Genomic DNA, 57671 nt, shown 5'->3' with positions numbered 1-57671 from the left:
CCCAGGCCACGCCGGGGGACGCCACGTGAACGACGATGCTGGAGTGTCCTTCTCTGAGGAGGGCTGGCGGGGGCTGGCGGGGCGGAGCCTCTGGGCCTCGGCGGTCAAGTCGCTGGCGATCGTCGTCGGCGTGGTGGCCGGTCTCCTGCGCTTCCTGGTGGGCCGCGACTGGCCGATCGGCGGGATCGTGGCGGTCTGCGCGGCGGCCGCGGTGCTGATCGTCGCCGCCGTGGTGGCGTACGACGTGGTCAGGCTCCGTACGACGCGCTGGCGGCTGACCCCGGAACGCCTCGAACTGCGCTCGGGCATCACCGTCCGCCAGCACCGCTCGATCCCGCTCGACCGGGTCCGCAGCGTGAACCTGCGGGCCGATCCGGTCTCGCGGGTGTTCGGCCTGACCGTGGTCAAGGTGGGCACGGGCGAGCACGCGGCCGAGGGGACCGAGCTCGTGCTCGACCCGCTGACCGGGCACGAGGCGGAGTCGCTGCGCCGTACCCTGCTGCGCCAGGAGGAGCGGCCCGCGTCCGGCGACGGGCCGCTGGCGGAGCTGCGCTGGTCGTGGATCCGGTACGCGCCGCTGTCGCTGTGGTCGTTCACGGGGGCCGCGCTGGTGCTCGGGGCGCTCTACAAGGCGCTGGACTCGTTCGGGGCCAAGAGGCTGGCCACAGAGGCGGCGGACGGGGTGTGGGGCTGGGTGACGGCGCGGCCGCTGGTGGCGGTCCCGCTGATCCTCGCGGTGAACGTGGCCGTCGGGGTCCTGGGCGCCGTCCTGCTGTTCGCCGAGTCGTGGGGACGTTACCGGCTGGAACGCGAGCCCGGCCGCCTCCGCCTCCACCGCGGCCTGCTGACCACCCGGTCCCTGACCCTGGAGGAGCGCAGGCTGCGCGGCGTGGAGATCAGCGAGCCGCTGCTGCTGAGGCTCGGTGGCGGGGCCCGCGTCAAGACCATCGCCACGGGGCTCGGCAAGGCGGACGAGCACGAGACCGAGGATGTTGCCGCCCTCACCCCACCCCTCCCCCGCGCCCTGGCCTGGAGCCTCGCCACCAAGATCGCCAACAGCCCCGCCCTCCCCGCCACCGCGACCCCCCAAACGGATGGGCTCGCCGCCACCCCGGCCGCACCGCCGGCGGCTGTGCCCCAAGGCGACGCCCTCGGCCGCGTCGGAGTTCCGAGCACGACCGGCCCGACGGGGCGCACCCCCGGGCACGCCGCGCCTTCGGACGCGCCCTGGCCGACCGCGGGCGCCTCCCACCACGGCACGGTCCCGGGCCGGCACCGGGCGACCGGAGGTGACGAGCGCGCGGTCGCAGCCGCCGGAAGGCACGGCGCCGACGGGCCGGGTGTCGACAGGCAGGGCGCCGACAGGCAGGGCGCCGACAGGCAGGGCGCCGACGGGCAGGGCGCCGACGCGGGCGGGCTGGTGCCGGGTGCGCTGGTGCCGCATCCGGTGGCGGCCAGGCGGAGGCGGGTCGTGCGGGCGCTGGTGACGGTGGCCGTGCTGGCCGCGGGCGCAGGCCTGGCGTCCTGGCTGCTGCCATGGCAGTGGTCGCGGGTCGCCGTCTGGGCGATCCCCGCGCTGGCGCTGCCGTTCGGGATGTGGATGGCCGTGGAGAGCGCCAGAAGCCTCGGCCACGCGCTCGGCCGCCGCCACCTCGTCACGCGGCAGGGCGCGGTGGTGCGCAGTACGATCGCGCTCGACCGCAGAGGCGTCTCCGGCTGGACGATCACCGAGTCGTACTTCCAGCGCCGCGACGGCCTGCTGACCGTCTCCGCCGCCACCGCCGCGGGCAAGGGCCACTACGACGTGGTGGACGTGGACCGCGGCGACGGCCTGGAGCTGGCGGCGCGGGCGGTTCCGGGCCTGCTCGAACCGTTCCTGGTCCGGGAGAAGGTCCGGGAAAAGAAGTGAGCCGCGTGATCCCCCTCGGTTTGCCCATGCCCCTGTACTGGACAAACATGATCGCGCGGCTCAGGTCTTGCAAGACATAAAGGTATTTGTCGCGCTTGCAAGTGGGTTGCAGCTCCATTAACCCTTGACGGGATGATCCGTCAGGAGGATGTCTCCCGCGCGCGGCAGGCACGGAGGAGGGGCGCCACGCCCGCGTGACGCCCCTTCCCCGACCGGGTCCGCCTAGATGATTGATTCCAAGGGGGATGTGGGATCAGTGATCGTAGGCGGTGAGCGATCGGGCGACGGGCTGGCCGGTCTTGTCGTTGTGCCAGATCACGGTGGTCAGAGCCAGGATTCGGGTGATCACGCGGATGGTGACGCCCGCGGACGTGCGCCCGCCGTGGCGTTCGAGGTCGAGCTGGCCCTTGAGGGTCTGGTTGATGGACTCGATGGTTTGACGTAGCGGCTTGAACAGGTGCGCGCCGGAGCGTGGGGCCTTGCCTTTGCGGGCTTTGCGCAGCAGGCGCACATCTTCGGTGGCCAGGGCGTGTTCGAAGTCGCGGCCGTAGTACTGCATGTCCGCGATCAGATCCTGGCCGCGGTGACGCTGAAGCAGGTCGGGGTCGGCGGCGAGCATGCCCAGCAGGGTGAGCCGTTCGTCGGCCTTGGCACCGGTCAGGGCGAAGGCGACGGGCAGCCCGCCCAGGGTGCACAGCAGGTGCAGGCGCAGGCCCCAGAAGAAGCGGGAGTGGGAGGGGCAGTAGCCGTATTCGGCCCAGCCGGCCAGGTCCGAGCGCTGAGCGGTCTGCCGGGAGCGGCCGCATTCGACGGGTGTGGAGTCGGCCACCCAGACGTCGTCGTGCCACAGGCTGGTGTCCCGGCCGAGGATGCGGATCAGGTGCAGTACCAGGCCGGTGGCGGCGCGCAGACGCTTGTTGTAGCCGGACTGGCCAGGCAGGTAGGGGAACAGGCCGGCCAGGTGGACGCGGGCGTAGCGCAGCCAGCGCCGCTCGGAGGTGAAGCCGAGCAGCGCCGACAACACCGCGAGTGTCACCAACTCGGCGTCACTCAGCCGGGGCTGCAACCCGATCCGGGGTCGCTCAGGCGCCAGATCCGGGGAAGCGATCAGCTGATCGTCGATCTTCACGTACAGTGCAGTCGCGAGGGTGTTCAGTTCTGTCGTCACAAACGGATCTTGAACGCCCTCGCTTCATGTCCGCAGCCGAACAACCGATCTCCGTCCCTTGGAATCAATCATCTAGCTGCCCGCGGGCTGCTTGGCCAGCTGGGCCATGAACGCCTCGGCCAGGGTGACCGCGCCGTCCATCGCCTCCTTCTGCGGCATGAACTCGACCTTGGGCGAGTTGGCCGGCTCCTTCTCGGGCCGCTGGTGCCCGGAGAAGTCGATCCTGACGACCACCGAGCCCTTGCGCGTCAGCACCGTGCCGGTGGACGCGGAGACCTCGCTGTGCCGGTTCCGGATGAACTGCTGGTAAGCCTGATCGCCCATTTCCTTGAGATCGATGATCTTGCTCCAGGAGATGCCGCCCATGGACGACCCCTCGAAATTCTTGTCGCCGCCCCGCTGACTGGCGTAGTAGGTCCTGGCCGCGGACTCGTCGGCGGCGCCCGCCCGGTTGGTGAACCGGTGCACGGTGATCAGGGCGCTGCGGATCTTCTTGGTTCCCTCGCCCGCGCCGGGCACGTCCAGGTTGAGCCAGCGGCACTCGGTCTGGGCGTCGGAGCCGACCTCGATGCCGCGCGCCCTGGTGGTGGGCCCGGGCACGAGCCGCGTGGCCACCTCGGTCACGGCCCCGCACTCTGCGGGGAAGGCCGCCAGGACGGTCGGCTCGGGCGTCGCCTTCGCGCTCGGCGAAGCAGGGGGCTGCGACGGCTCCGGCTCGGCCAGCACGTTGGGGTGCTGCGCCTGCCAGGCCGCCATCCCCTTGGTGAAGAACCCGGCCAGGCGGCTCACCTCGCGGATCGCGTTGTCCTCGGTGATCGACTGCGCGGTCTCGTTGGTCAGGATCGCCGCGTCCTTGCGCTGCTGGCCCGCCTGGTACTTGATCTCGATCGTCATGTCGCCGACCCGGGCGTTGGCCTGGCCGTAGGAGTACCACAGCAGCTTGCCGCTGCGGCGCCAGGTGTACTGGGCGTGCGCGGCGTCACCGACGCCCTGGATCTCCTTGATCGGGGAGATGTACTCCTTCTCGTCGGGCTTGAGCGAGGGCTTGGCGGTCGCGGCATACTTGTCGCCGCCGTAGTCGACCTCGTACGAGTTCTGCGCCATGGCCCTGCCGGTCTTGGCGCCGTCGGCCTTGTGCTGATCGATCCTGACGTCGATCTCCCTGGTACGCCAGAAGTCGCCGAACGAGATGCGCCGGTTCTCCCACTTGCAGTTGAAGGCGACCGTGTAGTCGCCTTCACTCGAATACCTGGTGACGGTCGCGTCCGGCACGAGCCGGTCGGTCTCCTCCGCGGGCAGCATGGCGCACACGTCCAGGCGGACGGGCCCCGAGGAAGCGGCCCGCGACGGCCGCTCGGTCTGCGCCGCGGGCGGCTGGGAGGTGCGCGAGACCTTGCCGACCACGAAGTACGCGCCCACCCCGCCCATCGCGACCAGCACCACGATGGCGGCGGCCAGCGTGGGCAGCAGCCAGGCGGGCCGCCTGGGCGGCGGTGGCGGTGGTGGCGGCATCGGAGGCAGCGTCGGCGGCTGAGCGGGCGGCTGGGTGGGCGGCTGGGTGGGCGGCTCGAAGCGCCTGCCCGGCACCTGGTAAGGGGTGGTGGACGGCTCCCACTCGCTACCGGGGTTCACTGGGACTCCTGGGGTTGCCCTGACTTGCGGGGAAACATGCTAGTCATCCCCCTTGCAAGGTGCTTGCAGCACTCCCGCCCATTCTGGCAGCGGCCCTCCCCGACGGCGCCCACTTCCACGGTGCTCACCCCGGACGGCGCCCACTTCCACGGTGCTCACCCCAGACGGCGCCCACTCCAAACGGCACTCACCCCAGAGGGTGCTCACCTCCACGGCTCTCACCTCGACGGGCCCGCCTCGTACGGTGCTTACTTCGACAGGGCGGCCGCGACCAGGCGCGCGACGGCGAGGGCGGGCTCCTTGTCCGCCGGGTCGCTGACCGGCACGTTCTCGCGATGCCAGACCACCTCGCCGAGCACGTTGCTCATGCGGAAGAGCACGGTGCTGTCGGACCGGCCCGTCGAGTCGCTGTTGACGTAGGCCTTGAAGCTGTTCTGGATGATCGCCGACTCGCCGATCCGCGGGACGTCGGAGACCGACCCGCGGGCTTCGCGCATCACCGTGCCCTCCGCGGCGGCGCGGCCGGTCTTCTCGCTGGCGAAGCGGCGCTGCGCCACCTGGGGGCCGCCGAGATCGCCGTCGGGCCGCTCCGCCCAGGCGCGGACGACGATGCGGCGGCGGCCGTCCTCGCCGTCACGCAGGATCCACTGGCACTCGCCCGGCCGGGTGGCCTCGCGCGCCGGCTTGGCCTTCATGATCTGGGCGGCCTGCGCGTCGGTCAGCAGCTTGCAGGGATCGGGCGCCGTGACGAACTTCCCGGTCTCGGGCCCGCCGCCCAGCGCGCCCGCGGCGTACCAGCCGCCCGCGCCCAGCGCCACGGCGGCGGCGAGCACGACGGGCAGCAGCCACCGGCGGCGCCGGGGCACCGGGGCGGGCCCGGCCAGGACGCTCAGCGCCTGGCGGACCTGGGCCGCCGTGGGGCGGGCCGCCGGATCCTTGGCGAGCATGGCCATGAGCAGGCCGCCGAAGTCGCGGCCCGCCCTGACCGGGAACGGCGGCTCGTGCAGCAGCACCGCCGCCGTCACCGCCGCCGGCAGCGCCCGCTCGAACGGCGCGCGCCCCTCCACCGCGGTGTAGAGACTGGCGCCGAGCGACCACAGGTCGGACGCCGGGCTCGAGGGCTGCTCGTTGAGCCGCTCGGGCGCCATGTAGCCGGGCGAGCCCGCCCCGCCGAACCTGCCGCCCTGACCGCCCATCGGCGTCGCGATGCCGAAGTCGGTGAGCATGGCGGAGCCGTCGAGGTCGAGCAGGATGTTCGCGGGCTTGACGTCCTGGTGGAGCATCCCGTGGGCGTGGGCGACCTCCAGCGCCGACAGCACGCGCAGCCCGACCGCCGCCACGAACCCGGGCGGCAGCGGCCCCTGCTCCTTGATCACCTTGTCCAGTGAGCGGCCGGTGACCAGGTCCATGATGATCCACGGCTGGCCGCCCTCCAGGACGACGTCGTGCACCAGCACGATCGCCGGGTCGCGCAGCCGTCCGGCCGACCTGGCCTCGTGGATCGCGATGTCAGCGAACTCGGCCCGCTCCCGCGGGCTGAGCCCTTCCGGCACGCGTACCTGCTTGGCCGCGACCTGACGGTCGAGGATCTCGTCGATGGCCCGCCACACCGTGCCGGCGCCGCCCTGTCCGAGCCGCTCGATGAGGCGGTAGCGGCCGGCCAGCAGATAGAGGTCATCCGGCATTGCGCAACGCCTGCTCGCTCGTCTGCGCCGCTTTCAGCGCCCGCTGCTTGATCTCCTCGTCGGTGGGCTTGTCCGCGAGGGTGGTGAACTGCACGGTGACCACCAGGTTGGCCAGGCGGTAGTAGATCTGGGCGGTGTGCACGCGGCCCGTGGAGCCCTTCAGCTCGAAGCCGAACGCCTCCTCGCCGAGGCCGGGGATCTCGCGGACCGGGGTGCGGGTGGCCCGCTGCGAGGCCTTCGCGCCGATCTCGTCCCAGGTCCAGTCGACCTGGCCGGTCCTCGACCACCAGCGCTTCTGGCCCTCGAAGAGCGCGCCGGCCGAGGCCGGGGTCATCGACCACGGGTCGACGGTGTCGGAGTCCTTCTGCACCTGCAGGCCCACACCCGTGTTGGCGACCGTCCAGCCGCACTTGGGGCCCTCGCCGTCGGAGCTCGGCTGCGCCTTGGGCGGGCTCTGCGTGCGCAGCAGCACCCCCACCTCCTCCTGGCTGACCAGCGTGCACACGTCCATGGGCACGGTGAACGCGGCCGGCGCCGCGCCCGCGTCCCTGAGGACGAGGAAGGCGGTCGCGCCGCCCGCGCCGAGCACGAGCGCCGCCGCCGCGGCGATCCAGATCGCGGCCCGGCCGCGCCGCTTGACCCGGGTCGGCGCGGTCGCGTCCTGGTTGACGGGCAGGTGCGGGGCCCGCCCGCCGGCGGCCACCTGCCGCAGCGCGGACACGATCACCCGCGCGTCGGGGCGGGCGGCCGGCTGGTGCGCCATCATGGCCGACAGCAGCGGCCCCAGCGGCCCGGGAGCGACCGGTACGGGCTCCGTCAGCGTGGCCCGCACCCGCTGGGCCGCCGACCCCTCGTAGGCCGGCGCGCCCGTCAGCGCGACGTAGAGCGTGGCGCCGAGCGACCACACGTCGCTGGCGGGCCCGCCCGGCTCGCCGGCCAGCCGTTCGGGCGCGATGAACCCGGGCGAGCCGATCATCAGCCCCTGCTCGGTGAGCGTGGCCTGGCCCTCCTGCCGGGCGATGCCGAAGTCGGTGAGGACGACCCGCCCGCTCTCGGTCAGGAACACGTTGCCCGGCTTGACGTCGCGGTGCTGCATCCCCAGCGAGTGCGCCGCGATCAACGCCTCCAGCACGTCGGCGCCGACCCGCGCGGCATAATCAGCCGGCATGGGTCCGAACTCCCGGACCGTCTCACCCAGCGTGCGGCCCCGCAGCAGCTCCATGACCAGCCAGGGCCGCTCCTGCTCGACCACCACGTCGTGCAGCGCCACGATGCCGGGATGGCGCAGCCGCGCCGTGGCCTGCGCCTCGCGCACGGACCGCATCACCGAGTCGGAGCGCTCCTTGGGCGACATGCCCTCGGCCAGCGTGAGCTCCTTGACCGCGACCTCGCGGTCAAGCATCTCATCCCTGGCCAGCCAGACCTTCCCCATGCCGCCCGCGCCGAGAGGGCGCAACAGGGCATAGCGGCCGGCGAGTCTTCCCGAGGACATACAGGGAAGGGTAACTAAGGATCAAGAGCGATGGTTATTCGTTCCTGTCGGTCCCCCTCTCTATGGTCTTGGAACGTGGACGCGGTTCAAGGCACTCTCGACGAGCTCGGCACTCCGCTGAGCGACGTCACGTTCGTCGTGTTCGACCTCGAGACGACCGGCGGCGCTCCGTCCGACGACGCCATCACCGAGATCGGCGCGGTCAAAGTGCGGGCGGGCGAGGTGCTGGGCGAGTTCTCGACGCTGGTCGACCCCGGGGGGCCGATCCCGCCGTTCATCTCCGTGCTGACCGGCATCACCGACGCGATGGTCGTGGCCGCGCCGCGGATCGAGGCGGTGCTGCCGAGCTTCCTGGAGTTCATCCGCGGGGCCACGCTGGTGGCCCACAACGCCGGCTTCGACACCCGCTTCGTCAAGGCCGCCTGCGCCGCCCACGGCTATCCCCCGCCGGCCAATCCGGTCGTCGACACCGTCGACCTGGCCCGCCGCGTGCTGACCCGCGACGAGGTGCCCAACGCCAAGCTGTCCACGCTGGCCAGGTTCTTCCGCAGCCCCACCGAGCCGTGCCACCGCGCCCTGCAGGACGCCAGGGCCACCGTCGACGTGCTCCACGGGCTGATCGAGCGGGCCGGCTCGTTCCAGGTGCACACGCTCGAGGAGCTCAAGTCGTTCGTCCGGGCCCCCACGCCGGAGCAGCAGCGCAAGCGTCACCTGGCCGAGTCCGTGCCGCACGCCCCCGGGGTCTACTTCTTCGAGGACGAGCGCGGCGAGGTCCTCTACATCGGCAAGAGCACCAACCTGCGCAACCGCGTGCGCTCCTACTTCACCGCGGGCGAGACCCGCCCGCGCATCCGCGAGATGATCGGCATCGCCGAGCGGGTGCGCCACGTCGTCTGCTCGACCGCCCTTGAGGCGGAGGTCAGGGAGCTGCGCCTGATCGGCGGCGCCAAACCGCGCTACAACCGCCGTTCCCGCTTCCCCGAGAAGGTGGTCTGGCTCAAGCTCACCACCGAGGCGTTCCCGCGGCTGTCGATCGTGCGCGAGCTCAAGGACGACGGGGCCACCTACCTCGGCCCGTTCGGCAGCGCCCGGCTGGCCGACGAGGCCCGCATAGCCCTGCACGAGGCGGTCCCCCTGCGCCAGTGCACCCAACCCCTCACGGTGCGCACCCGGCGGGCCGCCTGCGTGCTCCACGAGATGGGCCGCTGCGGCGCGCCCTGCGAGGGCAAGGAGAGCCAGGAGGAATACGCGATCCACGCGGAGAGCGCGCGCCGGGCCATGACGCTCGACGCCTCGCCCGTCTTCTCCGCCGTGTCGGCGCGCATGGAGCGGCTGTCGGTGGAGCAGCGCTACGAGGAGGCGTCGGTCGACCGCGACCGGCTGGCCTCCTTCGTCCGTACGGCGGCCCGCATGCAGCGCCTGAGCGCCATCACGCGCATCCCGCAGCTGGTGGCCGCCAGCCCGGCGTTCGGCGGCGGCTGGGACATCCACGTCATCCGCTACGGGCGGCTCGCGGCGGCCGGGGTCATGCCGAAAGGCACCCATCCGACCTCTTTCGTCGACTCCCTGACGGCCACCGCCGAGGCGGTCATCCCGGGCGCCGGCCCGATCCACGCGGCCAGCGCCGAGGAGACCGAGTGCATCCTGCGCTGGCTGGAGTCGCCCGGGGTGCGGCTGGTGGAGGTGGAGGGCGAATGGAGCCTGCCCGCCTGGGGCGCCGCCCGCCACAAGGCCCGCATCGACCTCGCGTATCGCCATCTTGATCAGCCCCGCAATCGGGAGGGGCGACCTTTGAGGTGAAACGATAGAGTTGATGCATGGTCACGGCTATCGTCCACATAAATGCAGAGGTAGACCGGATCCCGGAGGTCGCCCAGACGATCGCCGAGATCCAGGGGGTCAGCGAGGTCTACTCCATCACCGGCGAATACGACCTGCTGGCGATGGTGCGGGTGGCGGCGTACGAGGAGATCGCCGAGGTGGTCCCCGGGCGGATCAACAAGGTGGCCGGCGTGCTGCACACCGAGACGCACATCGCCTTCCGCGCCTACTCCAAGCACGACCTGGACGCCGCTTTCTCCATCGGCTTCCCCGAGGCCGACTGACTCCCACGGGCTGACACCCACCGGCTGATCCCCAGGCTGCCCAGCCGGGCCGACTCCCACGGGACGACCGACTTTCACGGGCCGACCGATCTTTCACGGACCGACTCTCACGGCCGACCCGCACGGGCGCGGCGGCCTGCCTGCCGATGCGCCGTCTCAGGGCCTCCTGGGCTGAGCGTCCGCGACCAGCGCGGCTTCCGGCGTCCGGCCGCGCCGCCTTCCGGCGAGCCCGGCTCTCAGCCGTGCCTTCGACCCGGGATCCGCCGCCTCGTGCGAGTGCCCATGACGGCGCTCCCCGCCCCGGCCGGGCGCGCCCGCGGCTCCCAGGCAAGGAGCACGGAAGGCTCCCAGCTAAGGAGCGCGGAAGGCTCCGAGGCAAGGAGCACGGGATGCGGCCGTGCCCTCCTGTGCCCTCCCCTCCCGTGCCCTCGAGGCGCAGGAGGGCGGAGACGGCGACGGGCCCGGACGAAGGTGTCGTCCGGGCCCGTGCCGTGTGTGGCGAAGAGGTGGTGTCAGTGCGTGAGGCTGCGGTCGTCCTCGCCACCGGAGCCGATGGCGGCGTGCTCTTCCTCGTGCCCGTGTCCGTGCCCCTCGTCCAGCGGGATCTTCTCCCCGCCGTACGCCTTCGACATACGGGCGCGCAGCTTGCCGAGCGGACCGCGCATGCCCTTGGGCGGGATGCCCGCGGTGTCCTCGGCCACCGGCAGCATCGCCACCGGCTCCTTGCCCCGCATGTGGGCCTCGATGTCGTCCGACGGCGGCGTGTGGACCTCGATGAACTCACCGTGCGGCAGCCGCTTGATGACGCCCGACTCCACGCCGTGCGAGACGACCGCGGCGTCGGAACGCTGCAGGCCGAGGCAGATGCGGTAGGTGATGATGTACGCCAGCGCCGGCGCGACGAAGACCAGCACCCGGCCGGCGTAGGTCGTCACGTTGAGGCTGATGTGGAAGTTCGCCGAGATCTCGTCGTTGGCGCCCAGCAGCCACAGCACACCGTAGAACGCGATGGCCGCCATGCCGATCGAGGTGCGGTGCGGGTTGTTGCGCGGCCGGTCCGCGATGTGGTGCTCGCGGTTGTCGCCCGTCACCCAGCGTTCGAGGAACGGGTAGAGCGCCAGGCCCGTCATGATGATGCCCATCGGCACCAGGGCCGGGATGATCACGCTCAGTGGCAGGGTGCCCGCATGGGAGGTGCCGAAGAGGTTGATCTCCCAGGGCACCATGATGCGCAGCGCGCCTTCCAGGAAGCCCATGTAGAAGTCGGGCTGCGAACCCGCCGAGATGTCCGCAGGCGTGTAGGGGCCGAACAGCCAGATCGGGTTGATCTGGGTGAACGTCGCCAGACCCGCCACCGTGGCCAGCGTGAACAGGAAGTACGCCCCGGCCTTCAGCATGAAGGCGGGGTAGAACGGCGCACCCACCACGTTGTGGTTGTCGCGCCCCTTGCCCGGCATCTGCGTGTGCTTCTGCACCCACATGAGCACCATGTGAGCCGAGATGAGTGCCAGCAGGATGCCCGGGATGAGCAGGATGTGCAGCGAGTAGAACCGGGCGATGACATCCTCACCCGGATATTCGCCGCCGAACAGGAAGAACGTGATGTACGTGCCGACCAGCGGCAGCGAGATAGCCACGCCCTCGGTGATCCGCAGACCGGCGCCGGAGAGCAGGTCGTCGGGGAGCGAGTAGCCGGTCAGGCCCTCGGCGAGCGCCAGCGTCAGCAGCAGGACGCCGATGATCCAGTTGAGCTCGCGCGGCTTGCGGTAGGCGCCCGTGAAGAACACCCGCAGCATGTGGACCATCATGCCGGCCACGAACATCAGGGCCGCCCAGTGGTGCATCTGCCGGATGAGCAGTCCACCCCGGACGTCGAAGCTGATCTCCAGCGACGACGCGTAGGCCTCCGACATCATGACGCCCTTGAGCGGCGCGTACGAGCCGTCGTAGGCGACCTCCATCATGCTCGGCTTGAACCAGAACGTCAGGAACGTACCGGTCAGCAGCAGGATGACGAAGGAGTAGAGCGCGATCTCACCCAGCAGGAACGACCAGTGGTCCGGGAAGATCTTGCGCAGGTTGCGCTTGAGGAAATTGGCCCCGCCCAGGCGGTCGTCGAGGAATGTCGACGGCCCGGCGATGGCCTTGGGCACGGCGTTCAGCTCGGTGCTCATGCCTGGCCTCCCTTCTCCCTGACCGCGCGCTCGGCGTCACCGCGTTCCCAGAAGCTGGGACCGACGGGCACCTGGAAGTCGCCCTGGGCGATCAGGTAGCCCTCGGCGTCGACCGTGATCGGCAGCTGCGGCAGCGGCCTGGCGGCCGGGCCGAAGATGACCTTCGCGCCGTCGGCCGCGTCGAACGTCGACTGGTGGCAGGGGCAGAGGATGTGGTGGGTGTTCTGCTCGTACAGGGCCGCGGGGCAGCCCACGTGCGTGCAGATCTTGGAGTAGGCCACGATGCCGTCGTGCGTCCAGTTCTGCCGGACGCCGCTCTTGATCTCCTCCGGGCGGAACTTGATCAGGATCAGCGTGGCCTTGGCGAGGGCGTTGAGGTCGTGCTGGTAGCCCTCGGGGACCACCGACAGGATGCCGCCGGGCGAGTTGAAGTCGGCGGCCCGGATCGGCTGGCCGGTGCCCTCGACGACGAGCCTGAGCGGCTTGCCCTCCTTGGTCTTCTCACCCCAGACCGTGTGGCGCAGCTCCTTGTTGAACTTCGCGCCCGGCATCTTGCTGTTGTCGAGGTCGCGCAGCAGCACCACCGGCACGAGGCCGAGGGGCGCGGCGGCCAGCAGCAGCGTGCGGCGCAGCAGCTTGCGCTTGACGAAGCCGCTCTCGTTGGCGCCCTGGACGAAGGTGTCGGCGACGACCTCGCGGGCGTCCTCCGCGGAGGCCATCGGGTGGCGCTCCTGGATCAGGGAGTACTTCGGCATGATCATGCGTACCCAGATCACGATGCCGATCGCCAGTCCCAGGATCGCCACGGTCAGCGAGGTGCCCAGCGCGAAGTTGGACACTCCGGTCGCCTCGGGGCTGCCGACCTGGAAGACCACGTAGGAGATGATGAACGCGATCGCGGCCAGGAACGTGATCGTGAAGCAGAGCGCCACGATCTTCTCGGCCTTGCGGGCCTTGGCCTCGTCCGGCAGCGTGACGCCGGGGACGTCCTTGTCGACGTCCGTGGCCTCCGCGGTGCCCAGCATCGAGGTGCCCGGTGCGGGGGTGCCGATGACGCGCTTGGGTACGCGCTCATCGGGCTGCTCGATCTCGTGCTCGTTGTCTGTCATGACTTCTGTCGCTTCTTCGCGGTGATCCAGATGGCGGCGAGTGCGAGGGCACTGAGGCCTGCGATCCACGCTACGAGACCTTCGGTCACGGGGCCAATGCGCCCCAGGCCGAAACCTCCCGGGTCCTTCTGCGCGCGGACCTGCGTGATGTAGGCGATCATGCTGCGCTTCTCTTCAGGCGTGATCGTCGTGTCGTTGAAGACCGGCATCGCCTGCGGCCCGGTGACCATCGCCTCGTAGATCTGGGTGGGGGTCGCCGAGTTGAGGTTGGGAGCGTACTTGCCCTGCGTCAGAGCTCCGCCGGCGCCGGCCCAGTTGTGGCACTGGATGCAGTTGGCGCGGAACAGCTCGCCGCCCTTGCCGGCGTCGCCGAGCTTGGGGTCGACCTGCTCCTGGCCCGGGACCTGCGGGCCGCCGCCGAGCGACTGCACGTAGGCGCCGATCTGCCTGATCTTCGTCTCGTCGACCCAGGGCGCCATCGGCTTGCGCGGCGCCTGCGGACCCGGGTTGGCGGCGGGCATGCGGCCGGTGCCCATCTGGAAGTCGACCGCCGCGGCGCCGACGCCGACGAGCGTGGGCGCCGTCTTGGTGCCCTCCGCGTTCATGCCGTGGCAGCTGGAGCAGTGCTTGACGAACAGGCTCCTGCCCTCGGCCACGTCATCGACCTTGCCTGCCGCCAGTGCCGCGTCGGCAGGCTTACCCGCCTGGACAAAGGCGGCGTATACCATCCCGACCAGCGCCAACGCCAAAATCAGGACGGCATATCTCGCGAGGGGATGCCGCCGCCAAGCGGTGATCCTAGTCACAGAGATCCCGTTCCTTAACGAATGATGTAGATGGTCGCGAAAAGACCGATCCAGACGACGTCTACGAAGTGCCAGTAGTAGGACACGACGATCGCGCTGGTGGCCTGCTCATGCGTGAAGCGCTTCGCGGCGTACGTGCGTCCCAGCATGAACAGGAACGCGAATAGGCCACCGGTCACGTGCAGGCCGTGGAAGCCCGTCGTCAGGTAGAACACCGAGGTGTAGGCGTTGGCGGACAAGGTCGCGCCCTCTGAAGCCAGCTCAGCGTACTCGTACAGCTGCCCGGCCACGAAGACCGCGCCCATGAGGAAGCTGACGATGTACCAGAAGCGGAGCTTGCCGACCTGCCCCTTCTCCGCGGCCCACACGCCCAGCTGGCACGTCACACTCGACAGAACCAGGATGATCGTGTTGACCGTCGCGAACGGGATGTTCAGGTGAGCGCCCTCGGCGGCCTCGAGGCCCACCTTGTGGAAGGCGGGGCCCCATTCGAAGCCGTTGCCCTCGCTCACCGACCGGATGGTGAAGTACATCGCGAACAGCGCCGCGAAGAACATGAGCTCAGAGGACAGCCACACGATCGTCCCGACACTGACCAGATTGGGTCTGCGGTACGACTGGGCTGTCGTCGTCGAAGTTATTGCGGATGCTGTCGCCACGGGCAGCATTATTGCGGCTTCGGTGGTCGGTCCCGCGCACGACCCCCCGGTTAGCAGGTACAAACCGGGAGGCAACCTGGGATAATCGCCTCAAAACCCCCTGTCAGGCATGGTGGCCTGGGAATGCACACCGGCGCACCGGTACGATCCGAGGTGACCATACAGCTACAAGGGATAGCGAGCGCGACAGTGACGTCCACTGGGAGCACCGACGACACGATGAGGGTCCTCGTCTACAGCGATGACGCCGCCACCAGGGCCGAGGTGATCCAGGCCATCGGCAGGCGCCCCGCCGCCGACGTACCCCTCGTGGAGATCGTGGAATGCGCCACCGAGCCGAAGGTCCACCAGTGGCTGGGCTCGGGCGAGATCGACGTGGCCGTCCTCGACGGCGAGACGCAGCCCGCGGGTGGCATGGGCGTCTCCCGCCAGGCCAAGGACGAGGTCTACGACTGCCCGCCCATCTGCCTGATCATCGCCAGGCGCGACGACCGCTGGCTGGCCGACTGGTCCAAGGCCGACGCCGTGGTGCCGCAGCCGCTGGAGCCCATGGTCCTGGCCGACACCGTGGCCGACCTCATGCGGCGCCGCTCCTCGACCCGACTCAACGCTAAGTAGGTGCCCATGGACTCCCGGACGACCTGGCCCACCCTGCTGTCCGCTCTCCTGTCCGGAGAGCACCTCACCTCCGACGAGTCGGCCTGGGCGATGCGGGAGATCATGTCCGGCGCCGCGACGCCGTCCCAGATCGCCGGCTTCGTGATCGCGCTGCGCGCGAAGGGCGAGACGGTGGCCGAGGTCGTGGGCCTGGCCCGCACCATGCTGGAGCTGGCCACGCCGCTGAGCGTGGAAGGGCCCGTGGTCGACGTCGTCGGCACGGGAGGCGACCGCGCCCACACCGTCAACGTCTCGACGATGGCCGCCATCGTGGCCGCCGCCGCGGGCGCCCGGGTCGTCAAGCACGGCAACCGCGCCGCCTCGTCCTCGTGCGGCGCCGCCGACGTCCTGGAGCACCTGGGCATCCGGCTCGACCTGACGCCGGAGCAGACGGCGCGGGTGGCCGAGGAGGCGGGCATCGCGTTCTGCTTCGCCCCGGTCTACCACCCCGCGCTGCGCTTCGCCGGGCCGACGCGCAAGGAGATCGGCGTACCCACGATCTTCAACTTCCTGGGCCCGCTCACCAACCCGGCCCGCCCGGCCGCCCAGGCCATCGGCGTCTTCGACGCCAAGATGCTGCCCGTGCTGGCGGGCGTCTTCGCCGAGCGCGGCGTCAGCGCGCTGGTGTTCCGCGGCGACGACGGGCTTGACGAGCTGACCATCGCGGGCACCTCGACGGTCTGGGTGGTCAAGGACGGCACGGCCACGCAGACGACCTTCGACCCGTCCGTCCTGGGCATCCCGCGCGCCGACGTGGGCGCGCTGCGGGGCGGGGACGTGGCCTTCAACGCCCAGGCCGTGCACGACCTGCTGCAGGGGAAGACGGGGTCGGTGCGCGACGCCGTCCTGCTCAACGCCGCCGCGGCCCTGGTGGCCCTCAACGGGCCGGGCGACGACCTCGACGCTGCCATGACCGACGGCTACGCCCGCGCGGTCGAGGCCGTCGACTCCGGCGCCGCCGCGGCCACCCTCGACCGCTGGATCGCGGTCAGCGCCTCCGCCAACGGCGCCTGACAGCCCTTTCCTGAGCGCCCCTCACCTGGGGCGCGCGCACGACGGCATGGAGAACGGACCGCGGCGGCGGCCCATCAGCCCCTTGCACGCCCGGTCCGGCTTCTCACGCCGCTCCTCTGCCCACCACCGGTCCCTCACGGCGCGGCGCTGACGCGCGCCCTGAGGGACGGACGTGGGCTCAGGTCCGTCCCTCAGGGCGCGCTGACGCAACACCGCCCAGGCCCCGAGTGTGGCAGGGCGGGGCGGGGCGGCCGAGGAGTGGCGCTTCGGGGCGTGGCGGACGGTGAGAATCGGTATCAGAATGTGATGGTCGGCCCGTCCTTAAGCACGCTCCACTTGAGCCACTCCTTCCAGTTCTCCTGCCAATGCCCCCACCCGTTCGTGGGCTCCAGCTTCCGCGGCGACCCCGTGATGATGATCGGATCCCCGATCAGCGTGTTCTTGACGAACCAGATCGCGTTCTCCGGGCTGATGTTCACGCACCCGTGGCTGACGTTCGAGTTCCCCTGCGAGCCCACCGACCAGGGCGCGCTGTGCACGTACTCGCCGCTGTTGGAGATGCGGACGGTGTGGTAGACCATCAGCGAGTAGTAGCCCGACTGGCCGGGCCCGATCCCGGGCGAGGTCATGAGCGTGGCGTCCTCGCGCGACATCGCCAGGTGGATGCCGGAGGTGGTGTAGAACTTCCACTGCCCGCCCTGCCCCGCGCTCATCGGCATCTCGCGGATCTTCTTGCCGTCGCGCCGGACGTACAGGACGTGCTCGTCGGTGCTGCCCTTGGTGATCTGCTCGCGGCCGATCTTGAAGTCGAGCCGTACGTCGCGCTTGCCGTACATGCCGGGGCCCCCGCGCACGCCGGCCAGCTTCGCCTCCAGCCGCACCTTCGTGTGCGCGGGCCAGTACTTCAGCGGCCGGAAGTCCACATGGCTGTCGTCGAACCAGTGCCAGGCGCCCTCCACGGGCCTGGAGCTGCGTACCGTGAGGTTGCGCTCGACGGCCACCCGGTCGGCGATCGGCTTGTCGAAGGCGATCATGATGGGCATGCCGACGCCGACCGTCAGGCCGGTGTCGTCCTTGTTCGGGGTGATGGTCTGGATGTCGAACGTCTTGTTGCCTTTGACGGTGGAGAACGTACTGGTGGTCTGGGTCTGCTTGCCCGTGGCGTCCGCGGAGACGGCGGTGATCGTGTAGCTCGCTCCGGGGCGGGCGGTGACGGTGCTGCGCCAGTTGGTGCCGTCGGCGCTCAGGACGCCCTTGAGCGCGCCGGACTTGCCGCCGTCCACCCGTACGCTCTTGAGCGTGCCGCCACGGGCCGAAACGACCACAGGCTGGTCTGTGGGTACGTTCGCGGCCTTGTCGTGCGGAGAGAACGTCACAGCGGGTCCCTGGGCGCCGCCGGCCATGGCGACCCCCACGGGCTTCGGGGCCGAGGCCCCCGAGCACGCCGCCAGCAGCGCCAGCGCCAGCAGGCCGGCCGATCCATTCGCTACGCGCCCCACGTATGACTCCCTCGTCCAACAAACGAACCCCTTGACCGCCTCCGCCTGCTCACCGCCCTCTTGTGCCCGAAAAGGCCCTTAGTGGCGGTCCGCATAGCAGACTTCTCATTACTACCCTCAGTGATCGAATAACCACATCGGATCACCGTTAAAGAACACAAAAAAACGGGCGTCCCCCCTCAAGGGAGACGCCCGCTCAGACAGCCCGGGTCAGTGCGAGAAGTTGCCCCGGTAGTACTGGAAGACGAAGCCGATCATGGCCATGATGACCAGGAAGAGCCCGATCAGGAACATCCAGAAGCCGATCACGAACCCGGCGAAGGCGAAGGCCGCCGCCAGGCACAGGAACAGCGGCCACCAGCTGCTCGGGCTGAAGAACCCGATCTCGCCCGCGCCCTCGCTGATGTCGGCCTGCTTGTTGTCCTCCGGCTGGGCGCCGATGCGCCGCGCGGTGAACATCAGGTAGTAGCCGACCATGAACGCGAACCCGACCGAGATCGCCATGGCGGTGGTGCCGACCGGCTCACCGTGGCCCATCGCCGCCTTGGTCCAGAACCAGTAGGCGACGTCGACGCCGGCGAAGAACAGGCCGCACGCGAGGAACAGCCAACCCTGTACTTTCATCAGGCCTCGACCTCCGGTGCCGACGGCTTGGCGGACACGTGCGGGTAGTGCAGGTCGAACGCGGGGCGCTCGGACCGGATGCGCGGCAGCGAGGTGAAGTTGTGCCGCGGCGGCGGGCAGGAGGTCGCCCATTCGAGCGAGCCGCCGTAGCCCCAGGGGTCGTCGACGGTGACCTTGGGCGCGCTGCGCCAGGTCTTCCAGACGTTGTAGAAGAACGGCAGCGTCGAGGCGCCCAGCACGAACGCGCCCACCGACGAGAGCAGGTTGAGGTCGGTGAAGCCGTCGGCCGCGCTGTAGTCGGCGTAACGGCGCGGGAAGCCGAGCATGCCCAGCCAGTGCTGGATGAGGAACGTCGTGTGGAAGCCGATGAACAGCAGCCAGAAGTGCAGCTTGCCCAGCTTGTCGTCGAGCATCTTGCCGGTGAACTTGGGCCACCAGAAGTAGAAGCCCGCGAACATGGCGAACACGACGGTGCCGAAGACCACGTAGTGGAAGTGGGCGACGACGAAGTAGGTGTCGCTGAGGGGGAAGTCGAGCGGCGGCGAGGCCAGGATGACGCCCGTCAGGCCGCCCAGGAGGAACGTGACGAGGAAGCCGACCGAGAACAGCATCGGCGACTCGAAGGACAGATGCCCTCGCCACATCGTTCCGATCCAGTTGAAGAACTTCACACCTGTCGGCACCGCGATGAGGAACGTCATGAACGAGAAGAACGGCAGCAACACCTGCCCGGTCGGGAACATGTGGTGCGCCCAGACCGTGATGGACAGACCGGCGATCGAGATCGTCGCGACCACGAGGCTGATGTAACCGAAGATCGGCTTGCGGCTGAAGACCGGCAGGATCTCGCTCACGATGCCGAAGAACGGCAGCGCGATGATGTAGACCTCGGGATGGCCGAAGAACCAGAACAGGTGCTGCCAGAGCAGCGCGCCGCCGTTGTCGGAGGCGAAGACGTGCGTGCCGAGCTTGCGGTCCGACTCCAGCACGAGCAGCGCGGCGGCCAGCACCGGGAAGGCCATCAGCACGAGCATGCTGGTCAGCAGGACGTTCCAGACGAAGATCGGCATGCGGAACATGGTCATGCCGGGCGCGCGCATGCAGATGATCGTGGTGATGAAGTTGACCGAGCCGAGGATCGTGCCGAGGCCGGACAGGGCCAGGCCCATGATCCACAGGTCGCTGCCGATGCCGGGCGAGTTGATCGCGTTGGACAGCGGCGTGTAGGCGAACCAGCCGAACGAGGCCGCGCCGCCCGGCGTGAAGAAGCCGGACACGGCGATGAGGCTGCCGAACAGGTAGAGCCAGTAGCTGACCATGTTGAGGCGCGGGAACGCCACGTCGGGGGCGCCGATCTGCAGCGGCATCAGCTCGTTGGCGAAGCCGGCGAACAGCGGCGTCGCGAACATCAGCAACATGATCGTGCCGTGCATGGTGAACAGCTGGTTGAACTGCTCGTTGCTGGTGAACTGCATGCCCGGCTGGGCCAGCTCGGCCCGCATGATCAGCGCCATGACGCCGCCGATCAGGAAGAACGCGAAGGACGTGATCAGATAGAGGTGCCCGATGATCTTGTGATCAGTGGAGGACAGCCACTTGGCGATCACCTGGCCCTTGGTGACGGGCCTGACCGGCGCGCGGAGGGGTTCATGAATGGCGGTCACTGGGCACTCCCAGCCTGGTTTGTAGCGATGTACTGGTTCCACTTGTTCGAGTCGACGAGCGTCACCTTGAACAGCATGCGGCTGTGGTCGACACCGCAGAGCTCAGCGCACCGGCCCGCGAAGGTGCCCGTGCGGTCCAGCGTGGTGATCTGGAACTTGCGGCCCGGGTTGTCTTCCTTGATGCCGGGGATGACGTCCCGCTTGAACAGGAACTCCGGCACCCAGAACGAGTGGATGACGTCGTCGGTCGACAGGTCGAACTCGACCTTCGTCTTGGCCGGCAGGATCAGCTCAGGCCCATCGTTGTAGTCATGCACCGGCGTGCCGGCGACGGGGGCCAGGGTCTTGCCGTTGACGGTCGTGGTGAAGCGCCAGCTCCACTGGAAGGCCTCGACCTTGACCTTCACGGTCGCGTCGCCGTCCACCTTGGTCAGCACCTGGCTGTCACGCGCGGTGAAGAAGAAGAACACCGACACCATGACCAGCGGGATCAAGGTGTAGAGCATCTCGATCGGCAGGTTGTAGCGGACCTGCGGCGGCAGGTCGGCCGAGGACTTGCGCTTGCGGTGGAAGATGGCCGCCCACACGATCAGGAAGATGACGACAGCGCCCGTGGCGAGTGCGGCGATCCAGGCCCCGTTCCACAGACTCTGGACCACGCCCGCCTGCTCGGTGACATGGTCGGGAAGAAGGCCACGAGACCAGTCGGCCCTCGGAACGTCATTAGCACACGCCGTAGCAGTGGCCAGCAGCAACGCCAAAGCGGCGGCGCGCGGCACCCTGCGCCGGGCCAACGAACGCCGCGTCGTACGGCGAGTCGGACTCACGGATCGCCTACCCCACAGATGAAGCCCAAGAGTCTTTCTCTTGGGCGCTCTTATTTCCAGATGCACAGCTGATTGCAGACACATTAGCGTGCAGGTGCCTCGCCCTACCGCGCGACCCCTCGATGGCGCCGCAAGTGGGACGATGAGTCTCGTGGCGTATTTCGACGCGGCTTCGAGCGAGCCGCTCCACCCTCAGGCACGCGAGGCGCTGCTGGCGGCGATCGACGTCGGCTGGGCCGACCCCGCGAGACTGTACGGCCAGGCCCGCCGCGCGCACCTGCTGCTCGAGCAGGCCCGCACGGAGGTGGCCGAGGCGCTCGGCGCGCGTCCGGACGAGGTGTCGTTCACCTCGTCGGGCACGCAGGCCGTGCATCTCGGCGTGCTCGGCACCCTACACGGCAGACGCAGGGCCGGGCGCCACCTGGTCACCGGCGCGGTCGAGCACTCCAGCGTGCTGCACGCCGGCGGCCTGCACGAACGCGACGGCGGCACGACCGAGACGGTGGGCGTGGACCTGACGGGGCGGGTGGATCTCGACCGGTTCACCGAGGCGGTCGCCCGGCCCGGCACCGCGCTGGCCTGCCTGCAGACGGCCAACCACGAGGTCGGCACGGTGCAGCCGGTGGCGGAGGTGGCCGCGGCGTGCCGGTCCCACGGGGTTCCGCTGCTGGTGGACGCGGCGCAGACGGCCGGCAGGATGCCGATCCCGCCCGGCTGGTCGGTGCTGACGGCCAGCGCCCACAAGTGGGGCGGGCCCGCGGGCGTGGGCGTGCTGGTGGTGCGCAAGGGCACGCGGTTCCGCTCGTTCCTGCCCGAGGACGAGCGGGAGCGGCGGCGGGTGCCGGGGTTCGAGAACGTGCCCGGCATCGTCGCGGCGGCGGCCGCGCTGCGCGCGATGGCCGCGGACGCGGCGCAGGAGCAGGCGCGGCTGTCGGAGCTCGTGACCAGGATCAGGGAGACGGTGCCGAAGATCGTCCCGGATGTCGAGGTGATCGGCGACCCGGTCGACCGGGCGCCGCACATCGTGACCTTTTCGTGCCTGTACGTCGACGGCGAAGCTTTGCTGACCGAGCTGGACAAGGCTGGTTTCGCTGTTTCGTCAGGAAGCTCGTGCACCGCTAGTACGCTTCGTCCATCGCACGTTCTTGAAGCGATGGGCGTGCTGACGCATGGCAATGTCCGGGTGTCGCTGCCCAGGGGGGCCTCCGCGGCCGAGGTCGACAGATTCCTCGCCGTGCTGCCCGATCTGGTGCGCCGCATCCGGCAGGACGCAGGAGTCGCATGACCGAGGTTACCCAGCCGGCTTTGACGATCGACGCGCTCGGGAAGAAGTGCCCGATCCCGATCATCATGCTGGCGGAGCAGATCAACTACGTCCCGCTCAATGCGGTGGTGGCCGTGCTGGCCGACGATCCCGCGGCCTACACGGACGTGCCGGCGTGGTGCAGGCTGAAATCGCACCGGCACGTCGGCTCGTACGAGCTGCCCGGGGGCGGCTGGGCCATCCACGTCCGGCGCAACTACTGACATTCCCCCCGAAAGTGGGGTAGGGGCTTCCCGTACGAAGTCACCGACTTTCGGGGGGAAGCCATGACCAGAGGACATCCGCACGAGACCGCCCGTGACGTGATGCATCCGGGGGCCGAGTGCATCGGCGCGCACGAGACGCTCGACCGGGCGGCCCAGGTGATGCGCAACATGAACGTGGGGGCGCTGCCCGTGTGCGGCCCCGACGAGCGGGTGAAGGGGATCATCACCGACCGCGACATCGTGATCAAGTGCATCGCGTCGGGGCACGACCCGTCGAGGACGACGGCGGGCGAGCTGGCCGGGGGCCTGGTCTTCGTCACCCCGGACACGTCCGTGGACGAGACGCTCACGCTGATGGAGCAGCACCAGATCAAGCGGCTCCCCGTGCTGTCGGACGAGCGCATCGTCGGCATGATCTCCGAGGCGGACCTGGCCCAGCACCTGCCGGACGACAAGCTCGCCGAGTTCATGCACCACGTCTACGCGAGGGGCTGAGCCGTACGGGACGGCCCGAGGCCGCCCCGGCCGCTTGCACCGGGCCGGGGCGGCCGAGCGGTGCCTACGGGTGGTAGCAGCGCACGTGCTCGGCGATGTCCGCCGCGGCCTCGCTGCCGTACGCGGCGCCGAACCGCTCGAGGAAGACCTGCTGCCCGAGCTCGTACTCCTGGCCGCCGACGCGCTCGAGCACGTGGGTGGCGGTCAGGTTGCCGATCTGGCCGCAGCGCTCCAGGGGCAGCCCCCAGGCCAGCCCCGACAGGAACCCCGCGCGGAAGGCGTCGCCGACGCCGGTGGGGTCGGCCTTGCCCCGCTCGGGGGCGGGGGCGACGTGGATGGACGGCTCGCCCCGGCGGTCGATGACGGCGCCCTTGGGGCCGAGCGTGGTGATCCGGACGCCGACCCGGTGCAGGATCTCCTCGTCCGACCAGCCGGTCTTCTGCTCGATGAGACCCTTCTCATAGTCGTTGGAGAAGAGGTAGGCGGCGCCGTCGACGAGCTGGCGGATCTGCTCGTCCGCCATGCGCGCGAGCTGCTGGGAGATGTCGGCGGCGAACGGGATGCCGCGCTGGCGGCACTCGTCGGTGTGGCGCAGCATCGCGTCGGGGTCGTTGGGGCTGATCAGCACCAGGTCGAGACCACCCAGGCGGTCGGCGACGGGCTTCAGCTCGATCAGCCGCGCCTCGGCCATGGCCCCGGTGTAGAACGAGGCGATCTGGTTGTGGTGCTCGTCGGTGGTGCACAGGAACCGCGCGGTGTGCTGGGTCTCCGAGATGTGCACGGAGTCGCAGTCGACGCCGTGGCGCTCCAGCCAGGAGCGGTAGTCGGCGAAGTCGTTGCCGACGGCGCCCACGAGGATCGGCTTGAGGCCGAGGCAGGCCATGCCGAACGCGATGTTCGCGGCGCAGCCGCCACGACGGATCTGAAGGTCATCCACCAGGAACGAGAGTGACACCCGATCGAGCTGCTCGGCGATGAGCTGATCGCCGAAGCTTCCTGGGAAGGTCATCAGGTGGTCTGTCGCGATTGAGCCGGTAACGGCGATGCGCACGGGATTCTTCTTCCTCGTTGTCAGCAGGCCTATGAGCCCCACGAGAATACGCGAAGGTCCCGCACGCACAAAGGCGAGCGGGACCCGGCGGCCACCGACTAGTTGAAGGAGTCACCACAGGCACAGGAGCCCGTGGCGTTGGGGTTGTCGATGGTGAACCCCGACTTCTCGATGGTGTCGACGAAGTCGATCGAGGCCCCCATGAGGTACGGAGCGCTCATGCGGTCGGTGACCACGCTGACGCCCCCGAAGTCCGACACCACGTCGCCGTCCATCGACCGGTCGTCGAAGAAGAGCTGGTAGCGCAGGCCGGAGCAACCACCAGGCTGCACGGCGACCCGCAGCTGCAGACCTTCCTCACCCTGCTGCTCGAGCAGGCTCTTGACCTTGGCGGCGGCCGCGTCGGTCAGGATCAGGCCCTGCGCCGTGGTCTCGCTGCTCTCAACCGTCATCTGCTGACTCCCTAACCCGGCTGTCTGTTTCCGACGTCCTACTAATGACGCTACCAACACCTGGCCCATGCCACACATTCCCAGGGCCGCCGCCCCCGGAATAAAGAGGTATCACCCATATGTCATGATGGGTATCGTCACTTCGACGATAAGGGGGTTTGGCCATGGCCACCCAGACTGGGCTGCCGCTCTACGTCCTCGGCCAGGGCGCCGATCCGCACAGCGAGAAGGGGGTCGAGTGCCCGGGCGAGCTGCCGCCCGCCTCGGATCCCGGCCTGGTCGAACGGGCCCGCAAGGCGAAGGAGACGCTCGGCGACCGGCTGTTCGTGCTCGGGCACCACTACCAGCGCGACGAGGTCATCCAGTTCGCCGACGTCACGGGCGACTCGTTCAAGCTCGCCCGGCTCGCGGCGGCCAGGCCGGAGGCGGAGTTCATCGTCTTCTGCGGCGTGCACTTCATGGCCGAGTCGGCCGACATCTTGACCGGCGACCACCAGCGGGTGGTGCTGCCGGACCTGGCGGCCGGCTGCTCGATGGCGGACATGGCCACGTTCGACCAGGTCGAGGAGTGCTGGGAGGCCCTGGAGGACGCCGGCCTCGCCGATCAGGTGATCCCGGTCACGTACATGAACTCCAGCGCCGACATCAAGGCCTTCTGCGGCCGCAACGGCGGCGCGGTCTGCACCTCCTCCAACGCCCGCCGCGCCCTGGACTGGGCATTCTCGCGCGGCGAGAAGGTCCTGTTCCTGCCCGACCAGCACCTGGGCCGCAACACGGCGGTGCTGGAGATGGGCATGTCGCTGGAGGACTGCGTCGTCTGGAACCCGCACCGCCCCAACGGCGGCCTCACCCGGGAGCAGCTGGAGCGGGCCAGGATGATCCTCTGGCGCGGCCACTGCTCGGTGCACGGCCGCTTCACGGCGGAGTCGGTCGACGACGTGCGCTCGCGCATCCCCGGCGTGAACGTCCTGGTGCACCCGGAGTGCCGCCACGAGGTCGTGCTCAAGGCGGACCACGTGGGCTCGACCGAGCACATCATCCAGACCCTGGAGTCGGCCCCCGCGGGCTCCAGCTGGGCGATCGGCACCGAGCTGAACCTCGTCAAGCGGCTGGCACAGGAGTTCCCCGACAAGAGCATCTCGTTCCTGGACAAGACGGTGTGCTACTGCTCGACCATGAACCGGATCGACCTGCCGCACCTGGTGTGGGCCCTGGAGTCCCTGGTGCTCGGGGAGGTCGTCAACCAGATCACGGTGGACGAGGACACCGCCCACTGGGCCCGGGTGGCCCTGGACCGCATGCTCGCGCTCCCCTAACCCACGCGGGCCACGAACGCGCTCACCGCGGCCCGGAAACCCTCCGGGTCCTCGACCCAGGGCAGGTGACCGGCGCCCGGCAGGGTCACCCGCGACGCGTGCGGCAGCGCCCGCTCCAGCGAGTCCACCGCCCGGCGGGGCCGGATGTCCTCGGCCCCGTCGACGATCAGCGCCGGCACCCCCAGCCCGGCGCAGGCGGCCTGCAACGCCGGCGTGCCCCAGTCGCGCCTGTTCTCGGCGTTGATGGCGGCGTTGCACTCGAAATTGACGCCGAGCCAGGGGGTCGCCATGCGGTCGGCGTGCTCCATGGCCCGGTCGCGGTCGGCGAAGTCCGCCGACCACTGCAGCACCGCGAACTCACGGTCCTCCTCGGCCGTGCGTTCGCGGCTCTCCAGCGCCGCCCAGCGCTCCACGTGCTCGCCCACTGCCTCGCGCAGGCGGAGGTGGTACTCCTCGCGCCAGATGTGGCCCGGGTCGATGCCCGTGCCGGAGACGTAGACCAGCCCGCGTACGCGGTCCGGGTGCTCCAGGGCGTAGCGCAGGGCCAGCTGGGCGCCCCACGAGTGGCCGAGCAGCACCATCGTCTCCAGGCCGAAGTGGCGGCGGACGGCGTCGAGGTCCGCCACCGTCCGGGCCACCGAGTACGGGCCGAGCCGCTGCGAGCGGCCGCAGCCGCGCTGGTCCCACCGGTGGACGGCCGCGACGCCGGACAGCAGGCCGGCCACCTCCTCCAAGGTGTCCCACAGGCCCGGCCCGCCGTGGCAGAGGACGACGGGGCGGCCTTCGCCGCTCCGCACCGCCCAGAGCCGCACGCCGTCGTCGGTCAGCACCGTCTCATCCATGTGATCATGATCCCGCGCGGCGGGGCTCAGCGGAAGGCGGCGGCGTTGCGCCGGGCCCAGGCGGCGAACGGCTGAGGGGCCCGGCCGAGCACGCGTTCGACGTCCGGGCTGATCCGCCGCTCGGCCTCGGTGGGCTCGCCCAGGATGTCCAGCGTGGTGTCCGCGACCAGCGCGGGCATGAACGCCAGCATCTGCGCGCGGGCCTCCTCCCGGGTCTGCTCGACGAACGTGACCGGCTCGCCGATCGCCTGGCCGATGGCCTCGGCGTTCTGCCGCGGGGTCACCGGCTCCGGTCCGGTGAGCTCGTAGGTGCGGCCGTCGTGGCCCGGCTCCAGCAGCACGGCGGCGGCCACCGCGGCGATGTCGTCGGGGTCGATGATCGGCAGCCCGACGTCGCCGAACGGCGCCGCGACCGTGCGGTTCGCGCGGACCGACCCGGCCCAGGCGTACCTGTTGGAGGCGAATCCGCCCGGCCGCAGGATCGTCCATCGCACTCCCGAGTCGACGACCGCGCGTTCCACCTCCGCCCCGAAGCGGCCGTGGGAGGCGCTGTCGGGGCGGGTCACCACGCCCTGCGAGGAGAGCAGGACGATCCTGCCCGGCCCGCTCACCGCGGCGACGATCTCCTTGGGCTCACTGGCGAACAGGTCACCGCCCGTGAGGAGGAACACCGCGTCCGCCCCCTCAAGGGCCGCACTCATGCCGGCAGGGTCGGCCAGGTCGGCGGCGACCGCGCGCACGCCCTGCGGCACGTCGGCGTCGGTGATGCGGCGGGACACGGCGGTGACCTGCTCCCCCGCCTCGGCCAGCAGCCGGACCAGCGTCCGCCCGACGTTCCCCGTGGCGCCCGTGACAACGATCATGATCTCTCCCAGTTGTTAGTTAGTCGGCTGACTCACTTATGGGAGACCATAGCACGGGCCGGCCGCATATAGTTAGTCAGGTGACTGACTCAACGGGTTCGCGGGCGAGGACCGCCGCCGCCAAGCGCCAGCGGCTGATGGCCGCCGCCGCCCAGGTCGTGCACCGGCAAGGGGCGGAGCGCACCACCATCGCCGACATCGCCCACGCCGCCGACGTCCCCGTGGGCAACGTGTACTACTACTTCAAGACCAAGGACGACCTGGTCGCCGCCGCCCTCGCCGAGCACGCGCGGCAACTGGGCCTCGTCACCGCCCGCCTGGACGCGCTCGACGACCCGAGGGAGCGGCTGAAGGCCCTCGTGGAAGGGTGGGTCAGCCAGCGCGACCTCGCGGCCCGCTACGGCTGCCCGACCGGGACGCTCGCCGCGGAGCTGGACAAACGCCCCGAGGGCGGCCTGGACGCGGAGGCCGGCCGCGTCATCCGGCTGCTGCTGGACTGGGTCGAGCGGCAGTTCCGCGAGCTCGGCCGGCCCGACCCCTGGGACCTCGCCCTGACCCTGGTGGGCGCCTACCAGGGCATGTCCCTGCTGGCCAACGCCCTGCGCGACCCCGACGTCATGACCCGCCAGGGCGCCCGCCTGATCGAGTGGCTCGACTCCCTGCCCGAGGCCCCCGTCGACTGAAGATTCACCGCGTCGAGGGCGCACTTCGTCTGGTCCGCCGCGCTCTTCGTGAGGTGGGCGGCCAGAGGTAACGGACTCCGATCCTTTTTCGCGGCATCCGCAGGAGGCCGGGACACCATGAGGGGTGTCCTGACGATCACCCTACGGAGGAGCCATCATGGAACGTCCGTCGAGGCGGGGATTACTGGGCGGCGCCGCGCTGGTGGCGGGTGCCGCGACGCTGTCGGCGTCCCCCGCCCGTGCCGCGTCATCCGGCGTGCCGGTCACTGGCCCGGTCACCGTGTATCCGGGCGACCCCCGCTACCAGGAGCTGACCGTGGGCTACAACCAGCGCTGGGTCGGCGCGCCCGACTATGTGCGCGTGGTCAGCTCGACCGCCCAGGTCGTCGCCGCGGTGCAGGAGGCGGTCGACGCGGGCAGGCGGATCTCGGTGGTGTCCGGCGGCCACTGCCTGGCCCCCTTCGTGTTCAACTCCGACGTGGACGTCGTCATCGACCTGTCCGGGCTGGACGAGGTGTACTTCGACCAGCAGCGGGGCGCGTTCGCGGTCGAGGGCGGCGCCCGGCTGTCGGGCGTCTACGACACGTTGTTCAAGAAGTGGGGCGTGACCGTTCCGGGCGGGATGTGCCCCACGGTCGGCATCGGCGGCCACGCCACCGGCGGCGGGTACGGCTTCCTGTCCCGGCAGTTCGGGGCCGTGATCGACCATCTGGCGGCAGTCGAGGTCGTGGTCGTGGACCGCTCGGGCACCGCCCGCGCCGTGACGGCCTCGCGCGATCCGGCCGATCCCCACCGCGACCTGTGGTGGGCGTGCGCCGGCGGCGGGGGCGGCAACTTCGGCATCGTCACCCGCTTCTGGTTCCGCACGCCGGGCGCGAGCGGCGCCAACCCGAGCCGCCTGCTCGTCAACCCGCCCAAAGACGTGCTGCTCAGCGCCGTCGGCATCCCGTGGAGCATGCTGGACCGCACGAAGTTCGCCACCTTGGTCACGAACTGGGGCTCCTGGTACGAGGGACACGCCGCCCCCGACTCCCCCGCCAGGATCCTGTCCGGCGTCGCGTCGCTGGCGCACCGCTCGAGCGGCAACGTCTTCCTGCTGACCCAGGTCGACGCCACCGCCCCCGGCGCGACGGGGATCCTCGGCGACTACCTCGCGGCCCTGACCGCCGGGCTCGGCGTCGACGCCGTGGTGGCGGCCCAGCCGGCGCAGCGGCTCCCATGGTTGCGCGCGGTCAAGCTGATCGCCGCCAGCATCCCCTCGTTCATCAACCCGACGCTGCGCGGCTCCTCCAAGTCGGCCTACCTGCGGCGCTCGTACACGGCCGAGCAGGCGGGCGCGATGTACGACGCGCTCACCCGTACGGACTTCGCCAACCCGGCGGCCGCGGTGACCCTGGCCGGGTTCAGCGGCGGCGCGATCAACGCCGTTCCCGCCACGCGCACCGCGCTGGCGCACCGCGACGCCGCGTTCTGGACGCTGTTCGAGACCCAGTGGCAGGACCCGGCCGCCGACGCCGCCAACATCGGCTGGCTGCGCGACCTGTACGGCTCGGTGTGGGCGGCCACCGGCGGCTACCCGGTGCCCGGCGACCAGGCCGACGGCTGCTACATCAACAACCCCGATCCCGACATCACCGACCCCGCCTTCAACCGCTCGGGCGTGCCGTGGCAGACGCTGTACTACAAGGGCAACTACGCCAGGCTCCAGCAGGTCAAGGCGGCCTACGACCCCCGCGACGTCTTCCGGCACGCGCAGTCGGTCGCGCTGCCGTAGCGGCACCTGGCCAAGTGTCCCGCCCTACTTGACTTTGTCAGCGCGCCGCCGCCGCGCTCGCTTCCCGGCGCCGGCGCGCGCTCCTAGCGTCGAACACACCGAGTGACGGAGGAGAACACCGTGATCCATCAGCTCATCTTCGCCGCGCCCAAGCCCGGGATGACGGAGGAGGAGTTCCAGCAGTACTGGCTGAACGTGCACGCCGTCCGCTACGCCAGCAAGATCCCGCAGATCAGGAAGTACCTGATCGACACCAGGATCCCGCTCCTGCCCGACGAGGGCGAGCCGCTGTGGAGCGGCGTCGCGGAGATCTGGCTGCGCGACGAGCGGGAGCAGCTCGAGTCGCTGCAGACGCCCGAGTTCCTGGAGGGCGCGCGGGCCGACGAGCCGCGCTGGGCGGCGTTCTGGCGCACGGTCGTGCTCGACACCGACGCGCACGAACTGGTGCCGGGGCCCGAGCTCGCCCCGCCCTCGGGCGTGAAGCTGATCGTGCTGGTCAAGCGGAAGGAAGGGCTGCCGCTGGCCGACTTCAGAAGTGCCGACCTCGGCCCGCACGCCGAACTGGTCGCGCAGGTGCCGGGGCTGCGCCGCTACCTGCAGTGCCACGTCAGAGACGGCGCGTACGCCATCGGCGAGGCGGTGCTCGACGCCGCCCACCTCCTGTGGTTCGACGACAGGGACGCCATGGAGGCCGCGCTCGCCTCGCCCGAGTACGCCAAGGTCGTGGCCGACATGGAGACGCTGGTCGAACCGAGGTACGTGCACCGGCTGGCCGTCACCGAGCACTGGGTCATCGGACCGGAGAGCCGCTGATGTCCGCCGGCGACCAGGGATACGACTACATCGTCGTGGGCGCCGGCGCCGCCGGGGCGGTCGTCGCCGCCAGGCTCGTCGAGCGGACCGACGCGCGCGTGCTCCTGCTGGAGTCCGGCGGCGACGCCGGCCTGCCGGCCATCCGCCAGACGGGCATCCCCGGCATGGCCTCGCTGTGGCAGGACCCCGCCGTCACCTGGCCGTACGTCACGGTCCCGCAGGCCGGGCTCGGCTGGCGGACGATCCCGCTGCCCCAGGGCAAGGTGCTGGGCGGCGGCAGTTCGGTCAACGCCATGCTGTACGTCCGGGGCAACCGCCGCGACTACGACGGCTGGGCCGCCCAGGGCAACGAGGGCTGGTCGTACGACGAGGTGCTGCCCTGCTTCAAGCGGGCCGAGGACTACGAGGAAGGCGCCGGGCCGTACCACGGGGCGGACGGGCCCATGAAGGTCGCCCGCCTGTCCGCGATGTCGGAGGTGTCGCGCGCCTTCCTCCGGGCCGCCGCCGAGCTGGGCTTCCCCGGCGGAGAGGACTGGGACTACAACGGCGCCGCGCAGGAGGGCGCCTTCGCCTACCAGTCCACCAGGACGAAGGACAACCAGCGCTCGAGCACGGCGTCCGGCTACCTCGACCCGCTGCGCGGGCATCCCCGCCTCACCGTCGAGACCGGCGCGACGGCGACCCGCGTGCTGCTGGACGGCACGACGGCCACGGGCGTGGAGTACCTGCGCGACGGCGCCGTGCACCGCGCCGGGGCGAGCGCCGAGGTGATCGTCTCCTGCGGCGCGCTCGCCACGCCCAAGCTGCTGATGCTCTCCGGGATCGGCCCGGCCGGGGCCCTGCGCGAGCACGGGCTCGCGGTCGCCGCCGATCTGCCGGGCGTCGGCGCCGACCTGCACGACCACCTCATCCTCGGCGTGGCCTACGCCGCGCGGTCGGTCCTGCCGCTGTCCGAGCTGCTGGCGGAGGTGGGGCTGTTCCCACCGGACGACCCCGACCTCCAGATGCTGTTCGGCCCCGTGCAGTTCGTGGCCGACGAGTACCGCGTCGACGGGCCCGCCTTCACCTTCGCCCCCGTGCTCGCGCGGCCGCGCAGCAGGGGCAGGCTCGCCCTGCGGTCGGCCGACCCCGCCGACGCGCCCCTGGTCGATCCCCACTACCTCGAGGACCCGGCCGACCTGGCGGCGCTCGTACGCGGGATCGAGCTGTCCAGGGAGCTCGCGCACAGCAGCGCGATGTGCTCGTTGCACGACCGTGAGAGCGCGCCCGGCCACGGCGCCGACCTGCCCGCCTACGTCCGCGCCACCGCGACCACCGTGTGGCATCCGGTCGGCACCTGCCGCATGGGAGGCGACCCGCTGGCCGTGGTGGACGCGGCGCTGCGCGTGCGCGGGATCGAGCGGCTGCGCGTCGCCGACGCCTCGATCATGCCGTCCATCCCCGCGGGCAACACCGCCGCCGCCACCGTCATGATCGGGGAGCGCGCGGCCGACCTGCTGACATGAAGGAGCCGACCGTGCCAGACACCTACAGGTACATCGTCATCGGCGCCGGCGCGGCCGGATCAGTGGTGGCCGCCCGGCTCAGCGAGGATCCCGACGCCTCCGTCCTGCTCCTGGAGGCGGGCGACGCGCAGGTCACCGACGCGGTCACGACGCCGTGGCGGTGGAACGAGGTGCTGCTGACCGACCTGGACTGGGCGTACATGAGCGAGCCCCAGCCAGGTCTGGACGGCAACCGCGTCTACTCGGCCGCCGGCCGGGGCCTGGGCGGCACCTCGAACATCTACCACATGATGCACACCAGGGGCCGCCCCCAGGACTACGACGACTGGGCCTACCACGGGTGTCCCGGCTGGTCCTTCGACGACGTGCTGCCGTGGCTGCAACGTCTGGAGGACCAGCGCGACGGGCACAACCCGCTGGCCGGCAAGGACGGTCCGATGACCGTGGCCGACGCGGCCGAGACGGGCAACCCGGTGTCGGAGACGTTCATCGAGGCCTGCGTCGAGCTCGGCCATCCGCGCCTGGACGACTTCAACGCGGGCCTGTTCGGCGCGGGCTGGCACCACGTGAACATCAAGGACGGCCGGCGCAGGGGCGCCCGCGAGTCGTACCTCGATCCCGCGCTCGACCGGCCCAACCTCACCGCGCTGAGCGCGGCCCTCGCGGCGCGGCTGCTGTTCGAGGGGACGCGCTGCGTCGGCGTGGAGTACCTGCGCGAGGGCCGCACGCACACGGCGCGGGCCGAGGCCGAGGTGGTGGTGTGCGCGGGCGCCGTCCAGTCGCCCAAGCTGCTGCTGCTGTCGGGCCTGGGCCCGGCCGGGGACCTGGCCGAGCTCGGCATCCCGGTCGTGGCCGACCTGCCCGGGGTCGGGGCCAACTTCCACGACCACCCGCTGGTCATCGGGCCGATCGGCTACCTGGCCGAGCCGGGCGACGACCCGCGCGGCAACGTGACCGAGGTCGCGCTCTTCTGCGGGTCGCAGGACGGGCTGCCCGTCCCCGACCTGGAGGTCGCGCTGGTGTACCGCGCGCCGTTCGGCGAGAAGTTCTTCGCCAACGTGATCCGCCGCGTGCAGACCGGCCGGCCGGTCGCGCCGGTGCGGGAGCTGGTGGACCCGCACGTGGTCCTCAGCCTGACCGGCCTGGTGGGGCCGGTCTCACGGGGATGGGTACGGCTGGCGGGCACCGATCCGACCGCCTACCCGCGGATCAACGCCAACTACTTCGGCGACCCGGTCGACCTGGAGCGCACGGTCACCGCCGTGGAGATCGCCAGGGACATCTACCGCACCAAGGCGTTCACCGGCAGGTGGGGGCTGTCCGAGGTCGCCCCAGGGCCCGGCGTGACCACCCGCGACGAGCTGCGTGCCTGGGTGAAGGCCAACACCGGGTCGTACTACCACTTCGCCGGCTCCTGCCGGATGGGCACCGACGCCTCGGCCGTGGTCGACCCCCGGCTGCGGGTACGCGGCGTGGAGGGGCTGCGCGTGGCCGACGCCTCCGTCATGCCCTCGCTGGTCAACGCGCACCCGCACACCACGGTCGTGATGATCGGCGAGCGCGCGGCCGACCTCGTCCGTTCCCATAGGTAGAAGTCGCATAAGTAGAAGCGAGAGTGCCAGCACCACCTCGTCCTGTCAGCCGGCCCGGATCATTTCAATAATTCGAGGAAAGGGGGATGTTCGATTTATAGGGGTTGGTCGTATGACCGTCTACGCGGATTTGGATTCGCGAGAGATTTGGCTCTCTCCTTTCTGTGAGGACCTGTTCGCGTCGTTCCTCCGTTCCGATCAGCGCCGATGGGGCGAGGTCTACGTCCATGGCCTGGTCTCCGTCCCGGGCCGCAAGTCGATCCGCCGGATCTCCACCGAGGTCGTGGGGCGGCCCGTGGACCAGTGCCTCCAGCAGTTCATCAACCAGAGCCCCTGGGACTGGGGCCCCGTACGGCAGCGCCTGGCCCAGCTGCTCGTCGAGGCGATCCGGCCGAAGGCGTGGGTCCTGGAGGAGGTCGTCTTCCCGAAGAACGGGTCCAAGTCGGTGGGCGTGGCGCGGCAGTTCGCCAACTCCGCGGGCCGCCTCCTCAACTGCCAGCTCGGCCTGTCGGTCGTGATGGTGGGAGAGGAGGGCGGCTGCCCGGTCAACTGGCGGCTGCTGCTGCCCCGCTCGTGGGACGAGGACGACGGCCTGCGCAGCAGGGCGCGCATACCGGCCCACGAGCGCAGCCGGCCGCACTGGCGGCACCTGCTGCAGGCCATCGACGAGATGGTGGTCGACTGGGGGCTGCCTCCGGCGCCCATCGTGGTGGACGGCAGGTCGATGCCCGGCGTGGAGCTCCTCCTCGCCGGGCTCGCCGAGCGCGGGCTGCCCTACCTCGTCCGCGTCTCCCCCGGCACCCTGCCGGCCGGCGGGTCCGGCCTGCCCGCCCGCCCGGTGCTGGAGCCGTTGCGGCCCCGGCTGCAGGTGGTGCAGGGGCAGGCGGGCACGCGGCCGCCGGCGCCGGGCCACCGCTGGTACCCGCGCTCGGGGGCGCGGGCGATGTGGCTGACCGACCTGGGCCGCAACCGGGTGGCCGACCTGGCGGGGCTGGTCGGGCTGCGCAACAGGGCGGCGTCCGTGCTCGCGTCGGTCGCCGCCGAGTCCGGCCTGCAGCACTTCGAGGGCCGCTCCTTCCAGGGCTGGCACCACCACGTCACGCTGGTGTCGGTCGCCCACGCGTACCGGCTGCTGCGCGGCCTGGACGGACGGGAGGCGGAGGAACTGTGCCTGCGCCCGCATGGCTGACCGGCCGGCTCGCCGGGATCGAGCTGTTCTCCGGGCTGTCGGACGAGCAGCTCGACTGGCTCGCGTGCGCCGGAACCGTCAGGGAGCTCGGCGACGGGGAGGCGCTGTTCGTCGAGGGCGCGCCGGCCGACGCCTTCTACGTCCTGCTGGACGGCGAGATCGTGGTCTCGAAGCTGGTCGGCGGGCGGGAGCAGGTGCTCGCCCGGCACCTCGGCGACGTGCTGGAGCACCAGTTCATCGGCGAGCTCCCGCTGCTCACCAGCGACGAGTACCTGGCCACCGCGCTGGCCGTCGGGTCGGCGCGGGTCGTGGCCTACGGCAAGGACGCGTTCTTCGACATGCTGGAGCGCTGCCCGCAGGTCTGCCGGGTGCTGCTGCCGGTGCTGGCCGGGCGCATCAACGCCATGGAGCGCCAGGCCGGGCGCAGCCGCATGCTGGAAGGGCTGGGCATGCTGGCGGCCGGCCTGGCGCACGAGCTGAACAACCCGGCGGCCGCCGCGCTGCGGGCCGCGCGCGAGCTGCGCGACCTCCCGTCCCGGCTGGCCGCCGCCGCAGTCGAGTGGGGGCGCACGGGCGAGGAGGCCGAGGTGCGGCTCGTCGCGCGGTTCCAGGACCGGCTGGGCTCCGGGACCGCGCTGGACCCGCTGGCCGAGGCGGAGGCGGCCGACGACGTCGCCGACTGGCTCCGCGAACACGGCCTCGGTCCCACCGCCGACTGGGCCGTCGAGCTGACCGACGAGCTCGCCGAGCACGGTGTGGGCCGCGCCGAGCTCGACGAGCTGGCCGCCGGGCTGCGGCCGGACGCCCTCGCGGCGGCGCTGGCGTACCTGGTGCCGGTGCTGCGCATCCGGACGCTCGCCGGCGACGCGGCCGAGGCGTCCGAGCGGGTGGTGGAGCTGGTACGGCGCACCTCGGCCTACACGAACCTGGACCGCGCGCCCCAGCGGGACGCCGACCTGCGCGAGGGGCTGGAGGCCACGCTCGCCCTCATGGCGCCCAAACTGCGCAACATCCGCGTACGCCGCGAGTACGGCGGCGTCCCCGACCTCCAGGCCTTCCCCAGCGAGCTCAACCAGGTCTGGACCAACCTCATCGACAACGCCGTGGACGCCATGGGCGGCGAGGGCGAGCTGACGATCAGCACACGGCGGGAGGGCGACCACGCCGTGGTGGAGTTCCGCGACACCGGCCACGGCATCCCCGCCGAGGCGCTGCCGATGGTGTTCCAGCCCTTCTTCACCACCAAGGACCTGGGCAAGGGGACCGGTCTCGGGCTCCACGTCAGCATGGACATCGTGGCGCAGCGGCACGGCGGCTCGATGGAGGTCGACTCGCGGCCGGGCGACACGCGGTTCGTGGTGCGGCTGCCGCTGGCCGGGGGCCCCGGGTAGGGGGTCAGCTCTCCGAGTGGTAGCGGTGGATCATCGACACCGCCATGGCGCCCTCGCCGACGCCCGAGGCCAGCCGCTTGACGGAGTTGGCGCGCACGTCGCCGGCCGCGAACACGCCCGGCACGCTCGTCTCCAGCAGCAGCGGCGGCCGCGGCAGGTCCCAGCCGGCCAGCCCGGCCACCGGACCGAGGTCGGGGCCGGTCAGCAGGAAGCCGCGGGCGTCCCTGCGCACGAGGTCGTCCAGCCACTCGGTGCGCGGGCTGGCGCCGATGAACACGAAGACGTGCTCGGCCTCCCGCGTGGTCAGCCCGCCGCCGCGGGTGTCGAGCAGCGTGATGTGCTCCAGCCGGTCCGCGCCGCCGGCGGCGACCACGAGGGTGTTCGTCATGACCGTGATGTTGCCCGTCGCGGCGATCTCGTCCACCAGGTACGCGGACATGGCGCTGGCCAGGCTGCCGGCGCGCACCACCATGGTGACGTGGCAGGCGTGCCGGGAGAAGTGCAGCGCCGCCTGGCCGGCGGAGTTGGCGCCGCCCACCACCCACACGTGCCGCCCCACGCATGACTCGGTCTCCGTCAGGGCCGCGCCGTAGTAGATGCCGGCCCCCTCGAAGCGGGCCGCGTCGTCGGCGTCGAGACCGCGGTACGACAGGCCCGGCGACAGCAGCACGGTCGCGGCGGTGATCTCCCTGCCGTCGGACAGGTTCAGCACGCAGGCCCGGCCGGCCCGGCTCAGCCGCCTGGCCTCGACCGGGGCCAGCACGTCCACGCCGAACCTGCGGGCCTGCGCCATGGCGCGGTTGGTCAGATCGACGCCGGAGATGCCGGACGGGAAGCCGAGGTAGTTCTCGATCCGGCTGGAGGTGCCGGCCTGGCCGCCCGGGACGTACGCCTCGATGAGCAGCGTCGCCATCCCCTCGGACGAGGCGTAGACCGACGCGGCCAGCCCGGTCGGGCCGCCTCCGACGATCGCCACGTCGTAGTGCGGGTGGCTGAGCTCCGTCGCCAGGCCCAGGGCCGTCACCACCTCACCGTGCCCGGGGCGGGCCAGCCGGCGCCCGTCGGGCAGCACGACCTCGGGCGCCTGCGGGTCGCCCGGCTCCGCCTCCTCGAACCTGAACGGCAGGCGGTAGCGGGTGAGCAGGTCGCGCAGCCGGTGCGTGGCGGGCGCGAACCGGTGGCCGACCAGGCGGATGCCCTGGTAGGGAGGCTCGTGGGCGGACTCCCAGTCCGACAGCAGGTCGTCGAGCACGGGGTAGAGCCGCTCCTCCGGCGGCTCCCACGGCTTGACGAGATAGTGGTCGAGCCGCACCTCGTTGATCGCCGAGATGGCGACGCTCGTGTCGGCGTAGGCCGTCAGCAGGACGCGGCGGGCGGCGGGGAAGCGCCGGCCGGCCTCCACCAGGAACTCGATCCCGGTCATCTCGGGCATGCGCTGGTCGGAGAGGATCAGCGCGGCCTCCTCACGGCGCTCGCGCAGCCGGTCGAGAATCCGCATGGCCTCCACCGGCGACCTCGACGCCACCACCCGGTAGCGCTCCTGGTAGGCGCGGGACAGATCGCGCCGCACCGCGCGGAGCACGTGATCGTCGTCGTCCACGGCCAGCAGAACCGGCCGCCGCTGCTCGGGCATCACGACCCTCCAGAATCGGCTGCGGCCATTGTTTCGCCATTTTCCGCGCGGCCGCCCCCGGCACCTGACGAAGTGCCGGCGAAATTTACGGACTTGACGGAATAAGTGGGCCGGGCTTGTCCCGGAAAACCACTCGTTGTTTGAATCCACCCATGACGCGCACCATTCTTATTGTTCTCTCCGAGTACGGATATTGGGGAGAGGAACTCGTCGGCCCGCTGGCCGCCTTCGACCGGCAGGGCTACCGGAGCGTGTTCGCCACCCCCACCGGCAAGCGGGCGCGGGCACTGCCGCCCAGTCTCGACCCCGGGTACGTGGATCCGCCGCTGGGCCGCTCCGTGACCGCGCCGGAGGTGGCCGTGGCCGCCAGGCAGCTGGACGAGTCGGACCGGCTGGACGCCCCGGTCAGCCTCGCCGAGTGGATTCCCGAACGCCCCTACAACAGCGAGGACGGATACCTCCGCAAGGTCGAGGCCTACCACCGGGAGCTCGGCCGGCTGGACCGCGACGTCGAGCAGTACGACGCCCTGGTCCTCGTGGGCGGCAGCGGCCCGATCGTGGACCTGGCCAACAACGGCCGGGTGCACGACCTGATCCTCGCCTTCGTACGGGCGGACAAGCCGGTGCTGGCCGAGTGCTACGGCGTCGCCTGCCTGGCCTTCGCCCGCGACTGGGAGGACCGTGCGAGCATCCTGCGCGGCAAGCACGTGACGGGCCACTGCAAGGAGTACGACTACAAGGACGGCACGGGCTTCCTGGGGGTCGACTTCAACATGGGGCCGCCGCCGTACCCGCTGGAGTACATCCTGCGCGACGCCACCGCGCCCGACGGCCGCTACCACGGCAACGTGGGCAAGGAGACGTCGGTGATCGTGGACCACCCGTTCGTGACGGGCCGCTCGACCCCCGACTCGTACCTGTCCGGCGAGAAGCTGGTCGAGGTGCTCGAGTCCGGCCTGCGCCGCTACGGCTGGTGACCATGGCCACCCGACCCGGCAAGCAGGCGATCTTCGAGCAGTTCACGGCCGACGGCATCTCGGTGATGTTCGGCAACCCGGGGACCGTGGAGCAGGGGTTCCTGGACGTGCTGGAGGACACGCCGGATTTCCGGTACGTGCTGGCGCTGCAGGAGACGGCGGCGCTCGGCATCGCCGACGGCTACGCCCGCGCCACCGCCGGGCCCGCGCTGGTCCAGCTGCACAGCGGCGTCGGCCTCGGCAACGGCGTCGGCCTGCTCTACCAGGCCAAGCGCGGCCACTCGCCGCTGGTGGTGATCGCCGGCGAGGCAGGGGTGCGGTACGAGGCGCTGGACGGCCAGATGGCGGTGGACCTGGTGGCGATGGCCCGGCCGGTGACCAAGTACGCGACCAGGGTGACCCACCCCGGCTCGGTGCTGAGGGTGCTGCGGCGCGCGGTGAAGATCGCGATGACGCCGCCGCGCGGGCCGGTCTTCGTGGCACTGCCGATGGATGTGCTCGACGAGGACACCGACGAGCCCGCCGTGGCCAGCACGATCCCCAGCCGGGCGACGGTGCCCGTGCCGGCGGAGCTGGAGCGGGCCGCGGCGGTGCTGCGCGCCGCCCGGCGGCCCGTGGTGCTGGCCGGGGACGGGGTCTCGGTGTCCGGCGCGCAGGAGGAGCTGGCCGGGGTGGCGGAAGCGCTCGGCGCCCCGGTGTGGACGGTGAACTCCTCGGAGCTGACCATCGACACCACCCACCCGCTCCACCGGGGCGACCTCGGGCACATGTTCGGCGAGCACAGCGCCGCCGCCCTGGCCGGGGCCGACGCCGTGCTCGTCGTCGGGACCTACCTCTTCCCCGAGGTGTTCCCGCTGCTGACCAGCCCCTTCCCGGAAGGGACGAAGATCGTCCACATCGACCTGGACGACTACGAGATCGCCAAGAACCTGCCGGCCGACGTCGCACTCGTCGCCGATCCCAAGCCGACCCTCGCGGCGCTGGCCCGCCTGCTCGGCCCCGCCCGCCCCGGGCCCGCCCGCGAGCCGGCCGAGGTGTACGGCGAGAGCATGATGGACCTGTTCGCCGGTGAGCTGGCCGCCCGGGCGGGCGACAGGCTGGTGGTCTTCGACGAGGCGCTGACCTCCTCCCCCGCGCTGCTCAGGCGGCTCCCGCCGCGCCGGCCCGGCACCTACTTCCAGACCAGGGGCGGCTCGCTCGGCGTCGGCATCCCCGGCGCGATCGGGATCAAGCTGGCCCGGCCCGAGGCCGAGGTGGTGGCCTTCACCGGCGACGGCGGCAGCATGTACACCATCCAGGCCCTCTGGACCGCCGTCCGGTACGGCGTGGCCGCCCGCTTCGTGATCTGCGACAACCGCCGCTACCAGCTGCTCGACGACAACCTCGAACAGTACTGGCGCGAGCGCGGCATCGCCGCGCACCCCCACCCCCAGGGCTTCGACCTGTCCCACCCCCAGATCGACTTCGTGAAGCTGGCCGCGAGCCTGGGTGTCCCCGGTGTCAAGGTGAGCAAGCCCGCCCAGGTGGAGGCGGCGGTCCAGCGGATGCTGGCGACGCCGGGGCCGTTCCTCGTCGATCTGATTACCACCTGAGAGGTACACCGTGCGTGAGAAGCGATTGGCCGGGCGCACCGTCGCGATCCTCATGGAGAGCGATTTCGTCGAGCAGGAGCTCCACTACTATCAGCGGCGTTTCACCGAGGAGGGGGCGCGGGTCGAGTTCCTCACGCGGTTGTGGGGACAGGACTCGCTGACCTTCCACGGCCATGAGTTCAAGGAGCCGTTCACGGTGAGCGGCGACCTGGAGAGCGCCGACCTGAGCCGGATCGACGTGCTGATCGTGCCGTCCGGCATGGTGTCGGACCGGCTGCGCTACACCGAGGACGTCCACGAGCTCGCCCCCGCCGTACGGCTGCTGAAGGACGCCTTCGACGACCACCGGATCGTCAAGGGCATCATCTGCCACGGCCTCTGGCTGGCGGCGCCCATCGCCGAGGCGGTCAAGGGCCGCCGCGTGACGTGCCACAACAACCTGGTCGGCGACGTGCGCAACATGGGCGCCGTCTACACCGACCAGGACGTCGTGGTGGACCGCGACCTGGTGACCGGCCGGACGGCCGAGCACTGCGCCGCCTTCGCCCGCATGATCATCGATCTGGTGGCCGCGGACCGCGGCTCCGAGACGGTCTACCGGCCCGACTTCACCTTCTCCGACCTGGTGGCCGGCTACGTCACCGGCTTCGAGCACGGCGAGATCAGCCTGCGCACCAACGACGGTCGGCCGGTGCGGGTGCGCCTGACCGGCACCACCTCCGCCGAGTTCGTGCGCAACCTCTCGGAGCCGTACCTCGACGCCTCCGCGCACCTGGAGCAGCTGCTCACGCCGGGCACCTACGTGTTCGTCAAGGGGATCTTCTACTACGAGAACGGCTCCTACACGATCGAGGCCAAGACGCTGACCTTCCTGGGCAGGCAGCCGGGCCAGTACGCCTTCGAGCAGCCCGACTGGTGGGTGAAGCAGATCCGCGAGCTGGGCAGGTTCTACCGCAAGGCGCAGTTCGGGGCCGACGGCCCGATCGACTACTCCGCGTACCGGACCATGCTGCGACTGGACGGCGAGAAGGCCGGCCAGGACGTGCAGGAGACCGACACGATCTCCCGGATGGTCTACGGGATGTCCTCGGCCTACATGCTCACGGGCGAGGAGGACTTCCTGGAGGTGGCCGAGCAGGGCGCCGCCTACCTGCGCGAGCACATGCGCTTCGTGGACCGCGACGAGGACGTCGTGTACTGGTACCACGGCATCGACGTGCGCGACGGGATCGAGCGCAAGCTGTTCACCTCCGAGTTCGGCGACGACTACGACGCGATCCCGATGTACGAGCAGATCTACGCCCTGGCCGGCCCCACCCAGCTCTACCGGCTCACCGGGGACCCGCGCATCGCCGCCGACATCGACGGCACGCTGCGGCTGTTCCGCAAGTTCTTCCACGATCCCGAGCGGGGCGGCTACTACTCGCACATCGACCCGATCCTGCTCAGCCCGCACCACGAGTCGCTGGGCCCGAACCGGTCGAGGAAGAACTGGAACTCCGTCGGCGACCACGCCCCCGCCTACCTCATCAACCTGTTCCTGGCCACCGGCGACGAGCGGCACGCCGACATGCTCGAGGAGACGTTCGACCTCATCGCCAAGCACATGCCCAGGAAGGACAGCCCGTACGTGCAGGAGCGCTTCCACGCCGACTGGACGCCGGACACCACCTGGCACTGGCAGCAGGACAGGGCGGTCGTCGGGCACAACCTCAAGATCGCCTGGAACCTCATGCGGATGATGTCGATCCGGCCCAAGGACGGCTACCGGACGCTGGCGACCGAGATCGGCGAGAAGATGCCGGGCTTCGGCAGCGACCCGCAGCGCGGCGGCTGGTACGACGTGGTCGAGCGCAGGCTCGCCCCCGGCCAGCACGTCCACCGGTTCGTCTGGCACGACAGGAAGGCCTGGTGGCAGCAGGAGCAGGCGATCCTCGCCTACCAGATCCTGGCGGGGCTGGTCGGCGAGGAGGAGTTCGTGCGCAGGGCGCGGGAGTCGGCCGCCTTCTACAGCGCCTTCTTCCTCGACCACGACGAGGGCGGGATCTACTTCAACGTGCTCGCCGACGGCCACCCCTACCTGCTCGGGAACGAGCGGTTCAAGGGCAGCCACTCGATGAGCATGTGTCACGCGGCCGAACTGTGCTTCCTGGCGACCGTCTACCAGCGGCTGCTGCTCGACAAGGAACCGTTGACCCTGTGGTTCCGGCCGCGGCCCGACGGGTTCACCGACCGTGTCCTGCGGGTCGCGCCCGACGCGCTGCCGCCCGGCCGGGTCCGGCTGGAGTGGGTGGAGGTGGACGGCTCGCCGTACCAGCTCTTCGACGCCGCGGCGATGACGGTGAAGCTGCCCGACTCCGCCGCGCCGGTGACGGTGCGCGCCCACCTCGCGCCCGTGGAGGAGTGACATGGCCATGCGACTGCACAAAGAGCTGCGCGGCGAGGTCACCGTCATCAGCCTGGACGGCCAGCTGGACAGCGAGACCGCACCCCGGGTCCAGCAGGACCTGCAGGCGCTCTTCCCCGAAGAGGGTCTGGTCGTGCTGGACCTGTCCCGGACCCTGTACATGTCGAGCGCGGGGCTGCGGGTGCTCCTGCTGATCTACCGGCAGGCCCAGCACGGCACGGTACGCCTCGCGCTGACGGGGCTGTCCCCCGACGTGCGCGCGATCATGGAGGCGACCGGCTTCCTCGGATTCTTCACCGTGGTCGAGTCGGTCGAGCAAGGCGTGGAGGCGTTGACCGTATGACCATCCTGGAGCCGATCGACGCCTACCCCACGCAGCGGATCGCCGGATACCCCGTGCGCGCTGGGCGGTCGCTGCCGTTCGGCGCCACGCGGGTGCCCGGGGGCGTCAACTTCTCGGTCTTCTCCAACCACGCCACCTCGATGACCCTGGTGCTCTACCGGGAGGGTGAGCCCGAGCCGATGGCCGAGCTGCCCTTCCCGGAGTCGTTCCGGGTGGGCAGCGTCTACGCGATGACCGTCTTCGGCCTCGACGTCGAGCGCCTGGAGTACGGCTATCGCGTGGACGGCCCCCGCCGGCCGTGGCAGGGCCACCGCTTCGACCCGGACATCGTGCTCAGCGACCCGTACGCCAGGATGCTGACCGGTCATGGCCCCTACCGGCACCGGTCGCGGGTGACGCTCGACGACTTCGACTGGGAGGACGACCGCCCGCCGCGCCTGCCGCACGAGGACCTGGTCATCTACGAGCTGCACGTGCGCGGTTTCACCAGGCACGCCTCCTCCGGGGTCGCGGCGCCCGGCACGTACGCGGGGCTCGTGGAGAAGATCCCGTACCTGCGGGAGCTGGGGGTCAACTGCGTCGAGCTGATGCCGGTGTTCGAGTTCGACGAGACCGACAACGTGTTCACCGGCGTCAACCACTGGGGGTACAGCCCCATCGGGTTCTTCGCCCCCAAGGCGTCCTACGCGGCCACCGGCCGCGACCACATGCAGGTCGACGAGTTCAAGCACCTGGTCAAGGAGCTGCACCGGGCCGGCATCGAGGTGCTGCTCGACGTGGTGTTCAACCACACCGCGGAGGGCGACGAGCGCGGGCCGGCGATCAGCTTCAAGGGGCTGGACAACGCCACCTACTACATGCTCACCCCCGACGGGCACTACTACAACTTCAGCGGCACGGGCAACACGCTCAACTGCAACCATCCGGTGGTACGCGGATTCGTGCTGGACTGCCTGCGCTACTGGGCCGCCGAGTGCCACGTCGACGGCTTCAGGTTCGACCTGGCGGCGATCCTCGGGCGGGGATCCGACGGCGAGCTGCTGCACAACCCGCCGCTGCTGGAGTCGCTGGCGTACGACCCGATCCTGCGCGACCGCAAGCTGATCGCGGAGGCGTGGGACGCCGCCGGGCTCTACCAGGTGGGCAGCTTCCCCCACTACAGCCGCTGGTCGGAGTGGAACGGCCGCTACCGCGACACGGTGCGCAGGTACGTCAAGGGCGATCTCGGCGTCACCGGGGAGCTGGCCACCCGCATGGTCGGCTCGCCCGACATGTACAGCCGAAGGGGCGCCGCGGCGACGATCAACTTCGTCACCTCGCACGACGGGTTCACGCTGCGGGACCTGGTCTCCTACGACCACAAGCACAACGAGGCCAACGGCGAGGGCAACCGGGACGGCGACGACGCCAACAACTCCTGGAACTGCGGGCACGAGGGTGAGACCGACGACCCGGCGGTGCTGGCGCTGCGCGCCCGGCAGCAGCGCAACGCGCTGCTGCTCCTGCTGGCCAGCCGGGGCGTGCCGATGCTGCTGGCCGGCGACGAGATCGGCCGCACGCAGCTCGGCAACAACAACGCCTACTGCCACGACGGGCCGCTCACGTGGCTCGACTGGGGGCTGCGGGAGGAGAACGCCGACCTGTTCCGCTTCACGCGGCGCGCCATCGCCTTCCGGCGGGCGCACCCGGTGCTGAGGGGCGGCTCTCCCGGCTCGGTCCACTGGCACGGCGTACGCGCCTGGTCACCGGACTGGTCGGCGCACTCGCGGGTGCTGGCCGCGCTGTTCGACGGGGGCGGGAACGACTGCGTCTACGTCGCCGCCAACTCCCATTGGGAGGCGCACACGCTCGAGCTGCCGCCCGCGCCGCGCGGGCAGACCTGGCACCTGTTCGCCGACACCGCCGCCGCCCCGCCGATGGACGCCTTCGAGCCGGGCTCAGAGCCGCCGCTGGCCAACCAGTCACAGTTGTCCATCGGCCCCAGAAGCGTCGCGATCTTGGTCACGCATTAGCGAAGGGAAGGCACGTCATGTCCTTCAGGATGAAGATGAGCGTGGAGGGCGACACCGCCACGATCCGGCTGGCCGGCGAGCTCGACGGCAGCTCCGCCCCCGAGCTCAACGATCTGGTGTCGCAGGCCGTGGGGCGGCAGGTGGGCAAGCTGGTGCTGCTCCTCGACGAGCTGACGTACATGTCGTCGGCGGGGGTGCGCTGCCTGGTGTTCGCGCACCAGAAGCTGCCGCGCGGCTCGGAGATCACCTTGGTGGGGACCAAGCCGGAGGTGGCCGAGACGATCCGGCTCACCGGCTTCGACCGCAGCATCGTGATGCAGTGATGCTCGCCTGCCGGCTCAGGATCGATGTCCAGCACGTGTCCCTGCCGGGCGTGGTGGCCGATTTCATCGAGGCGCTGGCAGACGGGGCGGGGCTGACCTCCCGCCAGGCGTACTGGCTGCGCCTGGCGACGGACGAGATCACCACGAACATCGCCCAGCACGGCTACCGGGGCGGGGCGGGCGTCGTGGAGCTGTCCGGGGAGATCGAGCACGACCGGCTGCGGGTCAGCATCGAGGACGACGCGCCGCCGTTCGACCCCGCCGGATACGATCCGGCACCGCGGCTGGCGCTGCCGCCCGCGCTGCGCGAGGAGGGCGGTTACGGGCTGCTCCTCGCCATGGGCAAGGTGGACGAGTTCCACTACGAGTACGTCGGCGGACGCAACCGCAACATCCTGATCATGCGACTGCTTGGAGGCGCGAATGCCGACGGCTCTGGTGGTTGCCGAGCCGGCTAACCCCATGTCCACGGCGGTGCTCGAACTCGACGGGGCGCTGCGTGAAGAGGGCTTCGAGGTCCAGCTCGCCGTCCCGGACGACCTGGTCCTGCGACACCCGCACCCCGACCTGCTGCTGATCTCGGCGGCGCTGGGGCTGCAGCGGATGGCGCTGGTCAGCCAGCGGTTCCTGGTCGACGGGCGGATGCCCACGATCGTGGCCTTTCCCGACGACGACATCGCCGCGCTGGAGGAGTGCGTACGCGGCGGGTTCGACTACGTGACCCGCCCGTTCCTGCCCGGCCTGCTGCGCAGCAGGGCCAACTCCTGCTGGGAACGCTGGCAGCTCAGCACCACGGTGGAGGAGATGGCGGCGCTGGCCAGCCTGCGGGAGTACGAGCGCGAGCTGCGCATCGCCCGCGACATCCAGGCCGGGTTCCTGCCGGAGTCGCTGCCGAGGATGGACGGATGGGAGATCGCGGCCAGCTTCCGGCCGGCCCGGCAGGTGGCCGGCGACTTCTACGACGTGTTCACCCTCGTCAACGGGCGCAGGCTGGCGCTGGTGGTGGCCGACGTGTGCGACAAGGGCGTGGGGGCGGCGCTGTTCATGGCGCTGATCAGGACACTGCTCCGGCACACGGCGGAGCACACCGGGTTCGTCCAGGACGTCGGCGACGACGCCGCCGCCGTGGCGCTGGACGGCTCGCCGGGAGAGTCCGCGCTGCCCCTGCTGTCGCTGGGGGCGGGCCCGCTGATCCAGGCGGTGGTCGGGACCAACCGATACATGGCCCGCAACCACATCAAGCAGGCGTATTTCGCGACGATGTTCTTCGGGGTGCTGGACCCGCACTCCGGGGACCTGGTCTACATCAACGGCGGGCACAATCCGCCCATCGTGGTGCGTGCCGACGGCCGCCAGACGATGCTGCCGCCGACGGGGCCCGCGGTCGGGATCCTGGCCGACAGCTCCTACACCCTGGGCCACGTGCAGCTGGGGCCCGGCGACTCGCTGTTCGCCTACACCGACGGGGTGGTCGAGGCCAGGAACGCCGCCCACGGCCTGTTCGGCACCCCCCGCCTCCAGGAGGTGCTGGGCGGGGCCGGGGCGCACGCCTCCCGCCTGCTGGCGGCGGTCGACGCCTCGGTGCGCACGTTCGTGGGGGCCGCCGAGCAGTCCGACGACATCACCACTCTGGCACTGAGCAGGAACCCCTTCTGAGGGGCCCGGCCCGGACCACGGCCGCCGCCCTTGCTCCGGGCCTCTCAGGCGGCCACCATCGACATGGCGACGGCGACGTCCCAGCCGGAGGCGGGCTCCCCGCCGTGGAAGCCCTCCGCCAGCAGCGTCGCCTCGTCCGCCCGCCCGGCCAGCAGGAGCGCGTCGATCAGGTACGCCGTCAGATGCGCCGCCAGCCAGGGCGGCCCCGCCTCCATTCCCCCGGCGGCGAGCGCGAGCGCGCGCCGCAGGTGGAAGACCGCCTCGTCGGGCCGGGTGCGCAGGCGGGTCATGGCCTGCGCCGCGTGCACGAACAGGGCGGTCTCCCTGTCGGTGCGCGTGATCGTGCCGACGTCGTCGGCGGAGCGGCCGTTCAACGCCATGATCCAGGCCCGGTAGGCGAGCAGCAGCGGCCGCTGCGCCGGCCCGGCGGCCACCGCCGCGCGCAGCAGGAACTCGGCGGCGGCCTCCGGCCGGCCCCGTCCGCAGGCGAGGTTGACCGCGCGGGCGAGCGCCAGATGCGGCGTGCGCTCCACCATTCCCTCGGGCAGCGAGTCCAGGAACGACATGCTGTCGCGCCCCCTGCCGCGCAGCAGCAGCAGGTGCGCCAGCGGCACCGAGACGGTGTGCCCCTCACCGCACCACGCCGCCGCCTTGCACAGTTCGAAGGCCCGGTCGAAGGCGAGCGCCGCCCAGGCGTCCCAGGTGGCCTTCACCAGGTGCGGGGTGGCCGCGGACGGGTCCATGGGTGGCAGCCACTCGGTGGCGCACTGGAACTCCCACCCGGCGGCGCCGCGGGTCAGGCGTTCGGTGAGCCGGCGCCCGACCAGGAAGTCGTGCAGCAGGCGGGGGTTGCCGCCGGTCGCCGCGTGCAGGGCGCCGGCGGTGGCCTGCCGTACGTGACCGCCGGCCAGCTCGGCCAGCAGGGCGGCCACCTCCTCGACGGTGAGCGGCGGCACGTCGACCGCGTACGCGCCCGGCTCGAACCGCAGGCGGTCCACCGGATCGGGGCGCCGCGCCGCGGGCCCGGACAGCGTCGTGACCAGCACCCTGGCACCCGGGCTCCCGCCCACGGCCGTGCGCAGCGCCATCAGGCTCTCCTCCGCGCTCACCTGCGCGTCGTCCATGACGAGCAGCAGCGGACGGTCCCCGGCGGCCGCCCCGACACGGGCGGCGACCTCACCGGGACCGTCCGCGGCACGCAGCCGGACGATCTCGTAACGCGCCGCCTCGGACGATTCGAGCACGCGCTCCACCAGCCGGCTGCGGCCCGAGCCCGGCTCACCGGCGAGGACAATAGGGCCTCCGTCGGCGGCCCCGAGGACTGACCGAATCGCGGCGAGCTGCTCGCTCCGGTCGATGAAATGCCACTTCATCTGGTTAATCCCCTCAATTGAATGGACAAATTCATGCTTTGGGAACAAAGCCGTAACGTCAATGCCGAAATGACGCAATCAGGCTAGAGGTGACAAATATTCCGTGAGGCTTCTAGACTCTGCCTTGCGATCCTGATCTGCTGACGCGGTGGAGGCATGCACGGGGGGTTCTGTGTCAGGCGACGGCTGGAGTCGGCAGGAGCTCGCGCGGTTCCTGCGGAGCAGGCGAGCACGGGTCACGCCGGGGCAGGTGGGCTTCCCCGAAGGGGGGCGCAGGACGAAGGGGTTGCGGCGCGAGGAGGTGGCGGTGCTCGCCGGCCTCAGCCCGACCTGGTACACCTACCTGGAGCAGGGGCGTGACATCAGGCCCTCCATCCAGGTGCTCGACAGCCTGGCCCGGGTGCTCGACCTCAGCGAGGACGAGCGCCGCTACATGCACACGCTGGTGCACGGCCAGGTCTCCAACCCGCAGCCGCTTGAGGGGCAGACGTGGGCGGGCGATGTGATGGGCCCGCTGGTGAGCCTCATGAGGGCCAGCGACTATCCGGTCTACGCCACCGACATCCACTGCGACCTGACCGCCTGGAACGACGCCGCCGCCGAGTGGTACGACGACTGGGGCAGCTACTCGCCCGAGCACCGCAACATGCTGCGCTGGCTGCTGGTCTCGCCCAAGGCCAAGGAGCGGCTGCCCGACTGGGAGCGCGTCACCTGCGACGTCATCGCCCGGTGGCGCTCGGAGCTGGCCAGGTGGCCGCACGACGAGCGACTGACCGACAAGATCGCTGAGTTCTCCCAGCTGAGCCCGCTGTTCGCCGGCCTGTGGCGCAGGCACGAGGTGCAGGAGCACCGCAGTCTCACGCGCCGGTTCCGGCATCCGCGCCTGGGCCTGCAGACCCTGCGCATGGCGCTCATGATCACCCCGGATGAGCCGCTGGTCGGGCTCGTGATCCATTTTCCTATGCACGCGAGCGAATAACGCGGTTTTCACCATCCCGGTATTTCGTCATCTGTTAATTGACACCCACGTGGGCGAGCCGGACCTTAGGTGATGTCGTTCGGCCAACCAACAACGGCGCCCGGGCATCGTCTAATTCACGATGACCCGGGCGCGGACGGGAACGGGGCCCCATGCACATCAACAGCGGGCGTGATCCCATCGCCATCATCGGTGCCGCCTGCCGGTTGCCCGGTGCGCAGAGCCCGGCCGACCTCTGGCAGATCGTCAGCGGGGGCCGGGACGTGATCGGCGTGATTCCCCAGGAGAGATTCGACATCGAGACCGCCTCCGGCCGCCGCCGGCCCGATGTCCTGCGGGGCGCGGGCGGCTACCTGGACGACATCGCCGGGTTCGACGCGCGCTTCTTCGGCGTCACGCCGTTCGAGGCCCTGCGGATGGACCCGCAGCAGCGGTTGCTGCTCGAGGTCACCTGGGAGGCGCTCGACGACGCGGGCATCCCGGCCGAGAGCCTGGCGGGGAGCGAGACCGGCGTCTACACGAGCCTGCTGCCCTCGGGGTACTGGGACCTGCTGCGCCGCTCGGGGATGTACGACATGCACGCCGCGCTCGGGGCCGCCGTCAGCGGCATCTTCCCCGGCCGCGTGTCCACCCAGCTCGACCTGCGCGGTCCCAGCATGGGCGTGGAGGCGGCCTGCGCGACGTCGCTGCTGGCGGTGCACGTGGCCTGCCGGGCGCTGTGGGCGGGCGAGACCGACCTGGCCATCGTCGGCGCCGCGAACCTGCAGATCGTGCCCGACCTGTATTTCGCGCTCGCGGACGCCGGCGTGCTGTCCAGTTCGGGCCGGTGCAAGTTCGGCGACGTGTCGGGGGACGGGTACGTGCGCAGCGAGGGCGTGGTGGCCCTGATACTCAAGCCGCTCTCGCGCGCCCTCGCCGACGGCGAGCACCCGTACGCGACGATCCTGGGCAGCGCCGCCACCCACGACGGCCGCACCGGCGGCTCGCTCGTCGCCCCCGGGCTGGAGGGGCACGAGACGATGCTGCGCAAGGCCTATCACGACGCCGGGGTCTCCCCCGGCGAGGTCGACTACGTCGAGGCGCACGGGCCCGGCACCCCCGCCGGCGATCCGACCGAGCTGGCCGCGCTGGACCTGGTCATGCGGGAGGGCCGGGAGCCGGGGCGGCGCTGCCTGGTCGGGTCGCTCAAGTCCAACATCGGCCACACCGAGTTCACCTCGGGGATGGCGGGGCTGCTCAAGACGGCCCTGGCGCTGCGGCACCGGACCATACCCGCGACGCTGCACGTGGTGGAGCCGCACGCCGTCCTGCGGGACCCGGCCGCGGCCGTCGAGCTCGCGCTGCTCACCCAGGACTGGCCGGAGCGGGGGGCGCCGGCCCTGGCGGGCGTCAACTCCTTCGGCATGTCGGGGACCAACGTCCACCTCGTGCTCTCCGAGGCGCCGCAGCCGGCGCGGCCCCGGCGCGGGCAGACCCGGCCCAGCTACGTCCTGCCCCTGTCGGCGCGGGACCCGAGGGCGCTCGACGCGCTCGCGGGCGCGTACGCCGACCTGCTCGAGACGGTGGGCGAGGACGAGGGGCCCGGCCTGCACGACGTGTGCTTCAGCGCGGGCGCCCGGCGCTCGCACCACGAGTACCGGCTGGCCGCGGTCGGCGACGACGCGCGCTCGCTGGCCGCGTCCCTGCGGGAGTTCCGCGCGAACGGGCGGGGCGACGGGCGGTCGCTGCACGCCGGCGAGCGCCGCGCGGCCAGGCGGCCGAAGGTGGTGTTCGTCTTCCCCGGCCAGGGCGGCCAGTGGGCGGGCATGGGCCGGCAGCTGCTGGCCGCCGAGCCGGCCTTCGCCCTGCGCCTGCACGAGTGCGCGCGAGCGGTGGCCGCCGAGCTCGGCTGGTCCCCCGTGGACATGCTGCTGCGCGGGGAGCGGTTGTCGCGCGTGGACGAGGTGCAGCCGACCCTCTGGGCGATGCAGGTGGCGCTGGCCGCCGTGTGGCGCGAGTGGGGCGTCGAGCCCGACCTGCTCATCGGCCACAGCATGGGCGAGATCGCCGCGGCGGTCACCGCGGGCGCGCTGAGCGTGGCCGACGGCGCGGCCGTGGTCGCCAGGAGGAGCCGGCTGCTGCGCGAGCTGCGCACGCCCGGCGCCATGTGGGCCGTGGGACTCGGCGAGGAGGCGGCCCAGCAGGCGATCGGCGAGCACTGCGGCCAGGTGAGCGTGGGGGTGGTCAACAGCCGGCACTCCACGGTCCTGTCCGGCGACCCCGAGAGGCTGGAGCGGGTCATCGAGCCGCTGCGCCGCGACGGCGTCTTCTGCCGCCAGGTGGACGTGGACTACGCCTCGCACGCGCCGCAGGTGGAGCCGGTGCGCGAGGCGCTGCTGGAGGCGCTGTCGAGCGTCAGGCCCGGCCCCTGCGCCGTGCCCATCCACTCCAGCGCCCGGGACCGGGTCGTCGACGGCACGGAGCTGGGCGCCGGTTACTGGTTCGACAACCTGCGGCTGCCGGTGCGCTTCGCCGCCGCCTGCCAGGCCGCGCTCGCCGACGCCCGGCCCACCGTGTTCATCGAGATGACCCCGCATCCGGTGCTGCAGACGGCGCTGGAGGAGGAGGTCGAGGCGGCGGGCGCGAACGCGAGCGTGGTGCCCTGCCTGCGCAGGGACGTGCCGGACGCGGCCGCCCTCGGCGCCGCGCTCGGCCAGGCGTACGTGCTGGGCTGCCGTCCCCGCTGGGACCGCGTCCACCCCGGAGGCGAGTACGTCCGGCTGCCCGGCTACTCCTGGCAGCGGCGCCGGTTCTGGCCCGGCTCGGCCACCTCCCCCGTCCCTCCCGAGCCCGCCCGTGAGCCCACCCATGAGCCCACCCATGAGCCCGCCCGCGAGCCGGCCCCGGGGCGGCACGGACGCCCGGATCTGGCAGCCCTGTCGGAGACGGAGTTGACCGCCGTGGTGGCCGACCTGGCCTCCCAGGTCCTCGCGATGCCCGGACACGAGATCGGGATGGACGTGCCGCTCACCCTGCTGGGGCTGGACTCCGTGCTGGCGACCAGGTTCCGCGAGCGGGTGCGGCGCGAGCTGGGCGTGGACGTGCCGGTCCGCAGCCTGCTCGGCCCGAGCACGCTGCTCGACCTCACCACCGAATTACGCTCGGCGGCCACCGTGTGAGGTGCGGTCGCCGCTGTCGAGACGGGGCTCCGGGTCGTCCGGAGCCCCGTCTCGACTCTTTGCGAAGGTGGCATTCCGACTGCTAGCACTAACTGATTCTTGGGCAATCCAGTCAAGAGCCGGAAGGATACGGGCATGGTGACAGCCGTGTTGGGAACGCTGGCCGGCGCCGCGCTCGTGGCGGCGGTGTGGCTGAGCGTCGTGCTGACCGTGTTCACCCCTCGTGGCAGGCCGACCCGGCTGGTCCGCGGTGTGCTGCGGGCCTTCGCCGGCCCCATCCTCGCGATGGCCGGCCGGGTCCCGCCCGTCCTGCGGGAACCGCTGCTCGACCTGTGCGGGCCGCTGGCCGTCGTCACGGTGGCCGCGATCTGGCTCGGCGTGTCCTCGGCCGGGTTCGCGCTGCTGGAGGGCACGCCGCTGCGCGAGGCCGAGTGGGCCTCCAGGCTGCTGATGGTGGCGGCCATCACGACGTACCTGGGACATTTCCTGTCCGCCTACGCCCGGCGGGAGCGGCTGGTCGCCAGGCTGGCCGGCAGCGTGTGCAACCCGCGCGACGCCGACACCATGCTCGCGTCCTACCTCAAGACCGGCTCGCGCGACCACCTCGACACCCTGTTCGCCGAGTGGACGGGGTGGATGGCCGAGGTGGAGCACTCCCACCTCGCCCATCCGGCGCTCACGTTCCGCCGCCCCGCCGGCGACCTCGACTGGCTCAAGGCCGCGGTCATCGTCCTGGACGTGGCCGCGCTCATCGAGGCGCTCGCGCCGAGCTGGGCTCCGGCACACACGAAGGCGCTGCTCACGACGGGGACGCACTGCATGCACCGGCTGACCCACGGGCTGTGCATCACGCTGCCGCCCATCCCGGTGAGCCTGCAGGGGCGAGAGGAGCGCAACTTCTCCGACACGCTGCTGCTGGCCCACGAGGCGGGCCTGCCGGCCGAGCGCGACCCGGTGGAGGCGTGGACCGTCTTCCAGGACCTGCGCACCGGGTACGCGCCGCACGCCTACGCCATCGAGACCCGGCTCCGTTACGACCGGGTCGAGGAGCCGGACGACGTCGGCGACTGACGCCCGCCGGAGTGGCCGGCCCCCGTCACGGTCTGTCCCGGATAGGCGATGACGCCGCTGAGACCGGCGCCCTCGGCGACGCGTACCTCGTGGCCGAGCGCGGTGAAGCCGTCGATGACGGCCGGGCGCTCCAGCGACGAGTCCACCCTGGCCATCACGCCCACGTACGCGTCGCTGAGCCGCGCGCCCGGCCCGATGATCGCGCCGTCCAGGCAGGCCACCCGTTCCAGGCGGCACCACGGGTGCAGGTCCGCCTCGTCGCCGACGTACGCGTCGCGCAGCACGACGCCGGGACCGATCTCGACGTCCCGGCCGATCCACGCGCCGGGGCCCACGTGGACGAGCCCGGCGGCCAGCTTCTCGGCCAGCGTCAGCCCGCTGACCTCGTCGCGGCGCGCCAGCGAGGAGGGGTGGATCACGGGCCCGTCCGGGAGCCGCAGGCTCGGGTAGCCGCCGGCCAGGGCCTCGGCCATGGTGAGCAGGTACGCGCGGGGGTTGCCCAGGTCGCCCACCTTGGCCAGGGGCGAGCACATGACCCGGTGGCCGCGCGACACCAGCCACGGCAGCAGGTCGCCGCCCCAGTCGAGCCCCCGCCCGGCCAGCGCCGCCAGCTCTGCGGTGGCGCCCAGAGCCCGCAGCCTGGCGCAGTCCACCAGGTAGAGGCCTGCGTTGATGGGCACCCTGTCCAGGTCGGCGGCCACCGCCGCGATGGTCTCCATGGGCGGCTTCTCGATGAAGCGCTGGATCCGGCCGGCGCCGTCCGCGAGCGCCAGCCCGTACGTGCCCGCCACCTCCGCCGCCGTCCGATGGACCAGGCCGACGGTCACCACCGCCCCGCTCGCCAGGTGGTCGCGCGCCAGCGCCGCCAGGTCGAACTCGAACAGCGAGTCGGTCGGGAGCACCAGGGCGTGGCCGAGCAGGCCGTGCTCCTCGATCACGCTGAGCGTCGCCTGCCCCGAGCCGGTGTTGGACCGGTCCGTACGCGGCCGCGAATAACGCACCGACACCCCGAGCCGCTCGCCGTACCCCAGCGCCTCCTTGACCTGGTAACGATTCTCCCGGCCGTTGGCCGCCACGTGGAAACTCGTTATTCCCTGATCGCGCAGGGCCGCGACGAGCCATTCGATGACCGGCCGGCCGAGAAAAGGGACGGCGGCCTTGCTCCTCATGTGACCGGAACCTTCGAGGGTGAGCGGGCGGGCGCGGAGGCCGCGGCCGCCGGCGAGCGCGATGGCGGCAATAGAAGGCATGGCAACCTCCAAGGACAGCGGGCGGTGAGTTATTCGTACCATTCGCGCCCGGAATATGGCCCGTTTCGGCCAGAGAACGCCGCTATTTCGTCAGGTCCGCGTCTGACAAAAGCACCGTGGTTTCCGTTAAGTCAGGGTGCCGCCGGCGCGGGCCGGATATTTATCGTGGGCCTCCCTGACGTGTCTCGCCAAGGAGGAGACCGTGCGCGCAGCCGCCATCACGCAACTCAACTCCCCATGGGAGTTCCAGGACCTCCCCGACCCCGAGCCGGGGCCCGGCCAGGTCGTCGTACGCATTCAGGCGTGCGGCATGTGCTTCAGCGACGTACTGGTCCACCGCGGCCACTGGCCGGTGCGGCTGCCGATCGTGCCGGGGCACGAGCCGGTGGGCGAGGTGGTGGCGCTCGGCCCCGGCGCCACCACCCTGCGGGTGGGCGACCGGGTCGGCGTCTCGTGGATGCAGCGCGGCGAGGGGCGCTGCGTCCAGTGCCAGAGCTGGCATCCGGTGGCCTGCCCGCACACCCAGACCTGGATGGACATGGGCGGCGGCTACGCCGACCTGATGGTGGCCTGGGAGTCCGGGTGCACGCTGCTGCCCGACGGCCTCGACTACACCGACGCGGCGGTGGCCTTCTGCGCCGGCTTCACCTCGATGAGCGGCCTGCGCAACGCCGATCCCCGGCCGGGCGAGCGGGTCTGTGTGCTGGGCGTCGGCGGGCTCGGGCACATGGCGGTGCAGCTGGCCGCCGCCATCGGCCTGGAGACGGTCGTGCTCACCACCTCGCCCGACAAGGCGGAGTACGCCAAGGAACTCGGCGCCGCGGAGGGCGTCGTGGTCGGCGACGACCCCGGCAAGGCGCTGGCCGACGCCGGCGGCGCCGACATCATCCTGGCCACCACCACCTCGGCGGACCTCGTCGCCCGCGTGCTGTCCGGCCTGCGCTACGGCGGGCGGCTGGTCACGATGGGCGTCACCGGCCCGCTGAAGATCGACGACATGATGACGCTGCTGTTCAAGCAGTGCTCCATCAAGGGCAGCACCCACAACAACCGCTCCGACCTGATCGAGGTGCTCACGCTGATGGCCGCGGGCAAGGTCAGGCCGCGCGTGGAGACCTACCCGTTCGCCGAGATCAACGAGGTGCTCAAGCGGGTGGAGGCAGGCCAGGTGCGCTACCGCGCCGTACTCACCCCCAACTGAGGAGGATCCCCGCATGTCCGAGCCCCCGATCGTCATAGCGAACCGGGAGCACCTGTGGTGGCTGCTCAACGAGGCCTCACAGCTGGAACACATGATCCTGAGCCAGTACCTCTTCGCCGAGGCCAGCCTCAAGAGCGGGACGGAGGACGGCCTGACGGCCGAGCAGGCGGACGCGGTCGCCGGCTGGCGCAAGGTCCTGCACTCCATCGCGGTCGAGGAGATGCTCCACCTGGCGCTGGTGTCCAACCTGCTGGCCGCCATCGGGGCGGCGCCGACCTTCACCCGCCCGAACTTCCCGCAGCGCTCGGGATACTTCCCGTCGGGCATCCAGCTCGATCTGCTGCCCTTCGGCGAGCAGGCGTTACGCCACTTCCTGTACCTGGAGCGCCCCGAGGGCATGCAGTTGCAGGACGCCGCGGAGTTCCAGCCGGTGCCGCCCACCCGCGCCCGGCTCGACCCCGCCGACCTCATGCCGAGGGGGCAGGAGTACGCGACGATCGGCCACCTGTACCGCGGGATCGAGGAGGGCCTGCGGGCGCTGTGCGCCGAGCTCGGGGAGCGGGCCGTGTTCGTCGGGTCCCCGCGCGCCCAGGCCACGCCGGAGCTGTTCCGCTGGCCCCAGCTCGTCGCGGTCACGGACCTGGAGTCCGCGTTCGCCGCGGTGGATCTCATCATCGAGCAGGGCGAGGGCGCGCGTGGCTCCTGGGAGCAGGCCCACTACGGGCGCTTCCTCGCGGTGTGGCGGGAGTACGAGGAGTTGCGGGCGCTCGACCCCGGCTTCGACCCGGCGCGGCCGGCGCTGGCCGCCTACCTCAAGCAGCCCTACGACATCGTGGATCCCCAGCCGCTCATCACCGACCCCGGCACCCGCCGGACGGCCGAGCTGGCGGCGGTGGCCTACGAGCTGGTGCTGCACCTGCTGACCAGGTTCTTCACGCACACCGACGAGAGCGAGGAGCAGCTGGGCCTGCTCGTCGGCACGTCGATCAGCATGATGGCCGACGTGCTGCGGCCGCTGGCCACCGCCATGACCACACTGCCCGTCGGCCCCGAGCATCCCGGCCGCACGGCGGGCTTCGCGTTCGAGATGTACTACGCCATGAGCAACTTCGTGCCCTGGCGCGAACCCTCGTGGGCGCTGCTGCACGAGCGCATGAGAGTGCTCGTGCAGCGCTG

The 57671-nt window shown here is 71.1% G+C and carries 49 protein-coding genes (1 of these 49 running past the window's edge); 30 read left to right on the top strand and 19 right to left on the bottom strand.

From position 1 onward, the window contains the following. Positions 1-29 carry the final stretch of a PH domain-containing protein gene (locus tag ACFKCF_RS15350; RefSeq protein WP_394494055.1) on the top strand. The gene continues 472 nt to the left of window position 1, outside the view, so 29 of the gene's 501 nt are visible here — the last part of the coding sequence; its start codon lies off the left edge, out of view; its stop codon occupies positions 27-29. A 14-nt stretch (positions 30-43) separates the two neighbouring features. Continuing rightward, positions 44-1909 (top strand): PH domain-containing protein, encoded by a 1866-nt coding sequence (locus ACFKCF_RS15345; RefSeq protein WP_394494054.1) that lies wholly within the window; start codon positions 44-46, stop codon positions 1907-1909. Between the two features lie 253 nt (positions 1910-2162). Here ACFKCF_RS15345 and ACFKCF_RS15340 read toward each other — a convergent pair whose 3' ends face one another. The 4 genes from ACFKCF_RS15340 to ACFKCF_RS15325 form a co-directional block, all read right to left on the bottom strand. Continuing rightward, positions 2163-3077 (bottom strand): IS982 family transposase, encoded by a 915-nt coding sequence (locus ACFKCF_RS15340; RefSeq protein ID WP_394494052.1) that lies wholly within the window; start codon positions 3075-3077, stop codon positions 2163-2165. Between the two features lie 72 nt (positions 3078-3149). After that, complete coding sequence (locus ACFKCF_RS15335; RefSeq protein WP_394494051.1) at positions 3150-4709, bottom strand: hypothetical protein; 1560 nt, start codon at positions 4707-4709, stop codon at positions 3150-3152. A 248-nt stretch (positions 4710-4957) separates the two neighbouring features. Then, complete coding sequence (locus tag ACFKCF_RS15330) at positions 4958-6394, bottom strand: serine/threonine-protein kinase (protein ID WP_394494049.1); 1437 nt, start codon at positions 6392-6394, stop codon at positions 4958-4960. Then, a complete protein-coding gene (locus tag ACFKCF_RS15325; protein WP_394494047.1) occupies positions 6384-7886 on the bottom strand; it encodes a serine/threonine-protein kinase in 1503 nt (500 codons plus the stop codon). The genes ACFKCF_RS15330 and ACFKCF_RS15325 overlap by 11 nt, the downstream gene beginning before the upstream one ends. Before the next feature lie 30 nt (positions 7887-7916). Between ACFKCF_RS15325 and ACFKCF_RS15320 the strand changes: the two genes are divergently transcribed. After that, on the top strand, positions 7917-9686 hold the full coding sequence (locus ACFKCF_RS15320) for a DEDD exonuclease domain-containing protein (RefSeq protein WP_394494045.1): 1770 nt from the start codon (positions 7917-7919) through the stop codon (positions 9684-9686). Between the two features lie 17 nt (positions 9687-9703). Next, positions 9704-9991 (top strand): Lrp/AsnC family transcriptional regulator, encoded by a 288-nt coding sequence (locus tag ACFKCF_RS15315; RefSeq protein WP_080041188.1) that lies wholly within the window; start codon positions 9704-9706, stop codon positions 9989-9991. Positions 9992-10503: 512 nt separating this feature from the next. Here the strand turns inward: ACFKCF_RS15315 and ACFKCF_RS15310 are convergent. From ACFKCF_RS15310 to ACFKCF_RS15295, 4 genes are read right to left on the bottom strand one after another with little or no spacing between them, the layout of a single operon-like run. After that, positions 10504-12165 (bottom strand): cytochrome bc complex cytochrome b subunit, encoded by a 1662-nt coding sequence (locus ACFKCF_RS15310; protein WP_394494043.1) that lies wholly within the window; start codon positions 12163-12165, stop codon positions 10504-10506. Further along, positions 12162-13274, bottom strand: coding sequence for a Rieske 2Fe-2S domain-containing protein (locus ACFKCF_RS15305; RefSeq protein ID WP_394494042.1), 1113 nt, complete (start codon positions 13272-13274; stop codon positions 12162-12164). The genes ACFKCF_RS15310 and ACFKCF_RS15305 overlap by 4 nt, the downstream gene beginning before the upstream one ends. Next, positions 13271-14080, bottom strand: a complete 810-nt coding sequence (locus ACFKCF_RS15300) for a c-type cytochrome (protein ID WP_394494040.1) — start codon at positions 14078-14080, stop codon at positions 13271-13273. Before ACFKCF_RS15300 ends, ACFKCF_RS15305 begins: the two co-directional genes overlap by 4 nt. A gap of 14 nt (positions 14081-14094) precedes the next feature. Beyond that, entirely contained in the window at positions 14095-14748 is a 654-nt protein-coding gene (locus ACFKCF_RS15295) for a heme-copper oxidase subunit III (RefSeq protein WP_185072877.1), read from the bottom strand. Positions 14749-14958: 210 nt separating this feature from the next. Here ACFKCF_RS15295 and ACFKCF_RS15290 point away from each other — a divergent pair, with 210 nt between their 5' ends. Further along, on the top strand, positions 14959-15357 hold the full coding sequence (locus tag ACFKCF_RS15290) for a hypothetical protein (protein ID WP_090930538.1): 399 nt from the start codon (positions 14959-14961) through the stop codon (positions 15355-15357). A gap of 6 nt (positions 15358-15363) precedes the next feature. Further along, positions 15364-16410, top strand: a complete 1047-nt coding sequence (trpD, locus tag ACFKCF_RS15285) for an anthranilate phosphoribosyltransferase (protein WP_394494038.1) — start codon at positions 15364-15366, stop codon at positions 16408-16410. Positions 16411-16706: 296 nt separating this feature from the next. Here trpD and ACFKCF_RS15280 read toward each other — a convergent pair whose 3' ends face one another. From ACFKCF_RS15280 to ACFKCF_RS15265, 4 genes are all read right to left on the bottom strand, one after another. Next, positions 16707-17909, bottom strand: coding sequence for an Ig-like domain-containing protein (locus ACFKCF_RS15280; RefSeq protein ID WP_394494037.1), 1203 nt, complete (start codon positions 17907-17909; stop codon positions 16707-16709). A gap of 210 nt (positions 17910-18119) precedes the next feature. Then, entirely contained in the window at positions 18120-18533 is a 414-nt protein-coding gene (locus tag ACFKCF_RS15275) for a cytochrome c oxidase subunit 4 (RefSeq protein WP_394494035.1), read from the bottom strand. After that, positions 18533-20197, bottom strand: coding sequence for a cytochrome c oxidase subunit I (gene ctaD / locus ACFKCF_RS15270; protein WP_394494033.1), 1665 nt, complete (start codon positions 20195-20197; stop codon positions 18533-18535). Before ctaD ends, ACFKCF_RS15275 begins: the two co-directional genes overlap by 1 nt. After that, entirely contained in the window at positions 20194-20856 is a 663-nt protein-coding gene (locus ACFKCF_RS15265) for a cytochrome c oxidase subunit II (RefSeq protein ID WP_394494031.1), read from the bottom strand. The genes ctaD and ACFKCF_RS15265 overlap by 4 nt, the downstream gene beginning before the upstream one ends. 310 nt (positions 20857-21166) lie before the next feature. Between ACFKCF_RS15265 and ACFKCF_RS15260 the strand changes: the two genes are divergently transcribed. The 3 genes from ACFKCF_RS15260 (at position 21167) to ACFKCF_RS15250 (ending at position 23049) form a co-directional block, all read left to right on the top strand. Next, positions 21167-22309, top strand: a complete 1143-nt coding sequence (locus ACFKCF_RS15260; protein WP_394494030.1) for a cysteine desulfurase family protein — start codon at positions 21167-21169, stop codon at positions 22307-22309. Continuing rightward, positions 22306-22551 carry a sulfurtransferase TusA family protein gene (locus ACFKCF_RS15255; protein ID WP_344985357.1) on the top strand — a complete coding sequence of 82 codons (246 nt, stop codon included), beginning with the start codon at positions 22306-22308 and terminating at the stop codon, positions 22549-22551. Before ACFKCF_RS15260 ends, ACFKCF_RS15255 begins: the two co-directional genes overlap by 4 nt. Positions 22552-22614: 63 nt before the next feature. Then, on the top strand, positions 22615-23049 hold the full coding sequence (locus tag ACFKCF_RS15250; RefSeq protein WP_394494028.1) for a CBS domain-containing protein: 435 nt from the start codon (positions 22615-22617) through the stop codon (positions 23047-23049). Between the two features lie 64 nt (positions 23050-23113). On the opposite strand, the gene ACFKCF_RS15245 is transcribed toward ACFKCF_RS15250, so the two are convergent. Together ACFKCF_RS15245 and erpA are read right to left on the bottom strand one after the other, a co-directional pair. Beyond that, positions 23114-24100, bottom strand: a complete 987-nt coding sequence (locus tag ACFKCF_RS15245; RefSeq protein ID WP_394494027.1) for a carbohydrate kinase family protein — start codon at positions 24098-24100, stop codon at positions 23114-23116. A gap of 98 nt (positions 24101-24198) precedes the next feature. Further along, positions 24199-24552 carry an iron-sulfur cluster insertion protein ErpA gene (erpA, locus tag ACFKCF_RS15240; RefSeq protein WP_192792115.1) on the bottom strand — a complete coding sequence of 118 codons (354 nt, stop codon included), beginning with the start codon at positions 24550-24552 and terminating at the stop codon, positions 24199-24201. A 164-nt stretch (positions 24553-24716) separates the two neighbouring features. On the opposite strand from erpA, the gene nadA reads away from it, so the two are divergent. After that, positions 24717-25868 (top strand): quinolinate synthase NadA, encoded by a 1152-nt coding sequence (nadA, locus tag ACFKCF_RS15235; protein ID WP_394494025.1) that lies wholly within the window; start codon positions 24717-24719, stop codon positions 25866-25868. On the opposite strand, the gene ACFKCF_RS15230 is transcribed toward nadA, so the two are convergent. Together ACFKCF_RS15230 and ACFKCF_RS15225 are read right to left on the bottom strand one after the other, a co-directional pair. After that, entirely contained in the window at positions 25865-26710 is an 846-nt protein-coding gene (locus ACFKCF_RS15230) for an alpha/beta fold hydrolase (protein ID WP_394494023.1), read from the bottom strand. The genes nadA and ACFKCF_RS15230 overlap by 4 nt on opposite strands. A gap of 26 nt (positions 26711-26736) precedes the next feature. After that, positions 26737-27573: an NAD(P)H-binding protein gene (locus tag ACFKCF_RS15225; RefSeq protein ID WP_394494021.1), complete on the bottom strand. Its 837-nt coding sequence runs from the start codon at positions 27571-27573 to the stop codon at positions 26737-26739. An 80-nt stretch (positions 27574-27653) separates the two neighbouring features. On the opposite strand from ACFKCF_RS15225, the gene ACFKCF_RS15220 reads away from it, so the two are divergent. The 7 genes from ACFKCF_RS15220 to ACFKCF_RS15190 all read left to right on the top strand — a co-directional run bounded on the left by ACFKCF_RS15220 (position 27654) and on the right by ACFKCF_RS15190 (position 36520). After that, on the top strand, positions 27654-28256 hold the full coding sequence (locus tag ACFKCF_RS15220; RefSeq protein WP_394494020.1) for a TetR/AcrR family transcriptional regulator: 603 nt from the start codon (positions 27654-27656) through the stop codon (positions 28254-28256). 157 nt (positions 28257-28413) lie between these two features. Continuing rightward, positions 28414-30030: an FAD-binding oxidoreductase gene (locus tag ACFKCF_RS15215; protein WP_394494018.1), complete on the top strand. Its 1617-nt coding sequence runs from the start codon at positions 28414-28416 to the stop codon at positions 30028-30030. A 120-nt stretch (positions 30031-30150) separates the two neighbouring features. Beyond that, entirely contained in the window at positions 30151-30843 is a 693-nt protein-coding gene (locus ACFKCF_RS15210) for an EthD domain-containing protein (protein WP_394494016.1), read from the top strand. Then, entirely contained in the window at positions 30843-32348 is a 1506-nt protein-coding gene (locus tag ACFKCF_RS15205; protein WP_394494015.1) for a GMC family oxidoreductase, read from the top strand. The genes ACFKCF_RS15210 and ACFKCF_RS15205 overlap by 1 nt, the downstream gene beginning before the upstream one ends. A gap of 11 nt (positions 32349-32359) precedes the next feature. After that, a complete protein-coding gene (locus ACFKCF_RS15200) occupies positions 32360-33940 on the top strand; it encodes a GMC family oxidoreductase (RefSeq protein WP_394494013.1) in 1581 nt (526 codons plus the stop codon). 112 nt (positions 33941-34052) lie between these two features. Next, positions 34053-35129 (top strand): IS701 family transposase, encoded by a 1077-nt coding sequence (locus ACFKCF_RS15195; RefSeq protein ID WP_394494011.1) that lies wholly within the window; start codon positions 34053-34055, stop codon positions 35127-35129. Next, the gene (locus ACFKCF_RS15190; protein WP_394494009.1) at positions 35108-36520 is read left to right on the top strand and encodes an ATP-binding protein; all 1413 of its coding nucleotides are present in this window, start codon (positions 35108-35110) and stop codon (positions 36518-36520) included. Before ACFKCF_RS15195 ends, ACFKCF_RS15190 begins: the two co-directional genes overlap by 22 nt. A 4-nt stretch (positions 36521-36524) precedes the next feature. On the opposite strand, the gene ACFKCF_RS15185 is transcribed toward ACFKCF_RS15190, so the two are convergent. Next, positions 36525-38153, bottom strand: a complete 1629-nt coding sequence (locus tag ACFKCF_RS15185; protein ID WP_394494007.1) for an FAD-dependent oxidoreductase — start codon at positions 38151-38153, stop codon at positions 36525-36527. Between the two features lie 152 nt (positions 38154-38305). On the opposite strand from ACFKCF_RS15185, the gene ACFKCF_RS15180 reads away from it, so the two are divergent. From ACFKCF_RS15180 to ACFKCF_RS15145, 8 genes are read left to right on the top strand one after another with little or no spacing between them, the layout of a single operon-like run. Next, the gene (locus tag ACFKCF_RS15180) at positions 38306-39130 is read left to right on the top strand and encodes a type 1 glutamine amidotransferase domain-containing protein (RefSeq protein WP_394494006.1); all 825 of its coding nucleotides are present in this window, start codon (positions 38306-38308) and stop codon (positions 39128-39130) included. Positions 39131-39132: 2 nt separating this feature from the next. Then, the gene (locus ACFKCF_RS15175; protein WP_394494004.1) at positions 39133-40722 is read left to right on the top strand and encodes a thiamine pyrophosphate-binding protein; all 1590 of its coding nucleotides are present in this window, start codon (positions 39133-39135) and stop codon (positions 40720-40722) included. Between the two features lie 10 nt (positions 40723-40732). After that, on the top strand, positions 40733-43129 hold the full coding sequence (locus tag ACFKCF_RS15170) for an AGE family epimerase/isomerase (RefSeq protein WP_394494002.1): 2397 nt from the start codon (positions 40733-40735) through the stop codon (positions 43127-43129). 7 nt (positions 43130-43136) lie between these two features. Beyond that, entirely contained in the window at positions 43137-43472 is a 336-nt protein-coding gene (locus ACFKCF_RS15165) for an STAS domain-containing protein (protein WP_394494000.1), read from the top strand. Continuing rightward, positions 43469-45484, top strand: a complete 2016-nt coding sequence (locus tag ACFKCF_RS15160) for a glycogen debranching protein (protein ID WP_394493999.1) — start codon at positions 43469-43471, stop codon at positions 45482-45484. The genes ACFKCF_RS15165 and ACFKCF_RS15160 overlap by 4 nt, the downstream gene beginning before the upstream one ends. A gap of 17 nt (positions 45485-45501) precedes the next feature. After that, a complete protein-coding gene (locus ACFKCF_RS15155; RefSeq protein ID WP_357599021.1) occupies positions 45502-45807 on the top strand; it encodes an anti-sigma factor antagonist in 306 nt (101 codons plus the stop codon). Continuing rightward, the gene (locus ACFKCF_RS15150; RefSeq protein ID WP_394494502.1) at positions 45807-46265 is read left to right on the top strand and encodes an ATP-binding protein; all 459 of its coding nucleotides are present in this window, start codon (positions 45807-45809) and stop codon (positions 46263-46265) included. The genes ACFKCF_RS15155 and ACFKCF_RS15150 overlap by 1 nt, the downstream gene beginning before the upstream one ends. Further along, on the top strand, positions 46231-47463 hold the full coding sequence (locus ACFKCF_RS15145) for a PP2C family protein-serine/threonine phosphatase (RefSeq protein WP_394493997.1): 1233 nt from the start codon (positions 46231-46233) through the stop codon (positions 47461-47463). Before ACFKCF_RS15150 ends, ACFKCF_RS15145 begins: the two co-directional genes overlap by 35 nt. A gap of 44 nt (positions 47464-47507) precedes the next feature. Here ACFKCF_RS15145 and ACFKCF_RS15140 read toward each other — a convergent pair whose 3' ends face one another. Further along, positions 47508-48836, bottom strand: a complete 1329-nt coding sequence (locus ACFKCF_RS15140; protein WP_394493995.1) for a hypothetical protein — start codon at positions 48834-48836, stop codon at positions 47508-47510. Positions 48837-49008: 172 nt separating this feature from the next. On the opposite strand from ACFKCF_RS15140, the gene ACFKCF_RS15135 reads away from it, so the two are divergent. The 3 genes from ACFKCF_RS15135 (at position 49009) to ACFKCF_RS15125 (ending at position 54044) form a co-directional block, all read left to right on the top strand. Next, positions 49009-49815, top strand: a complete 807-nt coding sequence (locus ACFKCF_RS15135; protein WP_394493993.1) for a helix-turn-helix transcriptional regulator — start codon at positions 49009-49011, stop codon at positions 49813-49815. A gap of 152 nt (positions 49816-49967) precedes the next feature. Continuing rightward, on the top strand, positions 49968-52973 hold the full coding sequence (locus tag ACFKCF_RS15130; RefSeq protein WP_394493991.1) for a type I polyketide synthase: 3006 nt from the start codon (positions 49968-49970) through the stop codon (positions 52971-52973). A 135-nt stretch (positions 52974-53108) separates the two neighbouring features. Beyond that, positions 53109-54044, top strand: a complete 936-nt coding sequence (locus ACFKCF_RS15125) for a hypothetical protein (RefSeq protein WP_394493990.1) — start codon at positions 53109-53111, stop codon at positions 54042-54044. On the opposite strand, the gene ACFKCF_RS15120 is transcribed toward ACFKCF_RS15125, so the two are convergent. Then, complete coding sequence (locus tag ACFKCF_RS15120) at positions 54005-55294, bottom strand: sugar phosphate nucleotidyltransferase (RefSeq protein ID WP_394493988.1); 1290 nt, start codon at positions 55292-55294, stop codon at positions 54005-54007. The genes ACFKCF_RS15125 and ACFKCF_RS15120 overlap by 40 nt on opposite strands. A gap of 202 nt (positions 55295-55496) precedes the next feature. On the opposite strand from ACFKCF_RS15120, the gene ACFKCF_RS15115 reads away from it, so the two are divergent. Together ACFKCF_RS15115 and ACFKCF_RS15110 are read left to right on the top strand one after the other, a co-directional pair. Then, positions 55497-56495, top strand: coding sequence for an alcohol dehydrogenase catalytic domain-containing protein (locus ACFKCF_RS15115; RefSeq protein ID WP_394493987.1), 999 nt, complete (start codon positions 55497-55499; stop codon positions 56493-56495). Between the two features lie 13 nt (positions 56496-56508). Beyond that, the coding region (locus ACFKCF_RS15110; RefSeq protein WP_394493985.1) for a ferritin-like protein at positions 56509-57671 on the top strand (1163 nt) is incomplete at its 3' end.

The sequence above is a fragment of the Nonomuraea sp. JJY05 genome, from assembly GCF_043496855.1.
Classification (GTDB): Bacteria; Actinomycetota; Actinomycetes; order Streptosporangiales; family Streptosporangiaceae; genus Nonomuraea.
Note: the sequence above shows the minus strand (reverse complement) of the source record. Positions and strands in the feature narration are given on the sequence as shown.

Bases quoted from the DNA above. Each gene is read 5' to 3' on its own strand.
- ACFKCF_RS15330 (WP_394494049.1), bottom strand. From the start codon at position 6,394: ATGCCGGATGACCTCTATCTGCTGGCCGGCCGCTACCGCCTCATCGAG.
- ACFKCF_RS15325 (WP_394494047.1), bottom strand. From the start codon at position 7,886: ATGTCCTCGGGAAGACTCGCCGGCCGCTATGCCCTGTTGCGCCCTCTC.
- ACFKCF_RS15320 (WP_394494045.1), top strand. From the start codon at position 7,917: ATGGTTATTCGTTCCTGTCGGTCCCCCTCTCTATGGTCTTGGAACGTG.
- ACFKCF_RS15315 (WP_080041188.1), top strand. From the start codon at position 9,704: ATGGTCACGGCTATCGTCCACATAAATGCAGAGGTAGACCGGATCCCG.
- ACFKCF_RS15310 (WP_394494043.1), bottom strand. From the start codon at position 12,165: ATGAGCACCGAGCTGAACGCCGTGCCCAAGGCCATCGCCGGGCCGTCG.
- ACFKCF_RS15305 (WP_394494042.1), bottom strand. From the start codon at position 13,274: ATGACAGACAACGAGCACGAGATCGAGCAGCCCGATGAGCGCGTACCC.
- ACFKCF_RS15295 (WP_185072877.1), bottom strand. From the start codon at position 14,748: ATGCTGCCCGTGGCGACAGCATCCGCAATAACTTCGACGACGACAGCC.
- ACFKCF_RS15290 (WP_090930538.1), top strand. From the start codon at position 14,959: ATGAGGGTCCTCGTCTACAGCGATGACGCCGCCACCAGGGCCGAGGTG.
- trpD (WP_394494038.1), top strand. From the start codon at position 15,364: ATGGACTCCCGGACGACCTGGCCCACCCTGCTGTCCGCTCTCCTGTCC.
- ACFKCF_RS15275 (WP_394494035.1), bottom strand. From the start codon at position 18,533: ATGAAAGTACAGGGTTGGCTGTTCCTCGCGTGCGGCCTGTTCTTCGCC.
- ACFKCF_RS15260 (WP_394494030.1), top strand. From the start codon at position 21,167: ATGAGTCTCGTGGCGTATTTCGACGCGGCTTCGAGCGAGCCGCTCCAC.
- ACFKCF_RS15255 (WP_344985357.1), top strand. From the start codon at position 22,306: ATGACCGAGGTTACCCAGCCGGCTTTGACGATCGACGCGCTCGGGAAG.
- ACFKCF_RS15250 (WP_394494028.1), top strand. From the start codon at position 22,615: ATGACCAGAGGACATCCGCACGAGACCGCCCGTGACGTGATGCATCCG.
- erpA (WP_192792115.1), bottom strand. From the start codon at position 24,552: ATGACGGTTGAGAGCAGCGAGACCACGGCGCAGGGCCTGATCCTGACC.
- nadA (WP_394494025.1), top strand. From the start codon at position 24,717: ATGGCCACCCAGACTGGGCTGCCGCTCTACGTCCTCGGCCAGGGCGCC.
- ACFKCF_RS15230 (WP_394494023.1), bottom strand. From the start codon at position 26,710: ATGGATGAGACGGTGCTGACCGACGACGGCGTGCGGCTCTGGGCGGTG.
- ACFKCF_RS15225 (WP_394494021.1), bottom strand. From the start codon at position 27,573: ATGATCGTTGTCACGGGCGCCACGGGGAACGTCGGGCGGACGCTGGTC.
- ACFKCF_RS15215 (WP_394494018.1), top strand. From the start codon at position 28,414: ATGGAACGTCCGTCGAGGCGGGGATTACTGGGCGGCGCCGCGCTGGTG.
- ACFKCF_RS15205 (WP_394494015.1), top strand. From the start codon at position 30,843: ATGTCCGCCGGCGACCAGGGATACGACTACATCGTCGTGGGCGCCGGC.
- ACFKCF_RS15195 (WP_394494011.1), top strand. From the start codon at position 34,053: ATGACCGTCTACGCGGATTTGGATTCGCGAGAGATTTGGCTCTCTCCT.
- ACFKCF_RS15185 (WP_394494007.1), bottom strand. From the start codon at position 38,153: ATGCCCGAGCAGCGGCGGCCGGTTCTGCTGGCCGTGGACGACGACGAT.
- ACFKCF_RS15180 (WP_394494006.1), top strand. From the start codon at position 38,306: ATGACGCGCACCATTCTTATTGTTCTCTCCGAGTACGGATATTGGGGA.
- ACFKCF_RS15175 (WP_394494004.1), top strand. From the start codon at position 39,133: ATGGCCACCCGACCCGGCAAGCAGGCGATCTTCGAGCAGTTCACGGCC.
- ACFKCF_RS15165 (WP_394494000.1), top strand. From the start codon at position 43,137: ATGCGACTGCACAAAGAGCTGCGCGGCGAGGTCACCGTCATCAGCCTG.
- ACFKCF_RS15160 (WP_394493999.1), top strand. From the start codon at position 43,469: ATGACCATCCTGGAGCCGATCGACGCCTACCCCACGCAGCGGATCGCC.
- ACFKCF_RS15155 (WP_357599021.1), top strand. From the start codon at position 45,502: ATGTCCTTCAGGATGAAGATGAGCGTGGAGGGCGACACCGCCACGATC.
- ACFKCF_RS15150 (WP_394494502.1), top strand. From the start codon at position 45,807: ATGCTCGCCTGCCGGCTCAGGATCGATGTCCAGCACGTGTCCCTGCCG.
- ACFKCF_RS15145 (WP_394493997.1), top strand. From the start codon at position 46,231: ATGCCGACGGCTCTGGTGGTTGCCGAGCCGGCTAACCCCATGTCCACG.
- ACFKCF_RS15140 (WP_394493995.1), bottom strand. From the start codon at position 48,836: ATGAAGTGGCATTTCATCGACCGGAGCGAGCAGCTCGCCGCGATTCGG.
- ACFKCF_RS15130 (WP_394493991.1), top strand. From the start codon at position 49,968: ATGCACATCAACAGCGGGCGTGATCCCATCGCCATCATCGGTGCCGCC.
- ACFKCF_RS15125 (WP_394493990.1), top strand. From the start codon at position 53,109: ATGGTGACAGCCGTGTTGGGAACGCTGGCCGGCGCCGCGCTCGTGGCG.
- ACFKCF_RS15120 (WP_394493988.1), bottom strand. From the start codon at position 55,294: ATGCCTTCTATTGCCGCCATCGCGCTCGCCGGCGGCCGCGGCCTCCGC.